This window comes from Arthrobacter sp. Y3221087 (assembly GCF_059089905.1).
On record NZ_JBNHFE010000002.1, the window covers coordinates 227,781 to 285,451 of the forward strand.

The 57,671-nt window shown below is 67.7% G+C and carries 38 protein-coding genes and 1 pseudogene (2 of these 39 cut by a window edge); 30 read left to right on the plus strand and 9 right to left on the minus strand.

The genetic code is table 11. From position 1 onward, the window contains the following. The 6 genes from AC5RUO_RS10745 to AC5RUO_RS10770 form a co-directional block, all read right to left on the minus strand. A protein-coding gene (locus AC5RUO_RS10745) for an MMPL family transporter (RefSeq protein ID WP_494103493.1) crosses the window boundary here: on the minus strand, window positions 1–844 show its start. It extends 1,679 nt beyond the left edge of the window; only the first 844 of its 2,523 coding nucleotides appear in the window; the start codon lies at window positions 842–844; its stop codon lies beyond the left edge, outside the window. Window positions 845–860: 16 nt separating this feature from the next. Beyond that, window positions 861–1,532, minus strand: a complete 672-nt coding sequence (locus AC5RUO_RS10750; RefSeq protein WP_494103494.1) for a TetR/AcrR family transcriptional regulator — start codon at window positions 1,530–1,532, stop codon at window positions 861–863. A 200-nt stretch (window positions 1,533–1,732) separates the two neighbouring features. Further along, window positions 1,733–3,184, minus strand: coding sequence for a dicarboxylate/amino acid:cation symporter (locus tag AC5RUO_RS10755; protein WP_494103495.1), 1,452 nt, complete (start codon window positions 3,182–3,184; stop codon window positions 1,733–1,735). Window positions 3,185–3,328: 144 nt separating this feature from the next. Next, window positions 3,329–5,020: a DUF885 domain-containing protein gene (locus AC5RUO_RS10760; protein ID WP_494103496.1), complete on the minus strand. Its 1,692-nt coding sequence runs from the start codon at window positions 5,018–5,020 to the stop codon at window positions 3,329–3,331. 63 nt (window positions 5,021–5,083) lie between these two features. Then, the gene (locus AC5RUO_RS10765; protein ID WP_494010699.1) at window positions 5,084–5,305 is read right to left on the minus strand and encodes an acyl-CoA carboxylase subunit epsilon; all 222 of its coding nucleotides are present in this window, start codon (window positions 5,303–5,305) and stop codon (window positions 5,084–5,086) included. 80 nt (window positions 5,306–5,385) lie between these two features. Next, on the minus strand, window positions 5,386–6,969 hold the full coding sequence (locus tag AC5RUO_RS10770) for an acyl-CoA carboxylase subunit beta (RefSeq protein ID WP_494010553.1): 1,584 nt from the start codon (window positions 6,967–6,969) through the stop codon (window positions 5,386–5,388). A gap of 226 nt (window positions 6,970–7,195) precedes the next feature. Between AC5RUO_RS10770 and AC5RUO_RS10775 the strand changes: the two genes are divergently transcribed. From AC5RUO_RS10775 to AC5RUO_RS10880, 22 genes and pseudogenes are all read left to right on the plus strand, one after another. Beyond that, window positions 7,196–8,083 carry an SDR family oxidoreductase gene (locus tag AC5RUO_RS10775; protein WP_494103497.1) on the plus strand — a complete coding sequence of 296 codons (888 nt, stop codon included), beginning with the start codon at window positions 7,196–7,198 and terminating at the stop codon, window positions 8,081–8,083. 90 nt (window positions 8,084–8,173) lie between these two features. Further along, window positions 8,174–9,082 (plus strand): biotin--[acetyl-CoA-carboxylase] ligase, encoded by a 909-nt coding sequence (locus AC5RUO_RS10780; RefSeq protein WP_494010551.1) that lies wholly within the window; start codon window positions 8,174–8,176, stop codon window positions 9,080–9,082. Beyond that, the gene (locus AC5RUO_RS10785) at window positions 9,075–9,674 is read left to right on the plus strand and encodes a PH domain-containing protein (RefSeq protein WP_494103498.1); all 600 of its coding nucleotides are present in this window, start codon (window positions 9,075–9,077) and stop codon (window positions 9,672–9,674) included. Before AC5RUO_RS10780 ends, AC5RUO_RS10785 begins: the two co-directional genes overlap by 8 nt. Continuing rightward, entirely contained in the window at window positions 9,664–10,788 is a 1,125-nt protein-coding gene (locus tag AC5RUO_RS10790; protein WP_494103499.1) for an adenylate/guanylate cyclase domain-containing protein, read from the plus strand. The genes AC5RUO_RS10785 and AC5RUO_RS10790 overlap by 11 nt, the downstream gene beginning before the upstream one ends. A gap of 118 nt (window positions 10,789–10,906) precedes the next feature. Further along, window positions 10,907–17,077 (plus strand): Ig-like domain-containing protein, encoded by a 6,171-nt coding sequence (locus tag AC5RUO_RS10795; protein WP_494103500.1) that lies wholly within the window; start codon window positions 10,907–10,909, stop codon window positions 17,075–17,077. A gap of 163 nt (window positions 17,078–17,240) precedes the next feature. Beyond that, on the plus strand, window positions 17,241–23,348 hold the full coding sequence (locus AC5RUO_RS10800) for an Ig-like domain-containing protein (protein ID WP_494103501.1): 6,108 nt from the start codon (window positions 17,241–17,243) through the stop codon (window positions 23,346–23,348). 46 nt (window positions 23,349–23,394) lie between these two features. After that, window positions 23,395–24,366 (plus strand): AAA family ATPase, encoded by a 972-nt coding sequence (locus AC5RUO_RS10805; RefSeq protein WP_009356297.1) that lies wholly within the window; start codon window positions 23,395–23,397, stop codon window positions 24,364–24,366. Between the two features lie 58 nt (window positions 24,367–24,424). Beyond that, the gene (locus tag AC5RUO_RS10810; protein ID WP_494103502.1) at window positions 24,425–25,747 is read left to right on the plus strand and encodes a DUF58 domain-containing protein; all 1,323 of its coding nucleotides are present in this window, start codon (window positions 24,425–24,427) and stop codon (window positions 25,745–25,747) included. Beyond that, a complete protein-coding gene (locus AC5RUO_RS10815; RefSeq protein WP_494103503.1) occupies window positions 25,744–28,308 on the plus strand; it encodes a transglutaminase TgpA family protein in 2,565 nt (854 codons plus the stop codon). The genes AC5RUO_RS10810 and AC5RUO_RS10815 overlap by 4 nt, the downstream gene beginning before the upstream one ends. Beyond that, window positions 28,305–28,385: pseudogene (locus AC5RUO_RS10820) on the plus strand (zinc-ribbon domain-containing protein); the annotation flags it as partial. The gene AC5RUO_RS10815 and the pseudogene AC5RUO_RS10820, both read left to right, overlap by 4 nt. A 249-nt stretch (window positions 28,386–28,634) precedes the next feature. After that, a complete protein-coding gene (locus tag AC5RUO_RS10825) occupies window positions 28,635–29,891 on the plus strand; it encodes an RDD family protein (RefSeq protein ID WP_494103582.1) in 1,257 nt (418 codons plus the stop codon). Next, on the plus strand, window positions 29,888–30,826 hold the full coding sequence (locus tag AC5RUO_RS10830; protein WP_494103504.1) for a PP2C family protein-serine/threonine phosphatase: 939 nt from the start codon (window positions 29,888–29,890) through the stop codon (window positions 30,824–30,826). Before AC5RUO_RS10825 ends, AC5RUO_RS10830 begins: the two co-directional genes overlap by 4 nt. Continuing rightward, window positions 30,813–32,513, plus strand: a complete 1,701-nt coding sequence (locus AC5RUO_RS10835) for an FHA domain-containing protein (protein WP_494103505.1) — start codon at window positions 30,813–30,815, stop codon at window positions 32,511–32,513. Before AC5RUO_RS10830 ends, AC5RUO_RS10835 begins: the two co-directional genes overlap by 14 nt. Next, on the plus strand, window positions 32,510–34,234 hold the full coding sequence (locus tag AC5RUO_RS10840; RefSeq protein ID WP_494103506.1) for a serine/threonine-protein kinase: 1,725 nt from the start codon (window positions 32,510–32,512) through the stop codon (window positions 34,232–34,234). Before AC5RUO_RS10835 ends, AC5RUO_RS10840 begins: the two co-directional genes overlap by 4 nt. 61 nt (window positions 34,235–34,295) lie before the next feature. Further along, window positions 34,296–35,000, plus strand: a complete 705-nt coding sequence (locus AC5RUO_RS10845; RefSeq protein WP_009359457.1) for a hypothetical protein — start codon at window positions 34,296–34,298, stop codon at window positions 34,998–35,000. Beyond that, window positions 34,997–39,442 carry a type VII secretion EssC family protein gene (locus AC5RUO_RS10850; protein ID WP_494103507.1) on the plus strand — a complete coding sequence of 1,482 codons (4,446 nt, stop codon included), beginning with the start codon at window positions 34,997–34,999 and terminating at the stop codon, window positions 39,440–39,442. The genes AC5RUO_RS10845 and AC5RUO_RS10850 overlap by 4 nt, the downstream gene beginning before the upstream one ends. Window positions 39,443–39,561: 119 nt before the next feature. Further along, on the plus strand, window positions 39,562–40,185 hold the full coding sequence (locus AC5RUO_RS10855) for a hypothetical protein (protein WP_494103508.1): 624 nt from the start codon (window positions 39,562–39,564) through the stop codon (window positions 40,183–40,185). A 146-nt stretch (window positions 40,186–40,331) separates the two neighbouring features. After that, on the plus strand, window positions 40,332–40,973 hold the full coding sequence (locus tag AC5RUO_RS10860; protein WP_494103509.1) for a hypothetical protein: 642 nt from the start codon (window positions 40,332–40,334) through the stop codon (window positions 40,971–40,973). 37 nt (window positions 40,974–41,010) lie between these two features. After that, entirely contained in the window at window positions 41,011–43,299 is a 2,289-nt protein-coding gene (gene ligA / locus AC5RUO_RS10865; RefSeq protein WP_494010537.1) for an NAD-dependent DNA ligase LigA, read from the plus strand. Next, on the plus strand, window positions 43,296–44,105 hold the full coding sequence (locus tag AC5RUO_RS10870; protein ID WP_494103510.1) for an inositol monophosphatase family protein: 810 nt from the start codon (window positions 43,296–43,298) through the stop codon (window positions 44,103–44,105). The genes ligA and AC5RUO_RS10870 overlap by 4 nt, the downstream gene beginning before the upstream one ends. A gap of 111 nt (window positions 44,106–44,216) precedes the next feature. Further along, window positions 44,217–44,720: a GNAT family N-acetyltransferase gene (locus AC5RUO_RS10875; protein ID WP_494010535.1), complete on the plus strand. Its 504-nt coding sequence runs from the start codon at window positions 44,217–44,219 to the stop codon at window positions 44,718–44,720. Window positions 44,721–44,769: 49 nt separating this feature from the next. Further along, window positions 44,770–45,153, plus strand: a complete 384-nt coding sequence (locus tag AC5RUO_RS10880) for a RidA family protein (RefSeq protein WP_494010534.1) — start codon at window positions 44,770–44,772, stop codon at window positions 45,151–45,153. A 6-nt stretch (window positions 45,154–45,159) separates the two neighbouring features. Here AC5RUO_RS10880 and AC5RUO_RS10885 read toward each other — a convergent pair whose 3' ends face one another. Next, a complete protein-coding gene (locus tag AC5RUO_RS10885; RefSeq protein WP_494010533.1) occupies window positions 45,160–45,825 on the minus strand; it encodes a response regulator in 666 nt (221 codons plus the stop codon). Then, entirely contained in the window at window positions 45,818–47,587 is a 1,770-nt protein-coding gene (locus AC5RUO_RS10890; protein WP_494103511.1) for a sensor histidine kinase, read from the minus strand. Before AC5RUO_RS10890 ends, AC5RUO_RS10885 begins: the two co-directional genes overlap by 8 nt. 201 nt (window positions 47,588–47,788) lie before the next feature. On the opposite strand from AC5RUO_RS10890, the gene AC5RUO_RS10895 reads away from it, so the two are divergent. The 5 genes from AC5RUO_RS10895 to AC5RUO_RS10915 all read left to right on the plus strand — a co-directional run bounded on the left by AC5RUO_RS10895 (window position 47,789) and on the right by AC5RUO_RS10915 (window position 53,613). Then, window positions 47,789–49,273 carry a CitMHS family transporter gene (locus tag AC5RUO_RS10895; RefSeq protein ID WP_494103512.1) on the plus strand — a complete coding sequence of 495 codons (1,485 nt, stop codon included), beginning with the start codon at window positions 47,789–47,791 and terminating at the stop codon, window positions 49,271–49,273. Between the two features lie 146 nt (window positions 49,274–49,419). After that, window positions 49,420–49,716 (plus strand): Asp-tRNA(Asn)/Glu-tRNA(Gln) amidotransferase subunit GatC, encoded by a 297-nt coding sequence (gatC, locus tag AC5RUO_RS10900; RefSeq protein ID WP_494010530.1) that lies wholly within the window; start codon window positions 49,420–49,422, stop codon window positions 49,714–49,716. Between the two features lie 3 nt (window positions 49,717–49,719). After that, window positions 49,720–51,294, plus strand: a complete 1,575-nt coding sequence (gene gatA, locus AC5RUO_RS10905) for an Asp-tRNA(Asn)/Glu-tRNA(Gln) amidotransferase subunit GatA (RefSeq protein WP_494010529.1) — start codon at window positions 49,720–49,722, stop codon at window positions 51,292–51,294. Beyond that, window positions 51,294–52,802, plus strand: coding sequence for an Asp-tRNA(Asn)/Glu-tRNA(Gln) amidotransferase subunit GatB (gatB, locus tag AC5RUO_RS10910; RefSeq protein ID WP_494103513.1), 1,509 nt, complete (start codon window positions 51,294–51,296; stop codon window positions 52,800–52,802). Before gatA ends, gatB begins: the two co-directional genes overlap by 1 nt. Window positions 52,803–53,004: 202 nt before the next feature. Next, window positions 53,005–53,613 (plus strand): hypothetical protein, encoded by a 609-nt coding sequence (locus tag AC5RUO_RS10915; protein WP_494103514.1) that lies wholly within the window; start codon window positions 53,005–53,007, stop codon window positions 53,611–53,613. Window positions 53,614–53,629: 16 nt separating this feature from the next. Here AC5RUO_RS10915 and AC5RUO_RS10920 read toward each other — a convergent pair whose 3' ends face one another. Next, on the minus strand, window positions 53,630–54,541 hold the full coding sequence (locus tag AC5RUO_RS10920; protein WP_494103515.1) for a LysR family transcriptional regulator: 912 nt from the start codon (window positions 54,539–54,541) through the stop codon (window positions 53,630–53,632). A gap of 132 nt (window positions 54,542–54,673) precedes the next feature. Here AC5RUO_RS10920 and tdh point away from each other — a divergent pair, with 132 nt between their 5' ends. The 3 genes in view from tdh to AC5RUO_RS10935 are tightly spaced (at most 56 nt apart) and all read left to right on the plus strand, a layout consistent with a single transcriptional unit that may run on beyond the window. Next, window positions 54,674–55,720, plus strand: a complete 1,047-nt coding sequence (gene tdh / locus AC5RUO_RS10925) for an L-threonine 3-dehydrogenase (protein WP_494103516.1) — start codon at window positions 54,674–54,676, stop codon at window positions 55,718–55,720. Between the two features lie 12 nt (window positions 55,721–55,732). After that, window positions 55,733–56,929 carry a glycine C-acetyltransferase gene (locus AC5RUO_RS10930; protein WP_494103517.1) on the plus strand — a complete coding sequence of 399 codons (1,197 nt, stop codon included), beginning with the start codon at window positions 55,733–55,735 and terminating at the stop codon, window positions 56,927–56,929. A 56-nt stretch (window positions 56,930–56,985) separates the two neighbouring features. Continuing rightward, a protein-coding gene (locus tag AC5RUO_RS10935) for an NAD(P)/FAD-dependent oxidoreductase (RefSeq protein ID WP_494103518.1) crosses the window boundary here: on the plus strand, window positions 56,986–57,671 show its 5' portion. 421 nt of this gene lie beyond the right edge of the window; only the first 686 of its 1,107 coding nucleotides appear in the window; it begins with the start codon at window positions 56,986–56,988; its stop codon lies beyond the right edge, outside the window.

A 57,671-nucleotide genomic window follows, 5' to 3' on the forward strand; every position in this document is an offset into this window, starting at 1 on the left:
CGGCGATGCCGATGATCTCGGCGGCGCCGAAGAGTTCGGAGATGTCCTCGGTGATTTCCTTGCTGGCCAGTGCGGTGACGCCAGCGGAGGAGGTTCCGTGCGCGATGTCCTGCACCTGCTGCCGGGTTTCGGGGCTCAGCCCGTTGATGGAGGCGTTGAACTGCACCTGCGCGACGGCGGCCCGGCCGTCCTCGGACACGAACCGGATGGCGGACGATGCTTCTGCCTGGCGCTTGCCCAGTTCCAGCTTCGCCTTGTTTGCCTCGAGCTCCTGCTGGCCGGCCTGGAGCCTGGCCTGGCCTGCCGCCAGCTCCGCTTTCTGCTGTCCCAGCTGGGCTTCCACCAGGGCAGCCGGGGCGCCGGCCGCGGCCAGCTGCTGTTCGGCCGCCTCCAGCTGAGCCTTGCCGGCCTCAAGTGCGGCGCGGGAGGCGTCAAGCTGTGCCTGGCCGGCCGCAAGCTGTTGCAGGCCCTCGGTGACCGCCTGTCCTGCCTGGTCCACCTGCGCCTGGGTGGCGAAGGGGTCCACGGTTCCGCGCACGTCCGGCAGGGTCTCGAGCTCCTGCAGCGCGCCGGTGACGGCGGCCCGGCCCTCGTCCGTGAAGCCGCCCTCCGGGGCTTCGAAAACAATGGTGGCGGTGCCGCCGGAGGCCGAGGGCAGGTCCTCTTTCAGTTTGTCCGCGATCCGCTGGGTTTCGGTGCCCGGGATCTGGAAGTTGTTGGAAAGGGTGCCGTGGAAGGCCGCGGCGGAACCGCCAACAGCCACCAGGGCGGCCAGCCACAGTGCGATGACCAGCCAGCGCCGGCGGTAGGAGAACTTGCCAAGGCGGTAAAGGAACAGTGCCATGAGGGAACCGATCTGATCAGGAGGAACGGGAGTCTGACGGGGAAGCGTTGAAGCCGGCGCCCAGCAGGGCCATGGCGTCGATGAGCAGCTGGCGCAGCTCTGCGAGGGAGGCGGGGGAGAGGTCCGGGCCGCGGCGGCCGAACCAGACTTCCAGGGCCGCCTTGCCGCAGGAGATGACGGAGCCCGCAAGGGCGTGGATGTACAGGTCGTCCTGCCCGCCGCGCCGGCCCGCCACCCGCTCGCGGGCGATGGCGAAGACCTGTGCCCTGCAGTGGTCCCAGGCTTCAAGCTCGGTATGCGACATGAGCGGGCTCTGCCGGGTCAGCGTGAACAGCTCGGCAAGGGGTGCGATGGCTTTCGGATCCGCGAGGGCCATCAGCGCGGCCTGGGCGGAATCCAGGACAGGTTCGTCCGCGGGCCGGAGCCTCAGTTGCTGGATGGCGTTGTCCAGGAAAGCATGCGTGATGGAGGCCAGGGCAGCGTCCGTGCTGCTGAAGTAGTTGAAGAACGTGCGCCGCGAGATTCCGGCGGCCTCGGCAATGTCTTCGGCCGTGAAGTTGCCGGGACCGTTGGTCCGCAGAAGGCCAAGCGCGGCGTCGGTGATCGCCTGGCGGGTGGCGGCCTTGTTGAGCTCGCGCCGGGAGGGAGGCGCGGCCGGGTCAGCGGGGGCAGGAGAGGCAGCAGTCACATTCTTACACTACGTGCAACTTTGCACTCCGGGCAACTATTCTCACAGCACGAATAAAGGTTGCTGACAGCCTTCACAGAACCTGGATCGGCAGCGGCAGGCACTGCCCGGAAACCCGGCACACAGAATCTGGGCATAACAAAAGGAAGCCTCCGGGATGTTCTTCCCGGGGACTTCCTTTTGATCACACTCGGTGCGGCTTAGGCCTTCGCATCCTGCAGTTCGCGGGGTGCGGTGTCCGTGCTGGTTCCGTCAGACGGGGTGCCGGCGGACGGTGCTGCAGCGGCGTCACTGTCATCAACGAACGGGGTGCCGTTGCGCGGCGCGTTGTACAGCGACTCGTCCAGGATGCCCTGGCGCTTGGCCACGATGGTGGGGACCAGCGCCTGGCCTGCCACGTTCACCGCGGTGCGGCCCATGTCAAGGATGGGGTCGATGGCCAGCAGGAGGCCGACGCCGGCCAGCGGCAGTCCCAGCGTGGAAAGGGTCAGCGTCAGCATCACCACCGCACCGGTGGTTCCGGCGGTGGCCGCCGAGCCCAGGACGGAAACCAGGGCGATCAGCAGGTACTGGCTGAAGTCGAGCTGGATGCCGAAGAACTGTGCCACGAAGATGGCGGCGATGGCCGGGTAGATGGCGGCGCAGCCGTCCATCTTGGTGGTGGCGCCCAGCGGCACGGCGAAGGAGGCGTAGCCGCGGGGAACGCCCAGGCTGCGTTCGGTGACCCGCTGCGTGAGCGGCAGGGTGCCCACCGAGGAGCGGGACACGAAGGCGAGCTGCACTGCCGGCCAGACACCGGAGAAGTACTGCTTGATGGAGAGCCCGTGGGTGCGGACCAGGACGGGGTACACCACGAAGAGCACCAGGGCCAGGCCCAGGTAGATGGCCGCCGTGAACTTGCCCAGCGAGCCGATGGTGTCCCAGCCGTAAACGGCCACGGCGTTGCCGATGAGCCCGACGGTGCCCAGGGGAGCGATGCGGATGATCCACCACAGCACCTTCTGGATGACGGCCAGGGCCGAGGCGTTCAGGTTCAGGAAGGGTTCTGCCGCCTTGCCCACCTTCAGCGCGGCCACGCCGACGGCGATGGCGATCACCAGGATCTGCAGGACGTTGAAGCTTACGGACGTGGTGACGGCGCCGGATTCAGCCACCGTGGAGGTGGCACCCAGGCCCAGGAAGTTCTTGGGGAACAGCCCGATGAGGAAGGACCACCAGTCGCCTGACTTGCCGGAGTACCTCGCCTCCTCGGTGATCCCGGTGTTGGCGCCGGGCTGCAGGAGCACGCCCAGGCCGATGCCGATCAGCACGGCAATCAACGAGGTGATGGCGAACCAGAGCAGGGTGTTCCAGGCGAGCTTCGCAGCGTTGGACACCTGGCGCAGGTTGGAGATGGAGCTGACAACTGCGGTGAAGATCAGGGGAACGACGGCGGTCTGCAGCAGGGAGACGTAGCTCGAACCGATGGTCTGCAGCGTGGCGCCGAGGCCGTTGGGAGCAGCCTTGGTGCTGCCGGTGTACTTGGCCAGCAGGCCGAGTCCGAGACCGACGATGAGGGCGGCGATGATCTGGAAGCCGAATGAACCAGCCCACTTGGGGAGCTGGAAGCCGGTCTTTCCTGCGGTATCTGAGGGGCGGGTCGATGTGCTCACCCGATTACGCTAGGACCACTCCGCATATCACGCCGAAAGCATGTTGAGAAATATTACGCGCCTTCTTTTGCTCTTCCCTATCAGGTTCCGCGGAAAACCGGGGAATTTACCGCCCATTGTTACTTATTCCCGGCCAAGGTGTGCTTAATGTCTCCCGAGCAGAGCCCGCCTCAGGGTGTCCAGTCCCACGGAACCTACGTTGAGGGCGCGGGTGTGGAAGTCCTTGAGGTTGAATCCGGGCCGGGCCTCGAGTTCGGCACGGATCTGTTCCCAAAGCCGCTGCCCCACCTTGTAGGAGGGGGCCTGGCCCGGCCAGCCGAGGTACCGTGCGAACTCGAAGTCGAGCTGACCCTCGCTGATGGCCAGGTTCTGCTTCAGGAATCCGTACCCCTTTTCCGGTGTCCAGGTTCCCGAGCCCCAGCGCGGGGGCACAGCCAGTTCCAGGTGCACGCCGATGTCGAACACCACGCGCGCCGCGCGCATCCGCTGCATGTCCAGCATGCCCATGTGGTCGCCGGGGTCGTTGAGGTAGCCCAGTTCCTGCATCAGTCGTTCGGCATAGAGGGCCCATCCTTCGCCATGGCCCGAGGTCCAGCAGATGTTGCGGCGCCATTTGTTCAGCAGTTCACGCCGGTAGGTGGCAGTGGCCACCTGGAGGTGGTGGCCCGGGACGCCTTCGTGGTAGACGGTGGTGGTTTCCGCCCAGGTGGTGAAGGAGTCCTCGCCGGCCGGCACGGACCACCACATCCGGCCGGGCCTGCTGAAGTCATCGGAAGGGCCGGTGTAGTAGATGCCACCCTCGTCCGTGGGCGCGATCAGGCACTCCAGCTTCTTCATGACGTCCGGAATGTCGAAGTGCACGCCGGCGAGTTCGGCCACGGCCTTGTCCGAGAGTTCCTGCATCCATTCCCGCAGCGCCTCGGTGCCTTTGAGCCGGCGGGCAGGGTCGCTGTTGAGGATCTCCTTCGCCTCGGCAATGCCCGCACCCGGCTTGATGGCGGCGGCCACTTCCTCCTGCTCTGCGATGATGCGGTCCAGCTCCTGCACGCCCCAGGCATACGTTTCGTCCAGGTCCACGACGGCGCCGAGGAAAGCCCGGGAGGCGAGGGCGTAGCGTGCCCGGCCCACGGCGTCTTTTTCCGGGGCGGCAGGAAGCAGTTCGTCGCGGAGGAATTCGGCGAGCCGGGTGTAGGCACCGCGGGCGGCGACCGAACCGGCGTCGAGCTTTTGCTGCACGTTCGCCCCCAGCGGCCCCACGGCCGTGGCAGCACCGGCGGCAAGCTTGGCGAAGAAGCCGTCAGCAGCCGCGTACCTGGTGGCCTGGTCAATGACGATCTTCACCTGGCGGGCGGCGGCGACCCGGCCGGCGTCGCGGGCGGACCGCAGGGATTCGATGTAGCCGGCGATGGCGCCGGGCACGTTGTGCGCGCGGCCGGCGATATTCGCCCAGTCCTGTTCGGTGGCCGTGGGCATCAGGTCGAAAATCGACCGGATGTCCTGGGCGGGCGAGGCGATGTTGTTGAGGTCGGCGTAGTCCCAGCCGGAGGCGTGGATAAGCAGCTGCAGGACGAGCCGCTCCTGCATGGCATCCAGCGTGACGGTGTCCACCTCGTCCTGGGGCTCCAGCCCTTCCAGGTCGGACAGGGCCTTCCGCGCGGCCTCGGCGAACCCCGCGATGCCTGCGGGGGAGAAGTCCTGGAATTCGGTCTCGTGTCCCGGCACGCCCAGTGTTGTGGCCAGCGATGGGTTCAGGCTGACGAGCGTGTCGGTGTACGCGTCCGCCACGGCGTCAATGCGGGTGTGAGGGCGGGCGGCAGGAGCGGTCTCGGTAGTCACCTCCCGAGACTAACGGGGGTCCGGAGGTAAGCAAAGCACCCGGGTGGCTTTGCGGTGGGCCGGTCAGCCCCGGCTGCGCTTCCAGGCGCCAGGTCCCGGTGTGGGGGCGAGCCGCAGCTGCTGCCGCCGCACCCAGTGGCGGACGGTGGGCGTGCGCGCCGGAGCAGGTGCCGAACCGCCCAGGGAGAGTACGACGGCGGTCAGCGCCGCCAGTTCCTCGGCGTCCGGCTGCCCCTTGACCACCGAGAACAGGGGCGCGGCAGTTTCAGGGGTTTCCCTCCCCAGCTGCTCCCTAACCTCGCGGGCTCGGTCAGGGAACCCGGCGGCGGTGGGCCCAGGCTCAGCCAACGGCTGCTCTTCGACGCTCACAGCGGGATGTTCCCATGCTTCTTGGCGGGGAGGCTGGCGCGTTTGTCACGCAGCGCGCGGAGCCCCTTGATAATTTGCACCCGCGTATCGGAGGGCGCGATGACGGCGTCGACGTAGCCGAGTTCGGCCGCCTGGTAGGGATTGAGGAGTTCCTCCTCGTACTGCCGGATGACCTCGGCGCGCCGCGCCTCCACGTCTCCGCCGGCCTCCGCAACCGCGGCGAGGTCGCGGCGGTAAAGGATATTGACGGCGCCCTGCGCGCCCATGACACCGATCTGGGCGGTAGGCCAGGCAAGGTTCAGGTCGGCGCCGAGCTTCTTGGAGCCCATCACGATGTAGGCGCCGCCGTAGGCCTTGCGGGTGATGACGGTGAGCTTGGGAACGGTGGCCTCGGCGTAGGCGTACAGCAGTTTGGCGCCGCGCCGGATGATGCCCTGGAACTCCTGGTCCTTGCCGGGGAGGAAGCCCGGCACGTCCACGAGGGTGATGATGGGGATGTTGAAGGCGTCGCAGTGGCGGACGAAGCGGGCCGCCTTCTCCGAGGCAGCGATGTCCAGGGTTCCGGCGAACTGCAGCGGCTGGTTGGCTACGATGCCCACCGTGTGGCCTTCCACGCGGCCGTAGCCGATCATGACGTTGGGTGCGTAGAGGGCCTGCATTTCCAGGAAGTGGCCGTCATCCACGATCTGCTCGATCACGGCGCGCATGTCGTAGGGCTGGTTGGCCGAATCCGGGACCAGCGTGTCCAGGGCGAGGTCGTCGTCGTCGATCTCCAGCTCCTGCTGGTGATCCACCACCGGGGCCTCGGAGAGGTTGTTGGAGGGCAGGAAGTCCAGGAGTTCACGGACGAACTCGATCGCATCGCCTTCGTCCGGGGCCAGGTAGGTGGAGGTGCCGGTGGTGGCGTTGTGCTGGCGGGCGCCGCCCAGGGTCTCCATGTCCACGTCCTCGCCCGTGACGGTCTTGATGACGTCGGGGCCGGTGATGAACATGTGCGAGGTCTTGTCCACCATCACCACGTAGTCGGTGAGGGCGGGGGAGTAGGCCGCTCCGCCGGCGGACGGGCCCATGATCATGGAAATCTGCGGGACAACACCCGAGGCGTGTACGTTGTTGCGGAAGATGTCCGCGAACATGGCCAGCGAAGCGACGCCTTCCTGGATGCGGGCGCCGCCGCCGTCCAGGATGCCCACCACGGGGCAGCCGTTCCGCAGGGCGAACTCCTGCACCTTGACGATCTTTTCGCCGTTGACCTGGCTCAGGGAACCGCCGTAGACGGAGAAATCCTGGCTGTATACGGCCACGAGGCGGCCATCCACCGTCCCGTAGCCGGACACCAGGCCGTCGCCCAGGGGCTTTTTCTTCTCCATGCCGAATGCTGTGGAGCGGTGCACTGCCAGTGCGTCGAACTCCACGAACGAGTCCTCGTCCAGCAGCAGGCCAATGCGTTCGCGAGCCGTGTTCTTGCCGCGTGCGTGCTGCTTTTCGATGGCTTCGGGGCCGGAGGGCTGCTCGGCACGGGCCTGCCGGTCGCGGAAATCGGCAATCTTTCCCGCTGTCGTGGTCAGATCGTGGCTCATCAGGTATCTCCGGCTCTGTTGCAGATTGTGTTTCGTGGCGCTCTGGTTGCTGGCGGGTTACGCCGGGGCGGAGCTTAAGTAGCATCCACACAAAGGTCGAACCCTGCAGGCAAGTCTAGTGACGCTTTGGGCGCCCGCAGCTGTAGGGAACCTACAATTTTCTGCCGTGCCTCCAGCCGCACCACTATGTTACTCGTCGGTAACTTTACTGGGTTACAGTAGGCAGATGACTTCGAGCAATGACGCTGCGCAGACCACCGGAAGCCCTTACCGCGCTTCGGGTTCGCTTCACGGACAGACCCTCCTCATCTCCGGCGGAAGCCGCGGCATCGGCCTGGCCATCGCCCTCCGCGCCGCCAGGGACGGCGCCAATATCGTCCTGATGGCAAAGACGGGGGAGCCGCACCCCAAGCTCGCCGGCACGGTCCACACAGCGGCCCGGGAATTGGAGGAAGCCGGCGGCCAGGCCCTGCCCCTCGTGGGTGACGTGCGCCGCGACGAGGACGTCGCCCGCGCGGTTGAGGCCGCGGTTGCGCGGTTTGGTGGTATCGACGTCGTTATTAACAACGCCTCGGCCATCGACCTTTCGCGGACCGGTGACGTGGACATGAAGAAGTACGATCTCATGCAGGACATCAATGTCCGCGGCACGTTCCTGCTCTCCAAGCTCGCGCTGCCGGCGCTGCGCGCGTCCGGCCGGGGCCAGATCCTCACCCTTTCGCCGCCCCTGAACCTCGACCCCTTCTGGGCGGGCAAACACCTGGCCTACACCATGGCCAAGTACGGCATGAGCCTCACCACCCTGGGGCTTGCCGAAGAGCTGAAGGCCGACGGGATCAGGGTGAACTCGCTCTGGCCCTGCACGCTCATAGACACAGCCGCCATCCGGAACATGCCCCAAGGCGACGTGATGGTCCGGGCTGCCCGGGGACCGGCCATCATGGCCGATGCCGCCCATGCTGTCCTTACCGGCAGCAACCTGGGCGCGGGCGGTGTGCCGAGCGGCAACTTTTACACGGATGAAGAGGTCCTGGCGGCCGCGGGGGTCAGTGATTTCAGTGCGTACAGCCTCGGGGCGCCCGAAGACCAGCTGGTTCCGGACATCTTCCTCTAACAGCCGCATTGTCTACCGGACGTGGCACGCGCCGCGTCCGGTTTGGGCGGCCGCTCCTCCCGGGCGCGTTTGGCTCGCTAGGATTTAGGCATGGATGACGCGCATAACCCGGGCACCCCCCTCAACCGCTGGGACCTGGATGACCAGCGCTTCCTGTCCGCCGCCGGGATTCCCCGGATGGAGGTGGTTGACTCCACGGGATCCACCAACGCGGATCTCCTCCGCGCAGTCACTGTCGAACCCCAGGCGTGGCCGGATATGTCCGTCCTGACCGCGGAATACCAGACAGCAGCCAGGGGGCGCCTTGACCGGCACTGGGAAGCGCCGCCGCTGAGTTCCATCTCCGTGTCGGTGGTCCTGCGGCCTGTCAACGCCGACGGCAGGCCGCTGCCCACCCACAGCTATTCCTGGCTCTCGCTGATCGCCGCGCTGGGCCTGCGGGAGACCCTCCTGGAAACCGCCGGCCTTCCCGCAGAACTCAAGTGGCCCAACGACGTCCTGGTCCGCGGCCGGAAGATCGCCGGCATCCTGGCCCAGCTTGGCCCCATGGGGGACGGGACCGTGCCGCCGGTCATCCTCGGGACGGGCCTGAACGTCACCCTGCGTGAGGGCGAGCTGCCCGTTCCAACTGCCACTTCCGTTGCCCTGGAAGGTGCCCGCACCACCGACAGGACGCTGCTCCTGAAAAGCTACCTGTCGCATTTCGCTGTCCTGTACCGCAGTTTCTGCAATGCCGACGGCGATCCCGCGGCGGGGATGGCCGGCGGGCCGTCCCTGCACAAGCGCGTGGAAGCCGTGATGGCCACCCTGGGCAAGCAGGTCAGGGCGCAGCTGCCCGGTGACCACGAGATCATTGGGCATGCCTCGCGGCTGGACGACTATGGCTCGCTGCTGGTGGTGGATAAGGATTCCCGGGAGCACGTGGTGACCGCCGGGGACGTGGTGCACCTGCGCCCCTGGACGTCCCCTGACGACGCCGGCCAAGGCGGCTATGCGTAAAGACCTCGCGCCGGGCGAACAGGTGATTGTCACCACACGCCCGCAGCCGAGGAAGCTGGCAGGAGCCGCCCTGGCCTTTGTGGTGTCACCCGCGCTTGCCGCCTTCGCCTCCGCCTGGATCGTCCGGGGCGAGGCCCGCCGTTATGTACCCTTCCTCACTCCCCAGTGGACCCCCTGGCTGGTGGCTGCCTGCGCCGGTGCCGTGGCCTGGGTGTGGCTGGGCTATTGCCTGCCCCGCCTGCTGCGTTGGCACAGCACGCGCTACACCCTGACCAGCCGCAGGATGGTGGCAAGGCACGGCCGGCTCAAACGGCGGGACCAGCAGGTGGACCTGGCCTGGATCCGCAACCTGACTGTCCACGAAACGGTGCTGCAACGCCTCCTGCGCTCAGGGAATATATCCTTGGAAACCGGGTACCAGGGCGTGGTCATATTTCAGGACGTGCCGGAGGTGGCCCGGTTCAGGGAATTCATCCTCGATGCCATCGGGGAATTGCCGGACGAAGGTGATGCCCAGCCGGGCGGCGCAACGCACTACCCCGCCGAAGCTTTGCCGTGGGACTTGAGAGAAGGTGGACGGGATGACCGATGAGGACCAGCAGGAACGCGTCGACCCCATAACGCCGCCGCCCGCCACGGACCCGAACCCGGCCACCGGTACCATGTCCGCGGAGCGGCTGGCCATGAAGGCGCTCGAAGCCCGGCTGCTGGGCGGGGAACGCAAGCTCCGCCGTCGTGAAGTGGCTGCCGGGGCCGGACTGTCCCTCCTGTCCGCACGCAAGCTTTGGCGCGCCCTCGGCTTCCCGAACTTCGGCGACGAGGACGTCGCCTTCACCGAACGGGACCAGGCCGCCCTGTCCACCGTGGTGGACCTGGTCCGCACCGGAAAGCTCACCGAGGAAGCCGCCATTTCCGTCACCCGGGCCATCGGCCAGATGACGGACCGGATGGTGGTGTGGCAGATCGAGGCCCTCGTGGAGGACATGGTCCACGAACAGGGCGTCACCGACGCCGTGGCACGTAAACGCCTGGTCAACGAACTTCCCGCCCTGGTGGACGCGCTTGAGGAAGTGCTGATCTACTCCTGGCGGCGCCAGCTCAACGCCGGCGTGCAGCGGCTCGCCGTCCGCGCCGAGGCCGGCCTGCAGGCCAGCGAAGAGGGCCGGGAGGGCGACGAGGATGACGCGCCGCTGCCGCTGGCCCGTGCCGTCGGCTTCGCCGACTTGGTGTCCTACACCAGCCTGTCCCGCCGCATGAACGAGAAAACGCTGGCGCGCCTGGTCCAGCGGTTTGAAAACAAGTGCGCCGAGATCATCTCCGTGGGCGGCGGCCGGCTGGTGAAGACCGTGGGGGACGAAGTCCTCTACATCGCGGAAACCCCTGCTGCCGGCGCCGAGATTTCGCTGGCCCTCGCCCAGGCCTTCACGGAAGATGAAATCCTTCCCGAGGCCCGCGTTGCGATGGTCTGGGGACGGATCCTGTCCCGGCTTGGGGACATCTATGGGCCCACCGTCAACCTCGCCGCGCGCCTGACCACGCTGGCCGATCCGGGCACGGTGCTGGTGGACTCCATGACCGCCTCTGCGCTGGAGCATGACGAGCGTTTCGTGATGGTTCCCCAGCCACCGGAGAACGTGCGCGGCTTCGGCGAAATCCGGCCCGTGCGCCTCACCCGCGGGCTGGGCAAGGGGCTGGTGCTCGACTAACTGCCGGTTCACCGGGAGTTTATCCATTTGTTGGCCTTACGGGCTATATTGGTGGTGCCCTGCTGCCGCATAGCCGGAAGCCGACGGGCGCCGGACTCAACCTGGGGGAAGTCTTTCCATGAAATTTCGCGGACACGCGCGCGCCAAAACTGCGCCCTCCGCCGTGCCCTTCAGCAGCCGCCTAATCCCTTCCCGCCTCGTTACCGGCACCGTGTTCAGCCTCGTCCTTACCCTCCTGGTCGTAGGGGCTGTGCTCTATCCGGGGTTTAAGACCACTGAGGTGGAGTTGAATGACGGTGGTGTGTGGGTGGTGTCGAAGTCGAAGAACGCGGTGGGGCGGTTGAATTATCCGTCGCGGGTTTTGGATGGGGCGGTGACGCCGGCGTCGACGACGTTTGACATTCTTCAGGATGCGGGGGATGTGTTTGTTGATGATGAGTCTGGTTCGACGTTGAACCAGGTTTCGACGGCGAATATGCGCCTGGGTGGGGATAAGCAGTTGCCGGGGGCTGCGGATGTGAGTTTTGGTTCCGAGGTTATTTCGGTGACGGATGCGGCGTCGGGCAAGGTGTGGGCGGTGTCGCCGTCCACGATTAATGGTTTTGATGAGGAGGCGTCCGAGCCGGTTTTGGTGGGTTCGGAGGGTACGGTGTCTGCGGTGGGTGCTGATGACCGGATTTATTCGGCGGACCCGGAGGCCGGGACGGTGACGGTGACCGGGGTGGACGCGAACGGGGTTGTGACGTCTTCGGAGTCCGAGACGTGGGGGGCGTTGAAGGGTGCGGGGGATCTGCAGATCACGGTGGTGGGGGACCGGCCGGTGGTTTTGGATGCGGCGGCGGGGGGCCTGTTTTTGCCGGGTGGTAAGCGGCTGCAGTTGGAGAACGCGCGGGATGCGAAATTGCAGCAGGCGGGTCCGGGCAGTGATTTTGTTGCCGTTGCCACGCCGAAGGCGTTGTTGAAGCAGCCGTTGGATGGCGGGACGGCGAAGACGGTGGGGTTCGGTGGTGAGGGTGTTCCGGCTGCCCCGGTGCAGCTGGGCGGGTGCGTGCATGCGGCGTGGTCGGGGGCGAACAAGTATGTCCGTGACTGTGTCAATGATGGTGATGACAAGAATGTGGATGTGCCCAGGGCGAGTGCGTCGCCGTCGTATGTGTTCCGGGTGAACCGGGACCTGGTGGTCCTCAATGACGTGAACTCCGGCAATGTGTGGCTGGTCAACCAGAACATGCAGCTGGTCAACAACTGGGACGACGTCATCCCGCCCAAGGAAACGTCTGACGACGCCGACAAGGACTCAGCCGACGAGGTCCAGCAAACCGTCCTTCCTGACCGCACCAAACCCAACAGCCCGCCCACGGCCAAGCCTGACTCCTTCGGTGTCAGGGCCGGCAAAACAACCATCCTGCCGGTCCTGGACAACGATTCGGACCCCGACGGCGACATCCTCACCCTCCGCCCGCCGGCCGAGGTGAAATCGGGAACCCTGTCCGGCATCTATGCCGATACCGGATTCCAGATCTCCGTGCCCGCCGACAAGACGGGCGCCGACTCCTTCCAGTACACCGTGGACGACGGCCGCGGGCTGTCCGCCACTGCCGACGTGGCGCTGCGCGTGGTGCCCGCGGGCGAAAATTCGGCACCGCAGCAGAAACCGAACCGCGAGACCACTCTGTTGCTCCAGCAGGGCAGGACCCTTACCCAAAACATCCTGACCAACTGGATCGACCCCGACGGCGACGACCTCTTCGCGGAAGCCGTGTCCAGCCCCGACCCGCTGGACCAGGTACGGATCAGGCCGGACGGCCAGCTCACCTTCCAGGACTCCGGCACGGCGCCCGGCCGCAAGACCCTTACCGTCCGGATCTCCGACGGCACAGCCACCGCCGAGGGGCGGATCATCGTTGACGTCCGACCACCCGGAGCCCTGCCGCCCGTAGCCAACGCCGACCACGTCGTCGCCGTTGCCGGTACCGACACAGTGATCGCCCCCCTGAAGAACGACACCGACCCCCAGGGCGGGTCCCTGCGCCTTGCCCAGGCCGGCACCGATGAGCAGTCAACCGCCACGCTCGGGGCGGACCAGCAAACCTTCACCTTCAACTCCGCGGTCCTGGGCGCACACTACGTCTCTTACCTGGTGACCAACGGCCCCGCCAGCGCCCAGCAGCTGGTTCGCGTCGACGTCGTTCCCGGCAACAATGAGGGCGCGCCCGTAGCTGTGCGCGATATCGCCCTGCTGCCCACCGGCGGAAGCGTGCTGGTGGACGTGCTGGGCAACGATTCCGACCCCTCCGGCGGCGTCCTGGTGGTCCAGTCCGTCACGGCGGATTCGGGCCTTCCCGTCAGCGTTTCGGTCTTGGACCATTCGGTGGTCCGCGTGACGGACATCCGTGCCGAGGGCCAGCTCACCCTGAAGTACGCCATCTCCAACGGGCGCTCTTCCGCCAGTGGCGAGATCGCCGTCCTGCTGGTCCCTGCGCCGGCGAAACTCCAGCCCCCGCAGGCCAAGCCGGACGAAGCCACAGTGCGGACCGGCGACGTGGTGACCATTCCCGTCCTGGAAAACGACACAGACCCCAACGGCGGAGAACTGGCCCTGGTGCCGGAACTGGCCCAGGAACCCGAGGCCGCGGATGGACGGATGTTCGCCTCGGGAGACGCGCTCCGCTTTATCGCGGGTGAAGCGCCCAAGACGGTCTACGCCATCTATAAGGTCCGCAACGATACGGGGCAGGTGGACTCCCAGCAGGTCACCATCCGGATCCAGGCCCGGGACGACGAACACAACTCGCGCCCGGAGCCGAAGAACCTGACGGCCCGCGTCGTGTCCGGGATGACCGTGAAGATCCCGGTACCGCTGGATGGCATTGATGCCAATGGCGATTCCGTCCAGCTGACCGGCATTGACAAGGCCGCGGCCCTGGGCACTGCCACCGTCAGGGATGGTTACCTTGAGTTCACCGCCGCGGGTGACGCCAAAGGCACCGATACCTTCACGTACCGGGTACGGGACCGGATCGGCGCCGAAAACACGGGAACCGTCATCGTGGGCATCGCGCCCCCCGAGGCGAACAACCAGAACCCCATCGCGGTGGAGGATTCCATCGACGTCAGGCCGGGGCGCAAGGTGGCAGTGGATGTCCTTGCCAACGATTCGGACCCCGACGGCGACCCGATCGCCCTGCGCTCCAACGCGTTCGAGGCACTGCCCGGGCTGCAGGTGGAAGCCACCGAGGACTCCAAGGTGCTTTTCACGGCCCCGCCGGAGGCAGGCAACGCAAGCATCGGCTACGGCATCCAGGACGACAAGAAGGCTGAGGCGGGCGCCGCCGTCCGGATCCGCGTTAGTCCCGATGCCGAGCTGAAGCGGCCCGCAGCGAAGGACGACAGGGTCACCCCGGCCGAAACCCTGGGCAAGACCGCCGTGGATGTCCCGGTGCTGAAGAACGATTCCGATGCCGACGGCGTGGCAGTAGACCTCAAGATCAGCCTTCCCGACGGCAACCCCAATGCCCGGGACGGCGGGTCCGGAAACGTCGTGGTGGCCCTGTCTCCGCAGGACCAGCTCATTCCCTACACTGTCACCGACGTGGACGGCCTCAGTTCAACAGCCATCATGTGGATCCCCGGGCAGGGAGCCCAGTACCCCAGCCTGGCCAAGACTGAGACCGTGGAAGTGATGGCGGGGAAGGAGGTCACCCTCCAGCTCAACGAGTACGTCCGGGTACGGGAAGGAAAGCGGCCCCGCATCACGGTGGCGGATTCCGTGCAGGTCCAGGGGGCCTCACCCGAGAACATCATCGCCGGGGACGGAACTGCGCTCCGCTATGCGGCGAAGCCGGACTACGTTGGTCCTGGCTCGCTGACCTTCGAAGTCACCGACGGCAACGGCCCTGAGGATCCCCACGGACTGAAATCCACCCTGGTGGTCATGACGAAGGTAATCCCGGATCCCAACGCCAACCACCCGCCCACCTTCAGTGGAGCAACCCTGGACGTGCCCAAGGCAGAAACGGCACGGCTGGACCTTGGCCCGCTGGCAACGGACGTTGATGAGCAGGATAAGGGCAACCTGAAATTCGAGCTCGACGGCGGGCTCCCGGCTGGCTTCTCGGCCACAGTTAATGGCTCGGTCCTGGAAGTCCGGGCCGAAACCTCGGTGGCTGCCGGGTTCACCGGCAACATTCCCGTCCGGGTCAGCGATGGCAGGTCCCCGGCCGCCAGAGCGAACATTGCGGCGCGCCACGTCGCCTCCACCCGGCCGATGCCCGTCGCGAACGATGACGTGGTGGAGAAGGCCAATGCCGGCAAGGCTGAAACGGTCAACGTCCTCGGCAACGACGGAAATCCCTTCCCTGACGCGCCACTGAAAATCGTGGCCGCGGGCGTGGAAACCGGGTCCGCCGCGGGCCAGGCAACGTTCGACGGCGACAACGTCACCGTGACGCCGGCCCAGGGCTTCAAGGGCGTGCTGGTGGTCCGCTACACGGTGGTGGACAAGACTGGTGACGTGTCCAGGCAGGCCACCGGCCGCCTCCGCCTCACCGTCCGCGACGTGCCCGACGCGCCGTCGGCGCCCACCGCCACCGACGTCCGCAGCCGGACGGCCGTGCTCAAGTGGGCCCCGCCGTCAGACAATGGCGCCGCCATCACCGGCTACCGGGTTGAATCAAACAGCGGCTTTACGCAGTCCTGCCCCACCACCACCTGCACGCTGTCCGGCCTGACAAACGACGTCAAGTACGTCTTCACGGTCATCGCCGAAAATGAGGTGGGCAAGTCCCAGCCGTCCGCAGCCTCGAACGAGATCCGGCCGGATGAGAAGCCCTCGCCCCCGGAAGCGCCCTCCGTGAAGGCCGGCGACAAGGACATGGTCATCACCTGGCCCGCCGCCAGGACCGAAGGCTCCGCGGTCAAGCACTACAACCTGGAGATCTCTCCGCCCCCGGCCAACGGCGTGGCAGTCAGGAACGAAGTGGCAGGCCTGAACTACACCTGGACCGGCCTGACCAACGGCGTGAAGTACCGGGTCCGGGCCCAGGCGGTCAATGAACTCGGTGCCTCTGACTGGGGCATCTACTCGGTGGAGGACAATCCCGCCGGAGTCCCCGCTGCACCCGCTGCCCCTACCACGGCAGTGGCCTCCGCAGTGGGCAGCGAAAACCAGATCCGGGTGGACTGGGCTGAACCTGGCACCAACGGGGATCCCATCCGGAACTACTACGTCACCATGAGCGGGGGCGGTGCTGCCCCCCAGACCCAGGTGGTGGCAGGAACAACGCGCACCGCCGTATTCCGTGCCCAAAACTCGGAGACGGGCTACACCTTCACCGTCCAGGCGGAAAACAAAGCCGGCAAGGGTGCCGCCAGCCCGCCCTCCGCGCCCCGACGGGCCACCGGGAAGCTCGCCCAGGTGACCGGCGTCAGCGCCACGCCCGCGAACACGGACGGGGCGGGCCGGCACATCACCATCCAGTTCAACCGGCTCACCGACGCCCAGCGCAATGGTTCCCGGGCCGAGGAAGTCAGCTACCGGTATTCCGCCGGCGGACAAAGCGGGCCCATCAGCCCCGGCCAGACCGTGGGCGGCTTCACCAACGGGCAGGCCCTGTCCGTCACCGTCACGGCGGTCTCCACGGTTGCGCCCAGTTCCGACGCCAGTGCGCCCGCCCGGGTGACGCCTTATGGTTCACCCGGCACACCGTCAGCCAGCGGCACCAACGGACGGTTGAACGACCAGACCGTCACGCTCAGCTGGTCCTCACCCTCACCGTCCACCAACGACGTCGCCGAAACCAGGATCCAGATCAGCGGGGGTGGCTGGGAAACGGTAGCGCCATCCGGCAGCCGCACGATCAACACCGGTGGTTGGGAGCAGTCCCGCACCATCACCGTGCAGACCTTCAATTCCCTCGGTACCGGCAGCGCCCAGGTCAGCGCAACCGCCACGTCGGGCAAGAGGGGTGAATGGACCACCCGGCTCAGCTCGGCAGACCCGGGTTTCGTGAGGGATTGCACCTACACCCTGGGCGGGGCCAACTACCGGCCGGCCCCCTACTTCGATTGCGACGGCATCAACGCGCACCAGCCGCCCTGGCTTTATGTCGCCGACCAGCACACCCTGGTGGTCCGCTGCTACATCATCCAAAGCGACCACTGGACCCCCAACCCGATCCGCACCTGGTATCGGATCGAGGCAGGCTCGGCCAGCAACGTGGGGCGCTATGTCAAGGCAGGTTCCACCACCCTCGGCGAACCCGGGAACGTAGGGGTGCCGCCATGCTGACACGCCAAGCTCTTGGAGCGGCAGGCCAGGCGGTGGGGGAGGCCTCCCCATCGCGTCCCGCCAAGCCCTTGGGTAGGCTTTCCCGGGAAACGGGGAGCCCAATACCAGGCATTCCGCTGTGCAGGCCTGGGGGCCACCGCAACAATCTGAGGAACATAACGCCGTGACAAGTCTGCTGGGGAAACTTGGGCTCAAACGGCGCCACAAGAGAATCGTCAGCGGTACCGCTTTTGGTGCAACCGTGGCTGTCGTGGTGACCGGCGCTGTCCTCTATCCGGGGTTTAAGACCACTGAGGTGGAGTTGAATGACGGTGGTGTGTGGGTGGTGTCGAAGTCGAAGAACGCGGTGGGGCGGTTGAATTATCCGTCGCGGGTTTTGGATGGTGCGGTGACGCCGGCGTCGACGACGTTTGACATTCTTCAGGATGCGGGGGATGTGTTTGTTGATGATGAGTCTGGTTCGACGTTGAACCAGGTTTCGACGGCGAACATGCGCCTGGGTGGGGACAAGCAGTTGCCGGGGGCTGCGGATGTGAGTTTTGGTTCCGAGGTTATTTCGGTGACGGATGCGGCGTCGGGCAAGGTGTGGGCGGTGTCGCCGTCCACGATTAACGGTTTTGATGAGGAAGCGTCCGAGCCGGTTTTGGTGGGTTCGGAGGGTACGGTGTCTGCGGTGGGTGCTGATGACCGGATTTATTCGGCGGACCCGGAGGCCGGGACGGTGACGGTGACCGGGGTGGACGCGAACGGGGTTGTGACGTCTTCTGAGTCCGAGACGTGGGGTGCGTTGAAGGGTGCGGGGGATCTGCAGATCACGGTGGTGGGGGACCGGCCGGTGGTTTTGGATGCGGCGGCGGGGGGCCTGTTTTTGCCGGGTGGTAAGCGGCTGCAGTTGGAGAACGCGCGGGATGCGAAATTGCAGCAGGCGGGTCCGGGCAGTGATTTTGTTGCTGTTGCCACGCCGAAGGCGTTGTTGAAGCAGCCGTTGGATGGCGGGACGGCGAAGACGGTGGGGTTCGGTGGTGAGGGTGTTCCGGCTGCCCCGGTGCAGCTGGGCGGGTGCGTGCATGCGGCGTGGTCGGGGGCGAACAAGTATGTCCGTGACTGTGTCAATGATGGTGATGACAAGAATGTGGATGTGCCCAGGGCGAGTGCGTCGCCGTCGTATGTGTTCCGGGTGAACCGGGACCTGGTGGTCCTCAATGACGTGAACTCCGGCAATGTGTGGCTGGTCAACCAGAACATGCAGCTGGTCAACAACTGGGACGACGTCATCCCGCCCAAGAATGAGTCCGACGAGCAGGACCAAGAGTCCGCGGACAACAACACCATCAACGTCCTGCCGGACCGCACCAAACCGAACCGTCCGCCGGAAACCAAACCAGACGCCGTCGGCGTGCGCCCCGGACGCACCACCATCCTCAGCGTCCTGGACAACGATTCGGACCCCGACGGCGACGTGCTCACCGCGGCCCTGGCTGACTCAGGCCCGCAGGCGGGCACCCTCGAAAAGATCTACGGCGGCACCGCCTTCCAGGTATCGGTGCCTGCTGACGCCAAGCCGGGTACTGAGACGTTCAACTACAACGCCTCCGATGGACGCGGCCTCTCCGCCGGCGGCCAGGTCACGCTGAACGTGGTGGGCGCGGACGATAACAAGCCTCCGCAGTTCAAACGCGGCGACGACACCACCGTGCTGGTTGAACAGGGCAAGACCGTCAGCCAGAACATCCTCACGGACTGGCTCGACCCCGATGGCGACGACCTGGTCCTCCTGGACGCCAGGGCGGACAATGACCAGGACCAGGTTAAGGTCCGCCGCGACGGCCTGCTCACGTTCCAGGACTCGGGTGCCACAGCCGGCAAGAAGACGGTGGAGGTCACCATCTGGGACGGCCGTGCGACGGTGACCGGCAAGGTCATCATCAACGTGCAGCCGCCGGGTGCCCTGGCCCCGGTGGTCAACGCAGACCACGTCACGGCAGTAGTCGGCCAAGACCTGGTGGTTTCCCCGCTGAAGAACGACGTCGACCCCAACGGCGGTGCCCTCCGGCTCGCCCAGGTTGAGGCAAACGGCCCGGCGGACCTGGGACCCGTCACCGATGGCGGCACCTTCACCTTCCGCAGCACCACGCCGGGGCCCGTCTACCTGACCTACATCGCCAGCAACGGGCCGCAAAGCAGCCAGGGGCTGATCCGCGTGGATGTGGATTCCGGGGACGAGGCGGGCAACCCGGTGGCAGTCCACGACGTGGCCCTGATGCCCACCGGCGGCAGCGTCCTGCTGGACCCGCTCGCCAACGACTCCGACCCCTCCGGCGGAGTCCTGGTCCTGCAGTCCGTCAAGCTGCCGGAAAACTCCACAGCATCGGTCAGCGTGATCAACCACAGCGTCCTGCGCATCACGGACATCCTAGGGACCAAGGACCCCATCCTGTTCGAATACACCATGTCCAACGGCAGGAAGTCCGCCACGGGTAGCGTGTCCGTGGTCCCCGTCCCGGCCCCGGCCGTCGTGCAGGCTCCGCAGCCCAAACCGGACGAAGTGAACGTCCGGGTCAACGACGTCGTCACTATTCCTGTGCTCGAGAACGACACCCACCCGCAAGGCCAGGAACTCACTGTAGACCCGGTCCTGCCGCAGGGCGTGGATCCCCTCGACGGCAAGAGCTTCGTCTCGGAAAACACCCTCCGCTTCATCGCCGGCAGCCAGCCCAAGACAGTCCGTGCCATCTACAACGCCGTGGACCCGCAGGGCCAGAAGAGCGCCGCCGCGGTCACCATCCACATCCTTCCGCTGGAAGGCGCCGAAAACACCCGGCCCCAGCCGCGCAACCTCACCGCCCGCGTGGTGGCATCCGGTACCGTGCGCATCCCCGTCCCCCTGGACGGCATCGATCCCGACGGCGACTCCGTCCAGCTCACGGGCATCGACAGCACGCCCGCCATGGGCACCGCCACGGTGGGCAGCAACTTCATTGATTTCACGGCAGCCGGTGACGGCGCCGGAACCGACACCTTCCGGTACAAGGTGGTGGACCGCCAAGGAGCCGTCAACACCGGCACAGTCACGGTTGGCATCGCCCCCCGTGGCGAGGTCAACCAGAAACCCACCCCCGTGGACGACGAGGTGCGCGTCCGCCCCGGCCGGCAGATCGCCGTCGACGCCACCGGCAACGACACCGACCCCGACGGCGACCTGATCCGCATCCTCATTGACGGCATCGAGGCGGACCCGGCCCTGCAGGCCAGCGTCAGCAAGGCCAGCGGCCGGATCCTGCTCATGGCCCCGGGCGAGGCCGGAACGGTTAACGTCCGCTACACCATCGCCGACGACAGGGACGCCTCCGCCCAGGCCACCATCCGCGTGGTGGTGGATCCCGAAGTGCCGCTCAAGGCCCCCATCGCCCGCGACGACCGGGTAACCTCCGCCCAGACCATGGGGAAGACCGCCGTCGGCGTCCCCGTCCTGAAGAACGACGAAGACCCTGACGGCGTCGGTGAAAACCTCAAAGTCAGCACCGAAGCCACCACCGCCCGGCCGGGCGCTGATGGCAACATGGTTGTGGACCTGACGGAGCAGCCGCAGCTCATCCCCTACACGGTTGAGGACGTGGACGGCCAGCAGTCCACTGCCGTCGTCTGGGTCCCCGGCCTCGGCCAGCAGGTGCCTACCCTGGCCAAGGACGAAGTCCTGGAGGTCATCGCCGGCCAGTCCGTGGACGTCGACCTGGACGAATGGGTGAAGGTCCGTGAGGGCCGCTCACCCCGCCTGACCCAGGCCGACAGGATCAAGCTGATCGGCTCCGACGCCAGTAACCCCATGATCGGCGACGGCGACGGGCTGAAGTACACGGCCGGAACCGACTACATTGGCCCGGGTTCCCTGACCTTCGAAGTAACCGACGGGTCAGGGCCGGACGATCCTGCGGGCTTGAAGTCCACCCTCAGCATCCGCACTAAGGTGCTGCCCGACCCCAACCGCAACAACCCGCCCGAGCTTCTCGGCGCTTCCCTGGACGTTCCCAAGGGTGACTCCGCCAGCGCCGACCTGGGCAAGCTGACCTCAGATCCCGACCGGGACGACGTCGAGAAGATGAAGTATGAGCTGGTGGGCGGAGCTCCCGCGGGCTTCAGCGCCAGCATCGAGGGCCGGACATTGAAGGTGTCCGCAGCCGATTCCAGCGGCACCGGCACCAGCGGCGCCCTGCAGGTCAAGGCAAGGGACCCCCGCGGACTGGAAGCAACGGCCACGTACCAGCTCGCGGTCACGGCCTCCAACCGGCCCAAGCCGGTGGCCAACGACGACCTGGAGCCGAACGCGGCAGCAGGGAAGCCGGTCACGGTCAACGTGCTCGCGAACGATGCCAATCCGTTCCCGGAAACGCCGCTGAAGATCATCGCCGCCGGCACGGAAACCGGCAGCGGCAACGTGGACGTCGACGGCGACTCCGTGGTGGTGACCCCCGCCCCGGGCTTCACCGGAACCATGGTGGTCTCCTACACGGTCGCGGACAAGACGGGGGACACGTCCAGGCAGGCAACTGCCCGGGTCAGGCTCACGGTCAAGGACAAACCGCAGGCCCCCTCCACGCCGCAGGCGCAAAGCGTGGGGGACCAGACCGCTCTCCTGACCTGGACGGCGCCTGCAGACCGCGGCTCGGCTATCACCAGGTACACGGTCTACGGCGAGGGCGGCTTCCAGCAGGACTGCCCCGCCAACACCTGCACGCTCAAAGGACTGACCAACAACACGAAGTACCATTTCCAGGTCACGGCCACGAACGAGTTCGGCGAGTCGGACCGCTCTCCGGCCTCCGCGGAAGTCCGCCCGGACGTCAAGCCCGATACTCCACTCGCGCCGCAGCTGAAGTTTGGCGACAGGGAGCTGGCCATCAACTGGACGGCGCCGGCCAGCAATGGCTCCCCGGTCAAGTCCTATGACCTGGAGATATCACCGCCGCCCGCCGGCCAGAACGCCCAGGTCCAGAACCTGACCGCCGTGAGCTACGTGTGGAAGGGCCTGCAGAACGGCGTTTCCTACAAGGTCCGGGTCCTGGCCCGCAACGACGCCAAGGAACCATCGGAGTGGAGCCCCTATTCGGCCGCAGAGGTGCCGGCGGGGGTGCCGGCCACCCCGGCGGCACCCACCGCCGTGCAGGTCCAGCCGGTGGGCAGCCAAAGCCAGATGAGGGTTTCCTGGACGGCGCCCAACAACAACGGCGACGCTGTCTCCGCCTACACCCTGACCACGCTCCGCGGCGGTGCCGTGGTGGCCACCCAGCAGGTGGCGGACACCATGCAGAACGTTACGGTGGACAACTCGGAGGCCAACTACACGTTCACGGTCTCCGCCACCAACAAGGCCGGCACCAGCGGGACCAGCGCGCCGTCCGCGGCTGTCCGGGCTGCGGGTAAACCCGGCCAGGTTAACGGCGGAACCGTGAAGGCCACGGGTACCAGCGGACAGCTGGAGGTATCCTTCACTCCTCTCACGGATGCCCAGCGCAACGGTTCCACCGCAGCTGAAATCACGTACTCCTACAACGCCGACGGCAGGAGCGGGCCGATCAATGCCGGGGGAGGAACCATCGGCAGCCTGACCAACGGCAGGGACATCACGGTCACCATCATCGCCACGTCCACCAAGAACAGCATGTCAGGTGACGCGAAGGCCATTGGTACCGGCAACCCCTACGGACCGGCGAACGCCCCCAACATCGACGGCGGCACGTCGGCCAAGGGCGACGGCGACGTCCACTGGACCTGGAACAACCCCAGTACCAACGGCCGGCCGCTGAGCCACTACGAAGTGAGCTACGAGGGCGGAGGCTGGATCAACGTCGGCAAGGTTACCCGCTATGACCGCTCTGCCGGCGGCTGGGACCAGGCCCGCCAGCTCCGGGTGCGCGCGGTGACCGTTGTGAACGGTGCCATTGGCGGACCTGTGACGTCCAGGTCCGGCGCCGACCCCACCCCGCCGCCGCCGACGTCCTGGAGCGTGACCGCCCCGGTGCGCACCTGTACTGAACCACGTTACGGAACTGACAGCTACGTGAACTCGAATCCAGACCAGTGCAACAGTCCGGGCAAATGGTTCAACTCAGGAAATGTGGCGCAGTCCGATTTCTACGTGGTCTGGTACAAGACGTCGAACAACCCGAGCGGAATCTGGTACCACCTGACCACCGGGGAAGCAGCCGGCAATTACGCGAGGTGCGACACCGTCTCGCTGGGCTGCAACCCGCCGGAGAGAATGCCCAAACGCTGACCCGCCATCACGGCGCCGTTCCCAAGCCCGAGAGAAAGAACACTTCATGACCATGACCACCGAGCAGGCCGCCTGGTTTGCCGACACGTTTGAAAAACTCGTTGCCAATGTGGGCCAGGCCGTCCTCGGCAAGGAGCACGTCATCAGGCTGACCTTCACGGCGATGCTCGCCGAGGGGCACGTCCTGTTCGAGGACGCCCCCGGCACGGGCAAGACCTCCCTGGCCCGTGCCCTCGCCGCCACTGTGCAGGGCTCAAACAACCGCATCCAGTTCACCCCCGACCTGCTCCCCTCGGACGTCACCGGTGTGACCATCTACGACCAGAAGACGCAGAAATTCGAGTTCCACAAGGGCCCGATCTTCAACAACATCGTCCTCGCCGACGAAATCAACCGGGCTTCGCCCAAGACCCAGTCCGCGCTGCTTGAAGTCATGGAGGAATCCCGGGTCACCGTGGACGGCGTCACCTACTCGGCCGGACGGCCGTTCATGGTGATGGCGACGCAGAACCCCATCGAGCAGGCAGGAACCTACCGCCTGCCCGAGGCCCAGCTGGACCGCTTCCTGATCAAGACCTCCATCGGCTACCCGGACCACGCCTCCACCGTGCGCCTGCTGGCCGGATCCAACGTCAAGGACCGGTCCAAGGAACTGCCGGCCGTGATCACCACCCAGGCTGTCGCCGACATGGCAGACCTCGCCGCCACCGCGCATGTGGACACGGCCGTGCTGGAATACATCTCACGGCTCTGCGAGGAGACCCGCAGCGCGCCTGAAACCCGGCTGGGTGTCTCAGTGCGCGGTGCGCTCGCCATGGTGCGGGCCGCCAAGGTCTGGGCCGCATCCCAGGGCCGGAACTTCGTGCTTCCGGATGACATCAAGGAACTGGCCCCGGTGGTCTGGACCCACCGTTTCGTCATGGACCCCGAGGCGGAATTCTCCGGCGCGACGGCCGAAGCAGTCCTCACGCGGATCCTCGCAGACGTCGCCGCTCCGCAGCAGCGCACCAACGCCTGACGGCCGCCGCACCCCCTGCAGCACCCCTGAACCAGCGCAACATAACGAAGGCACACATATGTCCAGCGGCACCCCCTTGATCCGGCTCGCGGAGCGTCTGAAGCAACCCTTCGCCAGGAACGCCCGCCTCCACCCGTCCGCTGTCTGGGCGGAGGCCAGCAGCGCTGCCGCAATGGCCCTTGCCCCGGCCTGGCGGACAGCACGTGGCGCCTGGCTGAAATACGCCTGGCCCGTCCTCTCGGTGGTCAGCATCCTGGGCTGGTCGGTTCTGTCCGCCGCTGTCCTGCTGTGGGTGACCGGGCAGGCTTTCGGCTGGCAGGAGGCAAAGGCGGCGGCCATCGCGGCGTTCGTCATGTTCCTGGTTGCTGTGGGCTTCATCCTTGGCCGCTCTTCCTACGGGGTGGTACTGGACCTTGCCCGTACCCGCGTGGCGGTAGGGGACAGCGCCGTGGGCAGCATCGCCGTGTCCAACACCTCCACCCGCCCCCTGCTGCCGGCTGCCCTGGAACTGCCCGTGGGCAATGCCACTGCGGTGTTCCACCTGCCCCGGATGAAGCCCGGACAGGTCCATGAGGACCTGTTTACCATCCCCACCGCCCGCCGCGCCGTGATCGTTGTCGGGCCCGTGCGGTCGGTCCGGGCAGACCCCCTGCACCTGCTGCGCCGGCAGGTCCTGTGGACGGAACCCGAGGACCTCTTTGTCCATCCCCGCACGGTTGCGCTGGCCGGTTCGGCGGCGGGCTTCATCCGCGACCTGGAGGGCATGCCCACCACTGACCTGTCCAGCGCGGACGTGTCCTTCCATGCCCTGCGCGACTACGTGCCCGGGGATGACCGGCGGCATATCCACTGGAAGACCACGGCCCGCACCAACAAGCTCATGGTGCGCCAGTTCGAAGAGACCCGGCGGGCCCACCTCGCCATTTCGCTGTCCATCAACACGGACGAATACGCTTCCGAAGCCGAGTTCGAAATGGCGATCTCCGCGGCCGCCTCCATCGGCCGCCAGGCCATCCGCGAACAACGGGAGCTGGACGTCATCACCCAAAGAGGCCCGCTCCGCTGCGAAACGGGCCGCAACATGCTGGACGACATGACCAGGATCGTGGGCGCACCCATGCGCCGCACCGCCGTCGACCTCGCCAGGACCCTCGCCGACACCGTGCCCAACGCCTCCGTGACGTTCTTCGTGGTGGGCAGCAACGTGACCGCCACGCAGCTCCGCTCCGCAGCCGTATCGGTTCCGCCGGGCGTGCGCAGCCTCGCTGTCCGGGTGGAAGCAGGCGCCGCTCCCACCAGGGCCAACATCGCGGACCTGACCGTGCTGACGCTTGGCGACCTGGCCGACCTTGCCATCGTGCTGAGAAAGGCGGCAGCATGAGCTCCGCACCGGGCAGAACCTCTTCAAACCCCGGGCCCCGCGGGACATCCCGCCGCGAGGCGACGCCGAACCGGCAGGAGTCTGCCTTCGCCGACAGCCAGCCCCGCTGGCATTTCGTGCTCGACGCCGGTGCCCTCACCGTCCTGCTGGGGCTGGGCCTGCTCGGTTTCGGGCTCAGCTTCGGCGGCGACCCCTACTATCTGCTGTCGGGATTTGGCGGCATCGTCCTGGGCCTGGCCGTCGGCGCCGCCAACGCACACCTGCGGCTCGGGCTGCTGATCACCACGGCCCTCGCACTCGGCGCATACCTCGTGTTCGGTACGCTTCTGGCTGTTCCCGATTCCGCCATTGCCGGGTTCGTCCCCACCCTGGATTCGCTGCGGATCCTGCTGCTGGGCATCGTCTTCGCCTGGAAGGACATGCTCACGGTCGGCGTTCCGGTGGGAACTGCAGGCGGTGTGCTCATCGTCCCCTTCCTCAGCTCGCTGATCACCGCCCTGGTGGCGGGGGTCCTGACCTGGCGGGTGCGGAGCCCCTACTTCCCGCTCCTGCCCGTCCTGGTCCTCTTCGTCACCGGTATTGCCTTCAGCACCAACGCCGCCTTCCTCACCCTCGAGCGCGGCATCGGCCTCACGGTCTTGGGCATCGCGTGGGCAACCTTCCGGCGGGACGCCCTCCGGAGGAACAGCACCCGCAGGGTTGCGGTCAACAACCCGCAGGCCGATTCCTCCGCCACGCGGCGCGCCAGGATCCGCCGGCTGGGCATGGCCGCGGGCGTCATCGCGGTCAGCGTCGCCGTCACCGCGCTGTCCGCGCCGCTGGTATCCGCCGGCAATGAACGGAAAGTGCTCCGGAACGTTGTGGTGCCGCCGTTCGACCCCAAGGACTACATCACGCCGCTGGCGAGCTTCCGGACCTACGTCAAGGACAAGAAGGACGACACGCTCTTCGTGGTCAAGGGCCTGCCGCGTGACGGCAGGGTACGGCTGGGGGCGCTGGATGCCTTCAACGGCACCAACTACACCATGGATCCGAACGGCTCCGGCAACTTCAGCAAGGTGGGCGACACCGAGTCCATCAACACCCTCGCGGACACCTCCGGCACCGTTCCCACCAGGGACTACGCCATTGACATAACCATCGAGGACTACCAGGGCTTCTTTGTCCCCGGCGGCCGGAAAACCACCGGCTTGAGCTTCGATGAGGGTGCCTCGGCGGCCGCATCCGGACTGTACTTCAACTCCGGCACGGACACCGCCGTCACCACGAACGGCCTGACCCGCGGCGATTCCTACAGTGTCCAGGTGTCCGACCCCGTCAAGCTGGAACACGGGCAGGTGACGCAGTACGACTTCGCCAAGATGTCCCTGCCCGACGCCCTAGAAGTCCCCCCGGTAGTAGCGTCCCAGGCCAACGACCTGTCCGCGGACGCGCCAACGGCCATCGACCGGGTCCGCCAGATTGAAGCGCACTTCCAGAAGACCGGCGCCTTCAGCAATGGCCTGGTCAGCGAAGGGCAGCTGCCCAGCGTCTCGGGCCACGGTTCCGCCCGGATCCGGAACCTGCTGACCGCCAAGCAGATGCTCGGCGACGACGAGCAGTACGCCGTTGCCATGTCCCTGATGCTCCGCCACCTGGGCATCCCGTCCCGCGTTGTGATGGGCTTCTACCCGGACCCCACGAGCCCGGAAAACGGCGCCGGCGAAGTCAAGATCACCGGCAAGAACGTCCACGCCTGGGTGGAAGTGGCCTTTGAAAGAGTAGGCTGGGTCAGCTTCGATCCCACCCCGCCGAAGGACAACGTTCCCATCCCGCCGGACCCGGAAAACAAGTCCAAGCCCAAGCCGCAGGTGCTGCAGCCGCCGCCCCCGCCGCAGGAGCCAGCCGACCTGCCGCCGGACTCCTCGCCCGATGCCCTGGACGCAGACCAAAAGAAGAACAACCCGTGGCTGTTCTGGGGCGCCCTCCTGGGCGCGCTGGGCGTTGCCCTGATTCCGCTGTCCATCCTGGCGCTGCCGCTGCTGCTGATCGCCCTGCTGAAATCACGACGGCGGAAGGCCCGTTTCCGCGACGGCCATCCCGCCCAGCGGGTGGGCGGAGCATGGAGCGAGGTGGTGAGCCTTGCCACCGACATGGGCGCCGCCGTCGATACCCGTTCCACGCGCCGCGAAAGCGCAGCGGTCCTGGCCGAGGCGTTCCCGGCCAGCAAGGGGACCACCGCCATGCTCGCAAGTCGCGCGGACGCCTCGATTTTCGGGGCGGGCCAGCCCACGGAGGAAGAAGTCCGGGAATACTGGACCATCGTGGACGGCTCGCTGAAGGAAATGACAGCCACCGTTGGATTCTGGCGCCGGCAGCAGGCACGGTTCTCGCCGCGGTCGCTCCTCGCCGACGCCCGGACTGTCCTGAACCTGCGGGGCACACGGCTGGCACTGCCCGCCCTGAAGGTGCTGGGGCGCCGGCGGTCCGCCGCAGGCAACGGTCCGGAACATCCGGCAGCACCCCCAACGGGTTCATCCCCGGCAGATATCCCTCCGACGCAAGGACCCCAGCAGCAGTGACCTCGGACCCCGGGCGCTGCCCGCGCTGCCAGCAACTTGTCCGCACCGGGGCGGCGTTCTGCACCGCCTGCGGCGCGCCCCTGCCCAACCGCGCGGCCCACAGCCTCCATAACCAGGACCACGCAGTGCCCTCCGGCACCAGCGGGGCCATCGACCCCAGGACCGGGCCGCCCGCCGCGCACGTGCCGGCGATTCCCGGTACTATCCCGGTAGTACAAACGCCCCCGGCACATCGGGCCGCGGGCATCGTGAACGCGGGCACGGGGCTGGGGAGCGCCGGGGGTTCCACCGGGAAGGTGGGGGCCGCTCCAGGGGGAGGAACGGGAATGGCAACAAACCTTCAGCTTGTTCCGGCCACGGCGGGCAAGCGGCTCGGCGCCGCCGTGATCGACTGGCTGCCCCCGCTGGTTGTCCTGGTGGTGACGTTCGCCGTCGGTTTCGCGGGCATCACGCGCACCCGCAGCGGCGGATTCATCACCTACGACACGGCGTCGCTGGCGCTGTTCGGCAGCATCGGGCTGGGGCTCACACTCGCCTACCTGTTGGTGGTCATGGGCCTGGAGGCCCGGACCGGGAAAACGCCGGGAAACCTGCTGATGGGTATCCGGAGCGCAGACAACGACGGCTACGCTCCCGGTGCGGGTGCAGTCTTCCTGCGCGGCCTCATCACGGGGGCCGGCATCCTCCTGGCGGCAATCGCGGCCATTCTCGTAGTGGTCTTCCAGTGGTTCGGCATTGCCCTCTTCATCCTCGTGCCGCTGCTGCTTGCGGGCGCCGGCTGGGCCGTGGCCGTGGTGGTTTCGAACAGCTGGGACAGGAACGGCAGGCTGCGGGGCTGGCATGACGCCGCGGCCAAGACACTTGCCTTTGACGTGAAGGCAGGCCGCGACCCCATCACTACCGGCGGCATCCAGGGCCCCTACAGTTTCGCGCCGCTGGACCTGCCGCCCGTGCAGCAGGTGCTCTCCCCGGTTGCGGCTGCCGCAACCCCCAAGATCATCAATGCGCAGTTGCCGCCGCAGGCCCAGCAGAATCCCGGTCAGGGAGTGCCTCCGCAGCCCATGCAGTCCCAGGCTCCGTCTTCGCAAACACCTCCTTCGCAAACCCCGCCTTTCCAGACGCTGCCCTCGCAGACCATGCCGTACACGGCCCCGGCGTCCTTCGCACCCCCCGCCGTGGCCCAGGTGCCACCGTCCCTGGACGACGACGCCGAACGCACCCAGGTGCGCCCCGCCTCCGGTCCCGCGCCCGTGGCGGTCCTTCGCATCCGGCTCGACGACGGCCGCGACTTCCAGCTGGACCGCAGCGTCCTGGTGGGCCGCAACCCCGTGGGACAGGCGGGGGAACAGCAAGCCCAGCTGCTCGCCGTCGACGATCCCGGCCGCTCCATTTCCAAGACGCACCTGCACCTGCTCACCGACGGAGCAGGTATCTGGGTGACGGACCGGAATTCAACCAACGGCAGCGCCGTGACCACCCCCGACGGACACCGCACGGCACTGGTGCCGGGCGTGCCCAGCTTTGTAACCCCCGGCTCCAGCGTTCACTTTGGAGACCGAACCTTTTACCTAGGACAGGCATGAACCAACAGCCCGCCAGCGATTCCTCAACCATGCAGCCGGGACGGGGCCTTACCTTAACCGTTGGTTACGGGACGGACCGGGGACTCCGCAGGGAGCTGAACGAGGATTCCTACATCGCCTCCGATCCCGTTTTCGCCGTGGCGGACGGAATGGGCGGCCATGAAGCCGGCGAGATTGCCAGCGGCATCTGCGTGCGGTCCCTTGCCGCCATGCCCCAGCTGACTACCGGCGAGCGGACGGCCACTGCCGCGGTGCTCCAGCAATACCTGGTCCACGCCGACCTCTCCATCCGCGAAGCCACCGGCGCCCGTGCCGGCACCACCCTGGCCGGTGCCGTCATCGTGGAGCAGATGGGCGTGCCGTACTGGCTGGTGATGAACATCGGGGACTCACGGACGTACCGGCTCAGCCAGGGCCGGTTCGAACAGATCAGCGTTGACCACTCCGAGGTCCAGGAATTGGTGGACGCGGGGGAGATCACCCCCCAGCAGGCCACCGTCCACCCGCGCCGCCACGTGGTCACCCGCGCCCTGGGTACCGGAGACGAGACGGAGGCCGACTACTGGCTGCTTCCCGTCGAGGAGGGGGACAGGGTCCTCGTCTGCTCGGACGGGCTCACTTCCGAGCTGACCGACGAACATATCTTCCGGATCCTCAGCACGGTGGGCGAGCCGCAGGATGCTGTTGATGCGCTTATCCAGGCAGCCCTGCGCAGCGGTGGACGGGACAACGTCACGGTGATCGTGGTGGACGCCCGGAACGTCCTGAACGACGCCGGCGCCGCCACCACCGCGCCCCGGCATGACACGGCGGCAGAGGACGAAGTGACACTCCCGCGTGGCCAGGCGGCACAAGCGGGTACCGGGCCGGCCCCGGATACGGGTGAAGGCCAGGATTCGGTTGACGGAGGGGAAGGCCACGATGGCCGGCACTAGCTATATCCCGGGTTCATGGTTCGGCGTTGTCCGTTCCGGTACCGCTGTCCTCCTCGGCCCGGACACCCCGCCTGCCCTCGCCGGTGCCCTCTGGAACCTGCTGGCGGATGGTCCCGAGGTCCACGAAGTACTCCACGCCGTCACCAGCAGCTCGGGCGGGTCGCTGGCCAGCATCCCCTCGTTCGGGATCCTCGACTTCAACAGTTCCCTGCGGGTCTTCCTGCGCGGCGGACTGAACCTCACCGTCACTCAGCCGCAGGGACCGGTGGACCTCGACGGGCGCGATGTCACCACCTGGAACGAGCGCCGCTTCGCCCTGCCGGGACCCTGCACCCTCACCCTTCCCGGCGCCGGGGCCGCCGGGCTGCCTGAACTCCCGCTCGGCGAAGGCGTCATCCTGCTGCAGTCGCTGACCCTGCGGCTGGGGGAGGGCCAGCCTGCGCTGGTCACCGGGACTTCCGCCGCGGCGGTTGTGGTGGACCCCGACGGCAGCGCGGACGTGCGGCAGGAGATCGCTGATGCTCCCGTGCCCGCCGCCGTCGATCCTGCTCGCGCCGATCCTGGGCCCTTCGACCACGAACCCGTTGACCTTGAGCCCATTGACCCTGATGTGACAATCCTCCCGGACCAGGGAGTGTCCTCGGAGACGGTCCTCGGTGTGATCGACGACGAGTCCGACCCCCTGGAAGAGCCGGAACTTGACCAGGAAACGGCCGGAACGCCCGCTTCCACGCCTGCCACCGAACACACCAGCTCCTATGACCACCTGTGGGAGCGCACGGTGATGCGGAACATCGAGGATGCCGCCGTGCGCGAGGACCCGGAGGAGGAACACGCGGGGAACGGACCGGCTCCCGCCCCCGCCCTGGAGCCAACTGCCGTCCGTCCCGCCCTGGAAGCCGCTGACGAGATCGAACTCGTGGAGCCTGCCATTCAGCCGGCAGACTCCACACCGGTTCAACCCGCCCCCGTCCCTCCAGGCCAGGGCGGGGTCCTGATCGACTCCGTGCCCTGGCGGACCCCGGAAGCCAGCTCCGCTCCGCCGCCTGCGCCGGCGCCAGTATTCGGGACAATCCCGCCGTCGTCGGCACCCGGCCCGGCCGGAGAGGCCCCGGAAGCCGCGGGGGCCGGCTTCGACGGCGACCACGACGGCCAGACGGTCATGAAGAGCAGCCTCGCCGGCACGGCGTCCCGGCCTGCGCCGCCCCGGCCTCCGGAAGACGGCGGCGGACCCATGGTGCTGGCCCGGGTGTGCGGCCAGGGCCACGCCAACCCGCCCACCCGAGCCCAGTGCTCAGCCTGCGGCGGTGCGCTGCTGCCGGACGCCGTGCAGGTGGCGCGTCCCCGGTTGGGCCGGGTCCGGATGTCCACGGGCGAGCTGCTGGACCTGGACCAGTCCCTGGTGGTCGGCCGCCAGCCGTCGGTATCCCGGGTGCAGGGCGGCGTCATGCCCCGACTGGTGCAGGTGGCAAGCCCCGGCGGCGACATCTCCCGTTCCCATGTGGAGGTCCGGCTGGAAGGCTGGCACGTCATGCTCTGCGACCTGAAGGCAACTAACGGCACCGTCCTGGTCCGGGAGGGCCAGCCGCCGCGGCGCCTTGCCCAGAACGAGATGGCCATCCTGCTTGACGGCGACATCGCCGAGCTTGGTGACAACATCTCGCTGCGTTTTGAGGAGATTCCTTGAGTTCCAAACGGCCCGTAGCGCCGCCGCCCCGCATCCCGGGGTTCACTTACATCAGCCTTCTCGGCTCCGGCGGGTTCTCCGACGTCTACCTCTATGAGCAGGACCGGCCCCGCCGCAAGGTCGCCGTCAAGGTGCTCCTCTCGGACCTGAAGACCGAAGGCGCCCGGCGCCGCTTCGAGTCCGAGGCAAACCTGATGGCCCAGCTGTCCTCGCACCCCTACATCGTTACCATCTTCGAGGCGGAAGTGACCGATGACGGGCACTCGTACCTGGCCATGGAGTACTGCTCCCGGCCCAGCCTGGACGTCCGTTACCGGCGGCAGCGCTTCAGCGTGGACGAGGTCCTGGCCGTCGGTATCCAGGTGGCTTCCGCCGTCGAGACAGCCCACCGGGCCGGCATCGCGCACCGCGACATCAAGCCTGCCAACATCCTGGTAACGGACTACAACCGCCCCGCGCTCACCGACTTCGGCATCTCGGGCACCCTGGCTGGCGACTCCGACGACGACTCGGGCATGTCCATCCCGTGGTCCCCGCCCGAACAGTTCCGGGACGGAAGCGTGGACGGGGTAATGGTGGACGTCTGGGCCCTGGGCGCCACGCTCTACACGCTCCTGGCCGGCCGGTCGCCCTTCGTGCTGCCCGGTGCGGACAACTCCCAGCGGGAGCTGATCAACAGGATCAGCAATACACCGCTGCCCCGCCTTGGCCGGGCCGATGTTCCGGAATCGCTGGAGCTTGCCCTCGCCACGGCCATGGCAAAGTCTCCGCAGTCCCGCTACTCTTCCGCGCACGCGTTCGCCCTGGCCCTGCAGCGCATCCAGGCCGAGCTGAACCTGTCCGTGACACCCTTCGAGGTACTGGAGGAGCCGCACCAGGAGGACAGCCACCCGGACGAAGGCGTCGAGGAGACGCGGGTCCGGAGCATCGCCGCCATCGACCCGGAACGGACGGGCAGCGCGCCCACCTTCCCGGCACGCACCCGGCCCCGGCCCATGCCCGCCGGTCCGGCACCGGACTCCGCCACCACCGCGGCCCGGCAGCAGTTCTCGACCGGCGCCGGCATTGGCTCCGGTGCCGGCAGTGGCACCGGCGCAACGCACGACGGCGGCCCGCGGGAGTGGGCGCAGGCCACGGTCCTGCGCGGCAACCAGGGCAACACCGGCTCGGGAGCGTCGCCCGCCTATGCTGCCGCGTCCGGCTACACAGGTGCAGCCGACGCCACCATCCAGCGGGCGGCTACGCCGCCGCCCTCCGTGGAGGACGCTTCGGCAGCGCATGCCCCTGACCACGGCAAACGCAACCTCTGGTTGGCCATCTCCGGCGGCACCCTGCTTGCCCTTGCCGCCGTCGTGGGCCTGGTGGTGGCCAACGCCGCCCCGGAAACGCCCCGGGTGGCCGAGACGCAGCAGGCCAGCAAGCCGCCGGCGGACGCCCTGGACAACGGCACGGTGCCGGACGTCGCGGCCCTGAAGGGAGTGGTGGACGCCGAGGGGAAGGCGACGTTCACCTGGGAGAACCCGCAGCCCAAGGACGGCGACACGTACAAATGGCGTGTATACGCCGTGGGGGAGAGCAGCGAGTACCAGGCCACCACGGGGACCAGCGTCCAGGTGGCGCTCAACCCCTCCGTGCCCACTTGCCTTCAGGTCATGATCGTCCGCAGCGACGGAGCCTTCTCCCCGCTGGAGGACGACTCCATCGCCTGCATCAACAAATGACCCGGCACAGCGGACCGGCGATCCTGTTCATGCAGGGACTGCCCGGAAGGAGACACAGAACATGGGGGACCTAGCAATAGATTTCTGTGGGGAATGGTACGAACCGTCGGATGAGGATGTCTTCAACATCGGCCGTGAAGGCGACCTGGAAGTCGACGACAACCCGTACCTGCACCGGCAGTTCCTGCAGGTGGCCCGCTACGACGGCATCTGGTGGCTGAGCAACGTGGGCAGCATGCTGTCCGCCACCGTGGCTGATGCCTCCGGCGGCATGCAGGCGTGGCTTTCGCCCGGCGCCCGGATCCCGCTTGTGTTCAGCCACACCAACATCATCTTCACGGCCGGACCCACCACCTACGAGTTCGCCGTGCACCTGAAGACCCCGTCCTTCCGCCAGGAGGCGCGCGAGGGCGGCGTCAGCGGCGACACCACCATCGGGCCGGTGGTGTTCACCGATTCCCAGAAGGCCCTCATTGTGGCGCTCGCCGAACCCATGCTCCGCCGGGAAGGCACCGGCTTCAGCGCCATCCCGTCGTCGGCCGCCGCCGCCAAGACCCTTGGCTGGGCGCTGACCCGTTTCAACCGGAAGCTGGACAACGTGTGCGACAAGCTTGACCGCGTGGGCGTGGCGGGACTGCGTGGCGGCGGCGGCAAGCTCGCCACCAACCGCCGGGCGCGGCTGGTGGAGCATGCCGTGACCTCGCACCTGGTGACGCCTGACGACCTCTACCTCCTGGAGAAGATGAGGGGCGTGGACGAAGGATGAGGATCCGGCTGACACTCCGCCGCGAGCCGGCCGAGGCCAAGGACCTTGCCGTCACGGTGGACGGCCTTGCCACAGTGGCCGATATCGCCGCCGTTCTGTGGGCCGCCGACCCGGAGCGCAAGGGCACCCCCGCACCGGACAACATGTCCCTGCGCATCGATGAGGCATTCGTGGGCGCCGGCATCAGCGGCAATGTCCTGACCCGCACGGACAACCTCCTCGAATCCGGCCTGCGCCCCGGTTCGGTCGTTTCGCTGGCCCAGGTCAGCGAACAGTTCCACGAACCCGGAACCAGCCGCGGCCCGGCCGCCGCCACCCTGCGCGTGCTGTCCGGGCCCGACGTCGGACGGGAATTTTCGCTGCCCACCGGCACCAGCTACATCGGCCGGGACCGGGACGTGGACATCCGGCTCACGGACCCCCTGACCTCCAAGCGCCACGCCCGCATCACCGTGGGCGAGGGAGTGGAGATCGTCGACACCAACTCCGCCAACGGGCTCCTGATGGACGGGCTCCCCGTCACCCGCGCAACCCTGAACTCCTCGGACACCGTCACCCTTGGCGACACCACCGTGACGGTGGTTCCGCTGGGGCACAACCATGCGGCAGCGCCGACGTCGCCCATGGTGGACTTCAACCGCTCACCCCGGGTGGTGCCCCGGTTCGAGGAACCCAAGCGGGTGGTGCCGGCCGGGCCGAAACGCCCCGAGGACCAGCCCTTCCCGTACATCATGCTGATCGCCCCGCTGTTGATGGGTGCGGTCATCTTCGCCGTGACGCGCAACGCGCTGTCCATGGTTTTCATGCTGATGATGCCGCTGTTCATCGTGGGCCATTTCGTTGACCAGAAGATGCGCAACCGGCGCCTGCGGAAGGACGGCCTGAAGCACTTCCGGGCTTCCATGGCGGCCTTCCGCGAGGATGTCACCGAGCTGCAGAAGGTGGAGCGTGCCGTCCGGCTGCAGGAGGCGCCCTCGGTCAGCGACACCGTGGACGCCATCTACAAACTGGGGCCGCTGCTGTGGACCCACCGCCCGGAACACTCATCGTTCCTGGGGCTGAGGTTCGGCATGGGTACGGCGCCGTCGCGCCTGCAGCTGGAGGAACCGTCCAACAACGACACCGAGGTCGAGTACACACGGGAGATCCAGGACTGCCTGAAGCAGTTCCGGGACATTGAGGGTGTTCCGGTGGTTTCCCAGCTGCGTACCTCCGGGTCCCTGGGCATCGCCGGCGCCCGCGGCCTGGTGGACGATGTTGCCCGCGGCATGGTGCTCCAGCTGGTTGGACTCCATTCGCCGGCCGAAGTGGTCCTGACCGCCATCACGTCCGCCCAGTCCCGGGAACGGTGGAACTGGCTGCAGTGGCTGCCGCACGTCGGCTCCGGCCACAGCCCGCTCTCCGGAGACCACCTGGCTGCCGGGTCCGCGGGCGGGTCCTCGCTCCTGGCCCGCCTCGAGGACCTGCTCGACGCGCGGGAGGCCGCCGCCAGGCGCTCCGGCCCGGACCTGCGGTCGGACGTGGATCCGGCCAAGCACGAGCTGGAGGCGCCTGTCCTGCCGTCCGTGCTGGTGGTCGTGGAGGACGACGCGCCAGTGGACCGGGGCCGGCTCACCCGGCTCGCCGAGCGCGGACCGGACTCCGGCGTCCACGTGCTCTGGGTGGCCACGGACATCCAGGCCCTGCCGGCGGCCTGCCGCGACTTTATGGTGGTGGACGGCGACCACGGCACCACCACCGGCCAGGTCAGGCTGGGCCGGCACACCTACCCCGTCAGCTGCGAAAGCGTGGACGCCGAACTCGCCGGCCAACTGGCCAGGATGCTCGCCCCCGTGGTGGATGTGGGCAAGCCCGTGAACGACGATTCCGACCTCCCGAGGTCCGTCTCCTACGCCACCCTGATCGGCAAGGACTTCCTGGACAACCCCCAGGCCGTCGCCGAACGCTGGACCGAGAACAACTCCGTCCATGCCACCGCCGTGGCCAACCGCAAGGACAACGGCACGCTCCGCGCCCTGGTTGGCTCCAAGGGCGTCGAGCCGCTCTACCTGGACCTGAAGAACGAGGGCCCGCACGCCCTGGTGGGCGGCACCACCGGCGCCGGCAAGTCCGAGTTCCTGCAGTCCTGGGTCATGGGCATGGCGGCTGCCTACAGCCCGGACCGCGTCAGCTTCCTGTTCGTGGACTACAAGGGCGGCGCCGCCTTCGCGGACTGCATCAACCTTCCGCACACGGTGGGGCTGGTCACCGACCTCTCGCCGCACCTGGTGCGCCGTGCCCTGACGTCCCTCCTCGCCGAACTCCACTACCGGGAACAGCTCCTCAACCGGAAAAAGGCGAAGGACCTGCTGGCGCTGCAGCGCGAGGCCGATCCCGACGCCCCGCCGTACCTCGTCATCATCGTTGACGAATTCGCGGCCCTCGCCAACGACGTGCCCGAGTTCGTTGACGGCGTGGTGGATGTTGCCGCGCGCGGACGGTCCCTCGGCCTGCACCTCATCCTGGCCACCCAGCGGCCCGCCGGCGTGATCAAGGACAGCCTGCGGGCCAACACCAACCTCCGCGTGGCCCTGCGCATGGCCGACGAGGAGGACGCCACCGACATCCTCGGCGTCCCCGACGCCGCCTACTTCGACCCCGGCATCCCCGGCCGCGGTGCCGCAAAGACCGGACCGGGCCGGATCCAGGGCTTCCAGACCGGCTACGCCGGCGGCTGGACCACCGACAAACCGCAGCGACCCCAGATCGACATCGTGGAGATGGCCTTCGGGTCCGGGCCCAGCTGGGAACCGCCCGCACCGGAAAAGCCCGTGGTGGCCCAACCCGCGGGTCCGAACGACATCGCCCGGATGACCGCGAACATTGTCCGGGCCGCGGACACGCTGGGCATCCGGCCGCCGCGGAAGCCGTGGCTGGACGAACTGGCCAAGACCTACGACTTCTCCAGGTTGCCCAACCCGCGCACTGATGAACGCCTGCTGCTCGGCGTGGCCGACGACCCCGCCCGGCAGGACCAGCCCACCGTCTTCTACGAGCCGGACAAGGACGGCAACATGGCCATCTACGGGACGGGCGGTTCCGGAAAGTCGGCCGCCCTCCGCGGGATCGCCATTGCCGCTGCCGTGACGCCCCGCGGCGGGCCCGTCCATGTGTACGGCATCGACTGCGGCTCGTCCGGACTGAGCATGCTGGAAGAGCTTCCCCACGTGGGCGAAGTGATTGACGGCGACGACGTGGAACGTGTGGGCAGGCTGCTGCGCCTCTTGCGCGACATCGCGGAGCAGCGCTCTGCCCGTTTCGCCGAAGTCCGGGCCTCCACCATCGTGGAGTACCGGAGGCTGGCCCACCGGCCTGACGAAAAGCGGATCTTCGTCCTGGTGGATGGGATGTCCGCCTTCCGCGAGGCCTACGAACACAGCAAGCTGTCCGGGCTGTGGGACATTTTCCTGCAGTTGGCCACCGACGGCCGCACCCTGGGCATCCACCTGGTGGTCACCGGCGACCGGCCCAACGCCGTGCCCGCATCCCTGCTCGCCTCCATCCAGCGCCGCCTGGTGCTGCGCCTGTCCTCCGAGGACGACTACATCTCCATGGACGTGCCGCGTGATGTCCTCAACGCCGGTTCGCCCCCGGGCCGCGGCCTGCTGGACGGGCTGGAGGTCCAGCTGGCCGTGCTCGGCGGGAACTCCAACCTCGCCCTGCAGGCCCGCGAGGTGCACAAGCTCAGCGAAGCGATGCTGCGCCAGGGCCTGGACACCGCTCCCGGCATCGAGCGGCTCCCCGAACAGGTGGACCTGGACGTGCTGCCGGCCGGCAGTCCCGACATGCCGGTCATCGGCGTCGACGACGAAACCCTGGAGCCCGCGGCGCTTATGGCCCGGGGACCGTTGCTGCTTGCAGGTCCTCCCGGCGCCGGCCGCACCGTGGCATTGGTCACCCTCGCCTACGCCCTCCGCCGGTCCAACCCGGACACCGAGCTGATCTACCTCGGGTCGCGGCGCTCCGCCGTCGCGTCGCTGCCCCTGTGGAACCGGTCGATGGTGGGGCCCGACGACCTGGCCGAGGTGGTGGAGGAGCTGGTGGAGCATTCCTCCGGCAACCCGGGCAGGCTGGGCATCTTCATTGAGGGGTTGACCGAATTCACGGACACTCTCGCCGAATCCGGCGTTGCGCGGCTGGTCACAGCCTCCATCAAGGCGGACCAGTGGGTGGTGGGTGAGTCCGAAACGTCCACCTGGTCCTCCGCCTGGCAGCTCGCGCAGCCATTCAAATCCGGCCGGCGGGGCCTGCTCCTCAACCCGGGCGACATTGAGGGCGACAGCCTGCTGAACACCTCCTTGGGCCGGGTCAGCCCGGAATTCATCCCGGGCAGGGGCTATGTGGTGGGACGCGGAAAAGCCCGCAAAATCCAGGTGGCGCTGCCGCCGGAAAGCCGCGACTAGCAGGCTATACGCCGGAGGGCCGTACATTCGATGGATTTGCGGCCCTCCGGCGTGTTGTAGAAGACTGCTTGGAGACCAGAAAGCCGCAGACGGGGGACTGCGCGCACCGAAAGGTATCCATGACCCCGTCCAGTCCGCTACTCCGCGCCGCCTCGGCAACAGCCGCCGCAGCCGTGCTGGCGCTCTCGATAACACTGCCCGCAGGGGGCGTCGCATGGGCCGATTCCCCTGAACCGACAGGCTCGCAGACCTCCACCTCGACCCCGGGCTGTGGACAGGAATGTGCGCAGGAACCCACTGAAACCTGGACCCCGGAAGCACGCCCCACCAAGACGGCCAAGCCCGACGACGATCCCACGGAAACTGACGGGCCCGATCCCTCGGTGCCCGCCGCACCCCGGCCCGCCGCCCCGTCCACGCCGGCCGCAAATCCGGCGGCCCCCACTGCCTCCGTGGAACTGATGCCGGCCGAGCCGGCCGAGCCGGCTGCCGGGCCAACGGAAACTGAGGCTTCAGCCACTCCGTCCGCAACGGCCCCCTCAACCGGCACGCCGTCGTCGTCCTCAAACTGGAACACGCCCGTCACCCGGTCAGCGAAAGCCACCCAGGCAGCCGCTGTCTCCCGGCAGGGGGCGGGGTCCGACGGCGCCAACCTGCCGGCCGTCGCCGCCGGTGTCCTCCTGGTGGGCGCCGGCGGGGGAGCCTTCGCCTGGTGGGGAAGGAACCGCGTCCGCGCGCACTGACACCTGCCGGGCAGCAGGCGGGCGGTCGCGCCGGCCACAGCCCCGGGCACACTGAGCGGATTTGCGGCCCCGGCTCTGGCTGTAGAAGACTGCCGGGGACACCAGAAAAGCCGCGGTGGGGGGACTGCGCGCATCGAAAGGTAGCAATGACCCCGACTTCACCGGCCTTCCGTGTGGCGGCGGCCACCGCGGCAGCAGCGGTCCTGGCCATCGCCCTCCTCTTCCTGGCAGGGCCTGCAGTTGCCGATTCGCCGGAGCCATCACCTGCCACCACGCCGGGAGCGGACGCTCCGGCCGAAGATTGCGGCCTTGTGTGCCTGCCCCTCCTTGGCGGCGGCAAGCCGGAACCCACGGACGTCGAACGCCGCACGCAGGCCCCGGCCGAAACCCCGGCGCAGCCAGGGAACCTGGCTGCAGAAGCACCCGCCCGGGCCCACCAACCGGCGGCATCCCCGGCCGCCACTGCGCCGGCAGCCGGTCCCTCCGTGCAGGATTCAGCCGAAGAAGAGGAAGCATCGGAAAGGGCGGGCGCAGAAACCGCCGCCGCTGGCACCGGCGTCGCCACATCGGCCGGACCCTCCGCTTCGGCCGGGGCCTCCGGTGCGCCGGACTGGAATACGCCCATCACCCGGTCCGCCAAGGCAACTCAGCTGGCAGGCATAACCCCGGCCGCCGGTCCGGGCGCCGGGGGTCCCGAACTGCTTCCCATCGCAGCCGGCACGCTCCTGGTGGGCGCAGGCGGTGCAGCCTTCATCTGGTGGGGCAGGACCCGCCTCCGGGCACACTAATCGGCGTCCTGTCGCACCCGTAAGGCAAGATAGGTCTGTGAGCACAGGACCAGGCCCCGCAGAAAAGACAATCCCCGGGAACAGCAGCCCCGACAGCCCGGACGCCATCCCCTCCGACTCTCTCCGCGAGGAATACGAGAACCTGGCGGACCTCGTCCGGAAGTACCGGTTCGCCTACTACCAGGAGGACGCGCCCCTGGTATCGGACGCCGAGTTCGATACTCTCTTCCGCCGCCTCGAGGAGATCGAGGCGCTCCACCCGGAACTGGTCTCCAACGATTCACCCACCCAGGAGGTGGGCGGCGAGGTGTCCGCCGCTTTCGCCGCCGTTGAACACCTGCAGCGCATGTACAGCCTGGAAGACGTCTTTTCCATCGATGAGCTGGAGGCCTGGCTGAACAGGGCGGAAGCCAGTATCGAAAAGCTTGGCGACGGCGCGGCCAAGGCTTCCTGGCTCACCGAGCTCAAGATCGACGGCCTGGCCGTCAACCTGCTGTACCGTGACGGGAAACTGGTCCGCGCCGCCACCCGCGGCGACGGAACAACCGGTGAAGACATCACGCACAACGTGCTCACCATCAAGGAGATCCCGCAGCAGCTTGAGGGCGGAGGCTTCCCGGCAGAGATGGAAGTCCGCGGCGAGGTGTTCATCCCGTCGAAGGAGTTCGCGGAATTCAACGAGGCACTGATCGAAGCGGGCAAGGCGCCGCTGGCCAATCCGCGCAACGCCGCCGCCGGTTCGCTCCGCCAGAAAGACCCGGCCGAAACCGCCAAGCGTCCCCTGAAGATGTTCGTTCACGGCATCGGCGCACGCGAGGGGCTTGAAGCACGCAGCCAGTCCGAAACCTATGACCTGCTCAAGGGCTGGGGCCTGCCCGTCAGTCCTTACTTCGAGGTGCTGGAGAGCCGCGGGGACGTCCTGGCGTTCATCGAAAAGTATGGTGCCCAGCGCCACAAACTGCTCCACGAGATCGACGGCATCGTCATCAAGGTGGACCACTTCGCCACCCAGCGTGCCCTTGGCTACACCACCCGCGTGCCGCGCTGGGCCGTGGCCTACAAGTACCCGCCGGAAGAAGTGCACACCAAGCTCCTGGATATCCAGGTCAACGTCGGCCGCACCGGCCGGGTGACCCCCTTCGGCATGATGGAGCCGGTCAAGGTTGCCGGCTCCACCGTGGAGATGGCCACCCTGCACAACCAGGATGTGGTCAAGGCCAAGGGCGTGAAGATCGGCGACATCGTCATCCTTCGCAAGGCCGGAGACGTCATCCCGGAAATCGTGGGCCCGGTTCTGGCCCTGCGCGATCAGCAGGATCCACCAGTGCGGGACTTCGTGATGCCCAGCGAATGCCCCTCCTGCGGCACGCCCCTGGCCCCGGCCAAGGAAGGCGACGTGGACATCCGCTGCCCCAACGCGAAATCCTGCCCCTCGCAGCTCCGTGAGCGGGTGTTCCACCTCGCCGGCCGCGGGGCGTTCGATATCGAGGCGCTTGGCTGGGAGGCCGCCATCGCGCTGACCCAGCCGGCCGAGCCGGAGGTTCCACCGCTGACCTCCGAGGCAGCCCTGTTCGACCTCGCCCCCGAGGACCTCGCCCCGGTGAAGATCCGCCGTGAGAAGCGCTCCAAGGGCGTGGGCACCGGCGAATACGAACTGGTGCCCTACTTCTACAGCAAGGGCACGGCCAAGTCGCCGTCCAAGCCTACGGCCACCACGGAAAAGCTGTTCAAGGAACTGGAAAAGGCCAAGGCCCAGCCGCTGTGGCGCGTCCTGGTGGCGCTGTCCATCCGTCACGTCGGGCCGCGGGCTTCACGGGCACTCGCGCAGGCTTTCGGCACCATGGATGCCATCCGGGCAGCCTCCGAGGAGGACCTTGCCCACGTGGACGGCGTGGGGCCCACCATCGCCGCCGCGCTCAAGGAATGGTTCGCCGAGGACTGGCACCGGGAGATCGTGGACCGCTGGGCCGCGGCGGGGGTCCGGATGGCGGACGAACGGGACGAATCCACTCCGCGCACCCTCGAGGGCCTCACGGTGGTGGTCACCGGGTCCCTGCCCAATTACAGCCGGGACGAGGCCAAGGAAGCCATCCTGGTCCGGGGCGGCAAGGCCGCAGGCTCGGTTTCGAAGAACACCAGCTACCTGGTGGCAGGCGAAAGCGCGGGCACCAAGCTGGACAGGGCCGAACAGCTCGGAATTCCGGTGCTTGATGAGGACGGCTTCCGGCAGCTGCTGGAAGGCGGCCCTGACGCATTGCCCGGTGACGGCCCCGGGGCGCCCGCAGGGATGGAAACCGATGAGGACACCGCGGAGGCAACTGCATGACCACCCCTGACGAACTTCTGGTCGTGGCAAAGGCCGCCGCCGCGGCCGGAGCCAAGGTGCTTGCCGCCAGGAACGGGGACACCCTGGCTCCCAGCAACAAGGGCGCGGCAGGTGACTGGGTCACCGCGTTCGACGTCGCGGCCGAGAACGCCGTCCGCGGGGTGATCGCAGCGGCCCGCCCGAACGACAGCATCACCGGCGAGGAACACGGCACTACCCGACCCGAGGCGCCCAGCGGCTACCGCTGGTCCATCGATCCGCTGGACGGCACCACCAACTTCATCCGCAACATCGTTTACTACGCCACTTCAGTGGCGGTCGCCGGTGCCGACGGCGCCTGGCTGGCCGGCGTGGTCAACGCGCCTGCGCTCGGCCGCACCTACTATGCCTCCCGCGGCCAGGGCGCCTGGCTGGAGGAAGGCGGGCGGGTCACCGGGCTGGAGGGTCCGGTCCCCGGCCGGAAGGGGCAGATCCTGGCCACCGGCTTCAGCTACGATCCTGCCGTCCGCGCCGACCAGGCCACCGCGCTGGCCGGCCTCATGGACGGGTTCGCTGATGTGCGGAGGCTGGGTTCCGCCGCCCTCGACCTGTGCATGGTGGCCGATGGCACCCATGACGCCTACGGCGAGCGCGGGCTCAACGAGCACGATTTCTCCGCCGGTGCGCTCATCGCGGAAGAAGCCGGCTGCTGGGTGCGGCGGCCGCGGCTGGCCAGTCCGCTCGACGGCGGGCCCTCCGATGCCGACAGGCTGGACGCGTGGACCTGCGCCGCCGGCCTGGAGCTGTCCGGCAAGTTCCCGCTCTAGTCATCCAGGGTCCGGCAACGCGGCAGTATCGCTGCCGCCGGTAGTGATAGTTCAGTCACGGAAAGCGCCCTTTCGGGCCTGGGGAGCGGCAGTCGCCACTACCATTGACGGGTGCCACCGCAGATCACCATCCGTGCCGCCGTCGAGGCCGATTACGACGCCGTTGCCCGCATCACGCGCGATTCCTACCTCGCCGCGGGCTACTTCGACGATGCCGAACATCCGTACATGCGCAAGATCCAGGATGTTGCGCTGCGCGCCGGCCAGGCCACCATCTGGGTGGCCGAGCGGGACGGCACCGTGGTGGGATCGGTGACGCTGGCCACCGCCGGGGAACCGTACGCAGACATCGCACTGCCGGATGAGCTCGAGTTCCGCATGCTGGTGGTGGACCCCGCCGTGCAGCGCAGCGGAGCCGGAAAGGCCATGGTGGACGCCCTCATTGACCATGCCCGGTCGCTGCCCGGCATCACCGGCATCGCCCTCACCACGGGGGAGACGTGGGAGAGCGCGCACGGCCTCTACCGCAAGGCCCGGTTCCGCCGTGTACCCGAGCGCGACTGGTTCGTCCCCGGAACCGACACAAAACTGCTGGTTTACCGGCTGGACCTGTAGCAGCCCTACAGTGGTGCCGACCCCACTTCCGGCATTGAAAGGCCCCACCATGCGCAAAACCTTCGGAACCGGCTCCGTCTGGGAACAGACGCTCGGCTACTCCCGCGCCGTCCAGGTGGACAACACCCTGTACATTTCGGCCACCGCGGCCAGCGGCGAGGACGGCATCGTGGGCGATGACTTCTACACGCAGACCCAGTTCATCCTGCAGAAGCTCGGCAAGGTCCTGGCTGACGCCGGTTTCAGCTTTGAGGACGTTGTCCAGTCCAAGCTCTACCTGACGGACATCAGCAAGTGGGAAGAAGCAGGCCGCGCCCACGGCGAAGTATTCGGCGACATCCGCCCCACCCTGTCCCTGGTGCACGTGCTGCCGTTCCTGGACCCGAAGATGCTTGTCGAGATCGAGCTCGTGGCCCAGAAGAGCGCCAGCTAGAAAAATCTACGGCGCGGCGGGCAGGCCATAGCGGTGCTCCGGCCTGCCCGTGCTCCCGTACCGCAGCTGGATGTCGACGGCGCCGTCGTCGGCGAGCGATGACAGGTAGCGTTGCGCGGTTGCCCGGGACACGCCCACCCGGCCGGCCACTTCCGCCGCCGAATACTGTTCGCCGGGAACCAGGGACTCCAGCACCGCGGCTTCCGTGGCGGAGCGTGGCTTCGCCGACGGCGTGACGTCCCCCGGAATCAGTGACCGCTTGGCGCGCTCCACGGCGTCCTGGTCCAGCGCCCCGGGGTTGGAGAGGAGCCGCCGGTACCGGGCGTAGGACCGCAGCTGCTGCGACAGGGCGTCAGCAGTGAACGGCTTCAGCAGGTATCCCAGCGCACCGCGGCGGAAGGCCGTCCGGACGGACAGGGCATCCGAGGCCGCGCTGAGCATGACGGTATCGACGTCCAGCTGCTGCAGCAGGTCCAGGCCGGAGGCGTCCGGCAGGTAGACATCCAGCAGCACCAGGTCGGGACGGAGGCTGTGGATGGCCTGCAGCGCCAGGGAGGCCGTGCCCACCGGCGCCAATGCCAGGAAGCCAGCCACCGAGTCCACGTAAGCAGCGTGGAGCTTAGCCACGTGGAAGTCGTCGTCCACGATCAGGACCCGGAAATCCTCAGCCATCGTTGTGGTCTCCTTTCATCTCCGCGCTTTGCGGAGTTGAATCGCCTTCTGGTGTCCCGGAACGTGCCGCCGACCCCGTACTTCCCGCCATGGTTCCCGGCAGTGTGGCCATGAAGACCGCGCCCGGTCCGCCCGGCCTGCCCCGGTCCAACACCCTGACGTCCCCGCCGCGGCGCCGGGCCAGCTGCCGGGCAAGGGCCAGCCCAAAGCCCTGGCCGCCGGCACGGCCGTTCCCTGACAACGGGCCGGTGGCGGTGGTGAAGCCTTCGGTGAAGACCTGTTCGGCGTCCGTTCCCTCCGCCAGCCCGTCGCCCGAGTCCGCGACCACCACGTGGAGGGTGCCGCCGTCGTCGCCCGGCTCGTCCAGCACCTCCACCTCCACCCAGCGTTCCGTTGCCGCGCCGGCCACCGCCGCGTTGACCGCGTTGTCGATCAGGTTGCCCAGCACCGTGGTGACGTCCTGCGCCTCCGTGACCTGCCCGCGGACCAGGGTCTCTGGCCCGATCCGCAGGGCGACGCCCCGCTCCTCGGCCTCCACGCCCTTGGCACCAACGAATGCCTGGAGGTACGGGTCCTGCAGGAGCTCGGCCTGCTCCACCGGGAACGTGAGGGGGCCGGTGGCGGCAAGCTGCGCCAGGTACTCGCGCGCCTGCCGGTGCTGGCCGATGCTCATGAAGCCGGCCAGCGTGTGCAGCTGGTTCGCGAACTCGTGGCGCTGGGCGCGCAGTGCCGTCGACATTGTGCCCACGGCGTCCAGCTGGCGGGTGAGTTCCTGCAGTTCCGTACGGTCGCGCAGCATCACCACCCAGCCGAGGTCTTCCCGCCGGTGCAGGGCCTTGCGGGCATTGGCCACCAGCACCCGTCCGCCCGCCACGACTTCCAGGGCCTCGCTGCCTGCGGTGCCGGGCCTGGTCAGGGACTTCACCTGGTCCGGGACCGGGGCGTCCTCCCAGCGGCCGCCGGTCAGGTCCGGCAGGTTGAGCAGGCGCTGTGCGGCGGCGTTGAACACACTGATCCGGCCGTCGGCACTCACGCCGATGACGCCGTCGTCCACGCCCTGCAGCACCGCCACCTGGTCGTGGACCAGCGTGCTGATCTCCTCCGGTTCAAGGCCCAGCGTCAGCCGCTGCAGCCGGCGGCGCAGCAGGAAGGAACCCAGCACGCCGGCCAGCAGGGCCCCCGCCGCTGTCCCGGCCACGGGGCCGATGTCGCGGGCCACGCTCTGGCCCACCGTCTCCATGGAATAGCCCACGCTGACCTCGCCCACCACGGTGGAGCTGCCGGGGGCGTACACCGGCACCTTGGCTCCGGCGGACGGGCCCAGCGTCCCGGTGTTCCGGGTGGTGACCTCGCGTCCGGCCAGGGCTTCGGTGGGGTCGGTGCTGACCTTCTCGCCAAGCCGCTCCGGCTCCGGATGCGCCAGCCGGAGGCCCGTCTCATCGGTGATCACCACGAACAGGGCCCCGGTCCTGGTCCGCGCGGCCTCGGCCGCCTGCATCAGGGGCCCGGCCGCGAGTTCGGCCGGCGGGGGAGTGCCCTCGCGCGCGCTGATGGCCTGCACGTCGGCCCGGACGGAGGGGTTGGAGGCGACGGTCCGGGCGAGCGTCAGCGCCTGGTTTTCGGCCTCGCTGCCCACCCTGTCATAGGTCAGCCACGCATGGACGGCGGCGCTGAGCAGGACCACCAGCAGTACCACGGCCACCTGCAGCAGCAGCGTCTGGGTGGAGAACCGCAGCGGCGGTCGGGGCGCGGAACGCTGCATGATCCTCCTTAACACGGGTCGGCTGTGCCCACCTGGCCCCGCCGAACCAGCCGCGGCAGCACGTGAGCAGAATGAGCAAAATGCTCCCAATAAGCAGTATGCCAATCAATTGAGCCAAAGGCACTGCCGTGACGGCGGCCACCCTACAGTCTGTAGCACGCATCACAACGCTGTGGTGCCGTTCACAAGAAGGAGCCGGCTGTGCTGGTAATACTTGGATTCGCCATGATCGCGGTATTCATGGTGCTGATCATGACGAAAAAGTTGACGCCAGTGCTGGCGCTGATCATCGTCCCCACCGTTTTCGGACTTTTCGCCGGTGCCGGCCTGGGCATCGGGGACATGGTCTTGGATTCCATGAAGTCCATGACCTCCACCGCGGCGCTGCTGATGTTCGCCATCATCTACTTCGGGCTGATGATCGACGTCGGACTGTTTGACCCGCTGGTGAAGTTCATCCTTCGCAAGCTCGGCAACGATCCCGCCAAGGTTGTGCTCGGCACCGCCCTGCTGGCAGCCGCCGTGTCCCTGGACGGCGACGGCTCGACCACGTTCATTCTCACCACCGCGGCCATGCTGCCCATCTACCTGCGGCTCAAGATGAGCCCGGTGGTCCTCACCTGCGTGGCCGGCCTCGCCAACGGCACCATGAACATCGTCCCCTGGGGCGGCCCCACCGCCCGCGCCGCCACCGCACTGGAAATCGACGTCAACGACGTCTTCGTCCCCATGCTTCCCTCACTGGTCGCCGGCATTGCCGTGGTCCTCGCCTTCGCCTGGCTCCTCGGCCTGCAGGAGCGCAACCGGCTCCGCGCCACCCGGCCGGAAATCTGGGGCGTCCCGGATACTGCCGAGAAGTTCGACGGCGGCGCTTTCGCAGGTTCTGCGGGCGGCGGTTCCGGAACCGGCCGCGGACGCACGGGTGGCAACCCCGGCGGAGCAGCCCCCGCCGGCGGCCTCTCCCCGGAAGGCTCGTCCGTGGCAGTGCTGGACCGTCCCGAAGACCTGGTGGACGACAGCGACACAGCCATGGCGGACACCGCCCTGGACCCCAACCGCAGCACCCTGCGCCCCAAGCTGTTCTGGTTCAACCTGGCCCTCACGGTCGCCGTCATGGGCATGCTTATCGCCGACCTCGTCCCGCTGCCGTACGTCTTCATGGTGGGCTCCGCCATCGCCCTGCTGGTGAACTTCCCCAAGGTCAAGGACCAGGGCACCCAGCTGGTGGCCCACGCCCCGTCCATCGTCGCCGTGGTCAGCATGGTCATGGCCGCTTCCGTCCTCACCGGCGTGCTGACCGGCACCGGCATGGTGGAAGCCATGTCCGCGTGGCTCGTGCAGATCATCCCGTCCAGCATGGGCCCGTTCATGGCCGTCATCACCGGCGTCCTCAGCATCCCCATGACGTTCTTCATGAGCAATGACGCCTTCTACTTCGGCGTGCTGCCGGTCCTCAGCGAGACCGCCGCGCACTACGGCATCAGCGCCGCGGAAATGGCCCGCGCCTCCATCACCGGCCAGCCGTTCCACATGCAGAGCCCGCTGGTTCCGGCCATCCTGCTGCTGGTGTCCCTGGCCAAGGTGGACCTGGGCGACCACCACAAGAAGGTGCTGTGGCGCAGCGCCGTGGTGTCCCTGGTCATGCTGGGAATCGGCATGCTGACCGGAGCCATCGGTATCGGTTAGTCTGTAGCTGCCGCGGTGCTGTTCCTTGTGAACGTAGCCCGGCATGAAGGTGCCCGTCTGACGCCCGCTGGGGGTCGTCAGACGGGCATCATCGTTTCCCCACTAGAATGGATCGGAAACCAATCCGAACTTTGCAGGGGAGATCCATGGCTGCGATCAACCGTGACGACGTTGCGCATCTCGCGCAGCTCGCTCACATCGAGATGAGTGCTCATGAGCTGGACAGGATGGCCGGAGAACTCGCCGTCATCGTTGATGCGATCAAGTCGGTCAGTGAAGCCGCCGGAGACGACGTGCCGGCCACGTCCCACCCCATCCCGCTGAGCAATGTCTTCCGGGAAGACGTTGTGGGCCACACCTTCACGGCGGAACAGGCACTCTCCGGTGCCCCGGATTCCGACGACAACCGTTTCAAGGTTCCGGCAATCCTGGATGAGGACTAAACAATGACTGAACAGAACACCAGCGCCGCCGCCCTGATCCGGCTCTCCGCCGCACAGCTGGCCGACAAGCTGCGCGCCCGCGAAGTTACCGCCGTCGAGGTGGTCCAGGCGCACCTGGACCGGATCGCCGACGTGGACGGCGGCGAACGCGGCGTCAACGCGTACCTGCACATCAACGCCGAGGAAGCGCTCGCCGTCGCGGCCGAAGTGGATGCCATCCGTGCCGCCGGCGGCCCCGAGGCCGAGGCCCTCCACTACCTGGCCGGCGTGCCCATCGCGGTCAAGGACCTCATCGTCACCATCGGCCAGCCCACCACGGCGGGCTCGAAGATCCTCGAGGGCTGGCACAGCCCCTACGACGCCACCGTTGTGGAGCGCCTCCGCGCCGCGAAGATGCCCATCCTGGGCAAGACCAACCTGGACGAATTCGCCATGGGCTCCTCCACGGAGCACTCGGCCTACGGCCCCACCCGCAACCCGTGGGACCTGGACCGTATCCCTGGCGGCTCCGGCGGTGGCTCGGCTGCCGCCGTCGCCGCCTTCGAGGCGCCCCTGGCCCTCGGCACGGACACCGGCGGGTCCATCCGCCAGCCCGGCGCCGTCACCGGCACGGTGGGCGTCAAGCCCACCTACGGCAGCGTCTCCCGCTACGGCGCCATCGCCATGGCCTCCTCGCTGGACCAGATCGGCCCGGTCTCCCGGACCGTCCTGGACTCGGCACTCCTGCACCAGGTCATCGGCGGGCACGACTCCCGCGATTCCACCTCGTTGCCTGATCCGCTGGCCGACCTCGTGGCCGCCGCGAAGACCGGCAACGTCGAAGGCCTGCGGATCGGCATCATCAAGGAACTGCATGGCGAGGGCTACCAGGCCGGCGTCGAGAACCGCTTCAACGATTCGCTCGAGCTGCTGCGTGAAGCGGGAGCGGAAATCGTCGAGGTTTCCTGCCCCAACTTCCAGTACGCCTTGGGTGCCTACTACCTCATCATGCCCTCCGAGGCGTCCTCGAACCTCGCGAAGTTCGACGGCGTCCGCTACGGCCTGCGCGTCCTGCCCGAGGACGGTCCCATGACCATCGAACGCGTCATGGGTGCCACCCGTGCTGCAGGCTTCGGCGACGAGGTCAAGCGACGCATCATCCTGGGCACCTACGCCCTGAGCGCCGGCTACTACGACGCCTACTACGGCTCAGCACAGAAGGTCCGCACCCTGGTGCAGCGGGACTTCGACGCCGCGTTCACCGTGGCGGACGTCCTGATCTCCCCCACGGCGCCCACCACGGCCTTCCGCCTCGGCGAGAAGCTGGACGACCCCCTGGCCATGTACCTGAACGACGTCGCCACCATCCCGGCCAACCTCGCCGGCGTTCCCGGGCTGTCCCTGCCCGGCGGACTGGCGGACGAGGACGGCCTGCCCGTGGGCATCCAGCTGCTCGCACCCGCCCGGGAGGACGCCCGCCTGTACCGCGTGGGCGCCGTCCTGGAATCCCTGCTCGAGGCCAAGTGGGGCGGACCGCTGCTTGCCCAGGCCCCAGACCTTGCCGGTACCGCGGCCCTCGAAACCCAGGAGGCAAAATAATGACCACCGACGCGATCCTCAGCTTCGAAGAGGCGATGGAGAAGTACGATCCCGTCCTGGGGTTCGAGGTCCACGTGGAGCTCAACACCAAGACCAAGATGTTCTCCTCCGCGCCCAACGTCTTCGGTGACGAGCCCAACACCAATGTCAACGAGGTGGACCTCGGCATGCCGGGCGTCCTGCCGGTGGTGAACAAGACGGCGGTGGAGTCCTCCATCAAGATCGGCCTGGCCCTCAACTGCAAGATTGCCGAGAGCTGCCGCTTCGCCCGGAAGAACTACTTCTACCCGGACACCCCCAAGAACTTCCAGACCTCGCAGTACGACGAGCCCATCGCCTACGACGGCTACCTGGACGTCGAACTTGAGGACGGCACCGTGTTCCGCGTGGAAATCGAACGCGCGCACATGGAGGAGGACGCCGGCAAGCTGACCCACATGGGCGGGGCCACCGGCCGCATCCACGGCGCCGACTTCTCCCTGGTGGACTACAACCGGGCCGGCGTTCCGCTGGTGGAAATCGTCACCAAGCCGATCCAGGGTGCCGGTTCCCGCGCCCCCGAACTGGCCAAGGCCTACGTTGCGGCGGTCCGCGAGATCGTGAAGAACCTCGGTGTTTCCGACGCGCGCATGGAACGCGGCAACGTGCGCTGTGACGCCAACGTCTCGCTCCGCCCGCACGGCCGCGAACGCTTCGGCATCCGCTCCGAGACCAAGAACGTGAACTCGCTGCGCGCCGTCGAACACGCCGTCCGCTACGAAATCCAGCGCCACGCCGCCGTCCTGGACTCCGGCGAGCCGGTCGTCCAGGAAACCCGCCACTGGCATGAGGACACCCGCACCACCACGTCCGGCCGGGCCAAGTCCGACGCCGACGACTACCGCTACTTCCCGGAGCCGGACCTGGTTCCCGTGGTCGCCTCCCGCGAATGGGTGGAGGAGCTCCGCGCCACCCTGCCCGAGCCGCCGGCCGAGCGCCGCAAGCGGCTCAAGGCCAGCTGGGGCTACTCGGACCTCGAATTCCGCGACGTGGTGAACGCCGGCGTCCTGGACGAGATCGAGGAAACCATTGCCGCCGGCGCCACCGCCTCCGTGGCGCGCAAGTGGTGGATGGGCGAAATCGTGGGCCGCGCCAAGGCAGCCGACGTTGACCCCGGCCAGCTGGGCGTCCAGCCCGCCACCATCGTGGAGCTCGCCCGCATGGTTGAGGACGGGAAGATCAACAACAAGATGGCGTCGCAGGTGCTGGACGGCGTGCTCGCGGGTGAAGGCACCCCGGCGGAGATCGTCGAGAAGCGCGGCCTCGCCGTCGTGTCCGACGACGGGCCCCTGCTGGAAGCCATCGATGCCGCCCTCGCCGCACAGCCCGACGTCGCCGACAAGATCCGCGGCGGCAAGGTCCAGGCCATCGGCGCCATCGTGGGCGGGGTCATGAAGGCCACCCGCGGGCAGGCCGACGCCGGACGCGTCCGCGAGCTGATCCTCGAGAAGCTGGGCGTCACCGTCTAGCTGCCACGCCATCCCCACGCCGGGTAGCGCCCCCTGCCGTTGCGGAATCGCAGCGGCCGGGGTCGCTGCCCGGTTTTGCTTTATGTACTCAGGTAGTGGTCGGCGGAAAGTACGCGTTCACACCCGGTGGGGCCGGTCCTACACTGGAGCGCACGGAGGCCGCCCGATGCAGGCCCCGGACAGCGACGCGAAAGGGACCGCGATGCCACTGCAGGACAAGCCAAGGATCCGCAAGGCCTTCGTTGCGGGGGCCATTGCCCTTGCCTTGAGTGGTACGGGGGCCGCCATCGCGTGGTCCGCCGACTCGCCGTTCCCGTCGCCGCCGCAGTCCGCGCCCGGGCAAGAGAAAAAGCACGACAAGCCGGGCAAACCGGACAAGTCCGCCAAGCCTGGGAAGCCCGGCAAGCCGGACAAGGCCCAGCGGCCGCAACTCCAGCACAGCGAAAGCGTGGTCAAGAACGCCGACGGCACCTTCCAGACCGTCCTCGAGCAGCGCGGCACGGTTGAGGCTGTTGGCGATACGTCCATCACCGTCAAAAGCGAGGACGGCTTCAGCCGGACCTACGCCGTCAACGCCGAAACGCGCATCACCAAGGCGCCGGGAACGGGCGACGACGGCGAGCGGCTCCGGCCCGGCGACGGAAGCATCGCGGACGTCACCACGGGCGAAGTGGTCCGGGTAGCAGGCGCGAAGAACGGGGACCAGGCCACGGCCGAGCGGATTGCCGAAGGCGCCGGGGACGTGCCCGGGCTCGGGCTGGGCAGGGGGAACGGCATGGGCCACGGGCACGCCAAAGGGCAATCGCAGTAGCCAGGATCCCGTTGGGTCAGCCCTGCTCCACCAGCCCCACCATGATCTCCTCCAGCGCCTCGCACACCATCATCACAGACCGGCGCTTCAGGTTCTCCGGCCGTGCCAGCAGGTCAATCCGCCGCCGGGTGCTGATGCCCTCGAGCGGACGCAGGACGATATCCGGATTCAGGACGGGGCGGGCGGTGTACCTGGGCAGCAATCCCACCACGCCGCCGGCGGCCACCAGGGCCGCCACGGTGGAGTAGTCATTGATGCGGTGGACGATGTTCAGTTCACGGCTGGACACCGCGGCGACGGCGGACAGCACGTCGGCGGGGGAGTAGCCGGCGTGGCTGGTCACCCAGGCCTCACCGGCGACGTCGTCCGCGGTCACAGCCCGCGTCCGTGCCAGCGGGTGTCCGGCCGGAAGCGCGACGTCCAGGGGCTCGTGCGCGAGCGGGATCACGGTAACCCGTTCGTCCGGCCAGCGGGGACTGTGGTCCATCCGGTGGGCCAGCACCAGGTCGTAGCGGGCGGTCAGGGCGGGGAAGTCCTGTTGGGCCACGTCCTCGTCGGACAGTTCCACCCGGGGCTGGCCGGGGGTGTCCAGCATCCTGGCGAGGGGTGCGAAGACCGCCTGGCCGGCGCTGTGGAAGCCGCTCAGGGTCACCCGTCCGGCGGGGGAGCCGTGGTAGCTGCCGATGGCACTTTTTGCCTCGGCCATCGCGCTGACCACGGCGGCTCCCGCGTCCGCGAGGACCTGGCCCGCCTCGGTGAGCACCAGGTTCCGGCCCTCCTTCCGGGTCAGCGGAACGTCCACCGTGCGCTGGAGCAGGGCCAGTTGCTGGGAGACGGCGGACGGGGTGACCATCAGGGTGTCGGCCACGGCCTTGACGCTGCCCAGGGCGCCGAGCTCGCGGAGGATTTCAAGTTGGTGGATCTCCATGGACCCAGTCTAAGCATTAGCAAGAGCTACATCGTCGATTGAGCAAAAGCTGATTGTGCTAAACGGTTTCCGGGGCTGTAATGGGGAGGGCAGCACCTGCCAATGATGTGACAACCAAGAGTGAGGAAGCCGATGAAGGCTCTCTACAAGGCCGGCCCGGAGGCCGGATTCGACCTGGTGGACCGCCCGGAGCCCACGGTGGGTCCGGACGACGTGAAGATCCGCGTCATGACCACCGGGATCTGCGGCACAGACCTCCACATCCAGTCCTGGGACTCCTGGGCCCAGGGGATCATCGAAGCTCCCCTGATTCCGGGCCACGAATTCTACGGCGAGGTAGTGGAGACCGGCGGGGACGTCCGGGACGTGAAGGTTGGCGACCGGGTATCCGGTGAAGGCCACGTTGTCTGCGGCATCTGCCGGAACTGCCGCGCCGGCCGTCGGCAGATGTGCATCCACACGGTCAGCGTGGGTGTGCAGCGGGACGGGGCATTCGCCGAGTATGTGGTCATCCCGGAAACCAACGTCTGGGTCCACCATGATCCCTCGGTCACGCCCGAGCTCGGCGCCATTTTCGATCCCTTCGGCAACGCGGTGCACACCGCCTTGAGTTTCCCGCTGGTGGGCGAGGACGTGCTCATCACCGGTGCCGGACCCATTGGGCTGATGGCCATCGCCGTCGCCCGCCACGCCGGTGCCCGAAAGATCGCCATTACGGACGTCTCGCAGCCCCGGCTGGACCTGGCCCGCAGGCTCGGCGCCGACCTTGCCATCGACGTCTCCACTACCCGCGTCCGCGACGCCCAACGTGAACTGGGCATGCGTGAAGGCTTCGACATCGGCATGGAGATGTCCGGCCACCCCACCGCCCTGCCGGAAATGATCGACAACATGAACCACGGCGGCCGGATTGCCATGCTGGGCCTGCCCAGCCAGGACATCACCGTCGACTGGGGCAAGGTGGTCACCCACATGCTCACCCTCAAAGGCATCTACGGCCGGGAAATGTACGAAACCTGGTACGCCATGAGCGCCATGCTCTCCTCCAACCCGGTCCTCCACGCGGGGATCTCCGCCGTGGTCACGGACACGCTCCCCGCTGCAGACTGGGAGAAGGGCTTCGACCTGGCCCGCAGCGGCAGCGGCGGCAAAGTTGTCCTCGACTGGACCCGACTCTAAAGGATCACCACCATGTACACCTCCATCAAGGACCAGCTGAGCAGCGAGCTGGAGGACATCCGCACCGCCGGGCTCTACAAGACTGAGCGCAGCATCACCTCGCCCCAGTCCAGCCACATCACCGCTGGCCGAATCGGCTCATCCGGAGCGGACGTCCTGAACTTCTGCGCCAACAACTACCTGGGCCTGGCAGACCACCCGGACATCATCAGCGCAGCCAAGGAGGCGATGGATGAACGCGGCTTCGGCATGGCCAGCGTGCGGTTCATCTGCGGCACCCAGGACCTGCACCTGGAACTCGAAGGCCGCGTCTCCCGTTTCCTTGGTACCGAGGACACCATCCTGTTCTCGAGTTGCTTCGATGCCAATGGCGGGGTGTTTGAATCCCTGTTCGGTCCCGAGGACGCCGTCATTTCCGATGCGCTCAACCACGCCTCCATCATTGACGGCATCCGGCTGTGCAAGGCCCAGCGGTACCGGTACGCCAACCAGGACATGGCGGACCTTGAAGCGAAGCTCGTGGAGGCGAAGGACGCCCGCCGGATGATCATTGTCACCGACGGCGTGTTCTCCATGGACGGTTACCTCGCCCCGCTGGAGGCCATCTGCGACCTTGCCGAACAGTACGGCGCGCTGGTGATGGTGGACGATTCGCACGCCGTCGGCTTCATGGGCTCCACCGGCGCGGGCACGCCGGAACATGCGGGCGTCTCGCGCCGGGTGGACATCTACACCGGAACGTTCGGCAAGGCCCTGGGCGGGGCCTCCGGCGGCTACGTTTCCGGGCGCGCCGAGATCGTGGCCATGCTCCGGCAGAAGGCCCGGCCCTACCTCTTTTCCAATTCGCTGGCTCCGGCCATCGTCGCCGCCACCATCAAGGCACTGGACCTGGTGGAGAACTCGGCCGGCCTGCGGCGGCAGCTCTTCGACAACGCCGCCCTTTTCCGCCGCCGGATGACGGAGGAAGGCTTCGACCTGCTGCCCGGCGAGCACGCGATTGTCCCGGTCATGTTCGGCGACGCCGTCCTTGCCGCCAAGGTGGCTGACCGGATGCTGCAGCACGGTGTCTTCGTCACCGCGTTCAGCTTCCCGGTGGTGCCGCGCGGTGCCGCCCGCATCCGGGTGCAGCTTTCGGCCGCGCACTCAGCCGACGACGTCGAAGCGTGCGTTCAGGCCTTCGTCGCCAGCCGCGCGGAAGTGGCCGCCTGACCCGGGCACCGGTCACCGGCAGCCGTTTCCGCAGCAACTCTGCAAGGATGGAACGCATGGCAGCACATTACGATGTCCTGATCGTGGGCGGCGGCATTGCCGGACTGTCCCTGGCGTCTGCGCTGGCGGGGAAATGCAGCGTGGCGCTGGTGGAGGCCGAGCAGGAGCTGGCCTACCACACGTCCTCCCGGTCGGCCCGGCAGCTCATCCCCAGCTACGGCCCGCCCGTGGTCCAGGAGCTCACCGCCAGGACACTCGAGCTGATCGCCGCCCGCGACGCCGAGCTGCCGGAGCCGGTCCTCACTCCGCGGAGCTTCATGCTGATCGGCAGCGAGGCCGGCGTCGCGGCGGAAGCCAGCGGCTCCATGAAGCCCATCACCCATGCGGAAGCGCTGGAGCTCTGTCCGGCGCTGGTTCCGGAGTCGTTTGCCGCTGCAGGCCTGGACACCGGATCGTTCGGTTCCAATGCACCGCTGCTGTTGGAGGACCACCGGCAGCGGGCAGTGGCCGCCGGGGCCGACATCTATACCGGCGCCAGGGTCCATTCCGCGCAGCGGCTCGGGTCCGGCTGGGAAGTGGGTGCCGGCACGGAGGCCTTCCAGGCGGGCGTGCTGGTCAACGCGGCGGGCGCCTGGGCCGACGAGCTGGCCGTCATCAGCGGGGTGGAGAAGCTGGGCCTGCAGCCGTACCGGCGCACCGCGGCGATTGCCGCCGTCGAACGTCCCCTGCCTGAGGGGAGCCC

Coding starts and splice junctions, on each gene's coding strand:
- AC5RUO_RS10770 (WP_494010553.1), bottom strand. CDS start 6,969: ATGAGCCACGATCTGACCACGACAGCGGGAAAGATTGCCGATTTCCGC.
- AC5RUO_RS10775 (WP_494103497.1), top strand. CDS start 7,196: ATGACTTCGAGCAATGACGCTGCGCAGACCACCGGAAGCCCTTACCGC.
- AC5RUO_RS10780 (WP_494010551.1), top strand. CDS start 8,174: ATGGATGACGCGCATAACCCGGGCACCCCCCTCAACCGCTGGGACCTG.
- AC5RUO_RS10785 (WP_494103498.1), top strand. CDS start 9,075: ATGCGTAAAGACCTCGCGCCGGGCGAACAGGTGATTGTCACCACACGC.
- AC5RUO_RS10790 (WP_494103499.1), top strand. CDS start 9,664: ATGACCGATGAGGACCAGCAGGAACGCGTCGACCCCATAACGCCGCCG.
- AC5RUO_RS10795 (WP_494103500.1), top strand. CDS start 10,907: ATGAAATTTCGCGGACACGCGCGCGCCAAAACTGCGCCCTCCGCCGTG.
- AC5RUO_RS10805 (WP_009356297.1), top strand. CDS start 23,395: ATGACCATGACCACCGAGCAGGCCGCCTGGTTTGCCGACACGTTTGAA.
- AC5RUO_RS10810 (WP_494103502.1), top strand. CDS start 24,425: ATGTCCAGCGGCACCCCCTTGATCCGGCTCGCGGAGCGTCTGAAGCAA.
- AC5RUO_RS10815 (WP_494103503.1), top strand. CDS start 25,744: ATGAGCTCCGCACCGGGCAGAACCTCTTCAAACCCCGGGCCCCGCGGG.
- AC5RUO_RS10825 (WP_494103582.1), top strand. CDS start 28,635: ATGGCAACAAACCTTCAGCTTGTTCCGGCCACGGCGGGCAAGCGGCTC.
- AC5RUO_RS10830 (WP_494103504.1), top strand. CDS start 29,888: ATGAACCAACAGCCCGCCAGCGATTCCTCAACCATGCAGCCGGGACGG.
- AC5RUO_RS10835 (WP_494103505.1), top strand. CDS start 30,813: ATGGCCGGCACTAGCTATATCCCGGGTTCATGGTTCGGCGTTGTCCGT.
- AC5RUO_RS10845 (WP_009359457.1), top strand. CDS start 34,296: ATGGGGGACCTAGCAATAGATTTCTGTGGGGAATGGTACGAACCGTCG.
- AC5RUO_RS10850 (WP_494103507.1), top strand. CDS start 34,997: ATGAGGATCCGGCTGACACTCCGCCGCGAGCCGGCCGAGGCCAAGGAC.
- AC5RUO_RS10855 (WP_494103508.1), top strand. CDS start 39,562: ATGACCCCGTCCAGTCCGCTACTCCGCGCCGCCTCGGCAACAGCCGCC.
- AC5RUO_RS10860 (WP_494103509.1), top strand. CDS start 40,332: ATGACCCCGACTTCACCGGCCTTCCGTGTGGCGGCGGCCACCGCGGCA.
- AC5RUO_RS10870 (WP_494103510.1), top strand. CDS start 43,296: ATGACCACCCCTGACGAACTTCTGGTCGTGGCAAAGGCCGCCGCCGCG.
- AC5RUO_RS10880 (WP_494010534.1), top strand. CDS start 44,770: ATGCGCAAAACCTTCGGAACCGGCTCCGTCTGGGAACAGACGCTCGGC.
- AC5RUO_RS10885 (WP_494010533.1), bottom strand. CDS start 45,825: ATGGCTGAGGATTTCCGGGTCCTGATCGTGGACGACGACTTCCACGTG.
- AC5RUO_RS10890 (WP_494103511.1), bottom strand. CDS start 47,587: ATGCAGCGTTCCGCGCCCCGACCGCCGCTGCGGTTCTCCACCCAGACG.
- gatC (WP_494010530.1), top strand. CDS start 49,420: ATGGCTGCGATCAACCGTGACGACGTTGCGCATCTCGCGCAGCTCGCT.
- gatA (WP_494010529.1), top strand. CDS start 49,720: ATGACTGAACAGAACACCAGCGCCGCCGCCCTGATCCGGCTCTCCGCC.
- gatB (WP_494103513.1), top strand. CDS start 51,294: ATGACCACCGACGCGATCCTCAGCTTCGAAGAGGCGATGGAGAAGTAC.
- AC5RUO_RS10915 (WP_494103514.1), top strand. CDS start 53,005: ATGCCACTGCAGGACAAGCCAAGGATCCGCAAGGCCTTCGTTGCGGGG.
- AC5RUO_RS10920 (WP_494103515.1), bottom strand. CDS start 54,541: ATGGAGATCCACCAACTTGAAATCCTCCGCGAGCTCGGCGCCCTGGGC.
- tdh (WP_494103516.1), top strand. CDS start 54,674: ATGAAGGCTCTCTACAAGGCCGGCCCGGAGGCCGGATTCGACCTGGTG.
- AC5RUO_RS10930 (WP_494103517.1), top strand. CDS start 55,733: ATGTACACCTCCATCAAGGACCAGCTGAGCAGCGAGCTGGAGGACATC.